The sequence below is a fragment of the Planotetraspora sp. GP83 genome (assembly GCF_041262585.1).
Lineage (GTDB): Bacteria > Actinomycetota > Actinomycetes > Streptosporangiales > Streptosporangiaceae > JAOEGB01.
The window spans coordinates 55,894-111,383 of record NZ_JBGCBZ010000011.1; the positions used below are offsets into that span (position 1 = coordinate 55,894).

The window sequence follows — 55,490 nt, forward strand, 5'->3', positions numbered from 1 at the left end:
GCCACTGTCCCGTGCCGAGGCGGCCCGCGTACCCAGATGTCCAAGCCCACCGCGAGCAGCGCTCTTGACCTGCTGCTCTCCGCGGGATTGGTCCGAGAGGTCACCACGCCGCCCGAGTCCCCGCATTACCGGGCGGTCTACTTCGAGCCCGTCTCGGACGTGGCATACGTGCTGGGCCTCGACATCGGCGGCCGCTTTGTCCGCGGGTGCTGGCCGACCTGGGCGGGGCGCTCCTGAACAGGCACGACGTGCGGATCCCGGGTTTGACCCTGCGCAGCCTGCTGGCCGCCGCCGTGCGGGTCCGCGACGAGATCGCACAGGATCTCCCCGTCGAGTTCGTGGTGGCCGGGGGCTTAGGCCGCGTGCGTAGATGATCCGGAGACATCGGCTCGAGCGCGGACGACGATCCGTCCGCGGTCTGAGTCCGGGAAGCGGTCGAGCATGGCGCGCAACTCGTCGGCACCGACGTTCGCGCCGAAGGGCTCCGTACCCGGCTCCAGACGCACGCCCTCCGCGAGGGGACCGGCGACGACGGGGTCGAAGCCGAGCGCGTCGACGAAGGCCGCGACCATGGCGAGGTCGTCCGGGTCGCCGGCGATCGCGATCGCCGCGCGCCCCGCCTCCCCCGTCGGTCGGGCACCGTCCTCGAGATCGTGATAGCCCATGTGATTGAACGCCTTGACCACCCGGGAGCCGGGCAGGAACGCCTGGACGATTTCGCTGGAGGAGGTGCGCGGGTCCGTGAGATCGTCACGGATTCCGTCGATCTCCCACCAGTAGTTCATCGCGTCGATGACGAGTTTGCCCCGCAGGGCCTCTGCGGGGATGCTGCGGTATTTGCCGAGCGGGAGGGCCAGAATCACGATATCGGCGCCGGCGGCCGCTTCGGTGGCGGTCGTCGCGACCGCGCCGGGCGTGAGGATCTCCACCGCGAGGGCGATCTTGGCGGGATCGCCCGATCCGGCGATGAGCACCCGGTAGCCGGCGGCCAGGGCGAGCCGTGCGAGCACAGTGCCCACCTTGCCTGCGCCCAGGATGCCGATGGTGCGAACGTCTGCGGTGTCCATGTCGTCTCCGTTCACGACGTCAGCCGGCGAGGATGTCGCGGACCATCGGGATGACCTTCGTGCCGTAGAGCTCGACGGCGCGAAGGCGCGCACTGATCGGCACCGGGCCCACAGTGTAGATGAGGTCGAATCGGCCGACGCCGAGGCTGCTGACAGCGCGGGCGATCTTGCGGGCGACAGTCTCGGGCGAGCCGATGTAGAGGGAGCCGTGCGCGATCTCGGCGTCGTACTCCTGCCGGCGGACCGGCGGCCAGCCGCGCAGCGCGCCGATCCGGTCGCGCATGACGCGGTAGTGCGGCCAGAACACCTCGCGGGCCTCCTCGTCCGTGTCGGCGACGAAGCCCGGCGAGTGCATCCCGACAGGGTGTGCGGTCGTGCCGAACTCCTCGGCGGCGCGCCGGTAGAGGTCGATGTAGGGGGCGAAGCGCTCGGGCGCGCCGCCGATGATGGCGAGCATGAGCGGAAGCCCGTAGTGCGCCGTGCGGACGACCGACTGGGGCGAGCCGCCGACGCCGACCCAGGTGGTCAGGTGCCCGGACTCCGTCTTGGGGAAGACGTCGGCATTCTCCAGCGGGGCCCGGACCGTACCGCTCCAGGTGACCGGTTTCTCGTCGAGCAGCCGCGCGAAGAGCTCGATCTTCTCCTCGAACAACACGTCGTAGTCCGCGAGGTCGTAGCCGAACAGCGGGAACGACTCCGTGAAGGAGCCTCGTCCGAGGATGACCTCGGCCCGGCCGTTCGACAGGGCGTCGACGGTCGCGAAGCGCTGGAACACGCGGACCGGGTCGTCCGAGCTCAGCACCGTCACGCCCGACGCGAGCCGGATGCGGGAGGTGCGCGTGGCGATGCCGGCGAGCATGGTCTCCGGGGTCGAGATCGCGTACTCAGGGCGGTGATGCTCGCCGAGTGCGATGACGTCGACGCCGATCTCGTCCGCGAGAACGGCCTCGTCGAAGACCTGCCGGATGGCCGCGGCGTGTGACACGAGGGCGCCGGAATCGTCCTCCGGCACGTCACCGAACGTGTCCAGACCCAACTCGAGATCAGCCATTGGTCAACTCCTTCGTGAGCAGCTCCCGCACACGCGGCGCGACCTCTCGACCGAACAGCTCGATCGAACGGGCACGGGCTTCGCGGGGCAGGTGCATGATGTCGTACTTGAGGTCGAAGCGGCTCAGCCGCAGATCCCGGGCCACGGTCGCGATCTTGTGCGCGACCGTTTCCGGTGAGCCGACGAAGAGCGCTCCGTGGTCGATCTCGGCTTGGTAGCGTTCGCGGTTCGGCTTGTAGAAGCCGCGTTCGTTCGCGAACGCGGTCATGACGGGCTCCCAGTACTGCCACCAGGTCTCGATCGCCTCCTCATCCGTGTCCGCGACAAGGCCGAGCGAGTGCTGCCCGACAGGCTGCGCCGGGTGCCCGGACTGTTCGAGCGCTCGGTGGTAGAGGTCGACGTGGCCGGCGAAGCGCTGCGGGCGTCCACCGATGATGGCGAGCATGAGTGGCAGGCCGTAGCCGGCGGCGCGGAGCACGGAGTTCGGATTGCCGCCCACGCCGATCCAGGTCGGGATGCCGCCTGGCCGCATCCGGGGACGGAGGCGCTGTTCGACGAGCGGCGCTCGGACCGTCCCCGACCAGGTCACCGCTTCCTCTCGCTGGAGGCGCATGAAGAGGTCGAGCTTCTCCTCGAACAACCGCTCGTAGTCCGCGAGGTCGTAGCCGAACAGGGTGAAGGACTCGGTCACCGATGCCCGCCCTAGCACCAGTTGGGCGCGGCCGTTCGAGACGGCGTCGAGGGTGGAGAACTCGTGGTAGAGCCGCACCGGGTCGTTCGTGCTGAGCACGGTGACAGAGGTGCCAAGTCGGATGCGTTCGGTGGCGGTGGCGATCGCGGCGAGCAGCACCGGGGTGGCGGTGTCGTTGTGGCCCTCGCGGTAGTGCTCGCCGACGCTGAACACGTTGATCCCGACCGATTCGGCGAGTCTTGCCTCCTCCACGATCAGCCGGACCGTCTCGGCGTCGCTCAGCACGCGGCCCCGGTCAGTCGCGACCTCTCCGAATGAGTCGAGCCCAAGTTCCAAGGCTCTGGCCGTCATGGTCTCCTCCTGTCCTGTTCCGGGAGGCCCGGTACATCTCCGGGACCCTCAGGTGCTTGACGTGTCACTAAGGGAGTATATGGTTGACACGTCAATCAGGATGAGCTGGGCGGCGAAAACACAGGTGAGCGACGCAGGGCATTGCCGACCGTCGAGGAGCTGCCTGTCACTTCAGTTGTGTAAAGATCGCTCGCTATAGAAAGCTTTAAGGCTGAGGTTAGGGCGGTTGGAAGTCCAAGCCGGTCTTGGTGGTAAACGCGGCGATCAGGATGGACGGTACTGCCAGCTCCACCCGAGCCGGTGCAGCTGGTAGCACATCCCACCCAGCGTGTAGGACACCCAGAACCGCATGTTGACCACCTCGCGATCCGGCTCAGGGTCCAGCACTGGGTCGTCCCACCCGTAGGCCGCCGGACCGGCCTCAAGCTCGGCCTCCAGCACCGCCAACTGCGCGTCGGTGAGCTTGCACACCGCACCGCCGGGCCCCTTGGAGGCCAGCGCGTCCCTGGCGCCCGCCACATAGGCACGACGCCACCGGTTCACCGACATCTGCGCCACCCGGCGGCTTGGCGGCCAGGGCGTTCAGCGCACCCGCGTCCCGGGCCTTACGCCATTCGAGAATGTGGGAGTGGTACAGCCCTTCGCGGCGCAGCAACGCGCCCTTGGCTCCGGGCTCGGTCGCCGCGTCGTAAGCCTCGACCATCGCCGGCTTGTACTCCGGGGTGAACGATCGCCGTTTCGGCCGGTCCGATCGCGGTCTGCTGCAGTTGGCCATGGAAGGAACCACATGGTCACCAGCCTGCCAGGGATGCGACAAGAGGGAGCGACCTGCGGTATAACGGCTGTTGCTGTCAGCGTTGCTGTCACTGGAGATCGAAAACGCCCCGGAGCGTGATCGCTCGGGGCGTTTGGGCTGTTCAGAGAGGGTGGTCAGGGGCAGGGTCGAACTGCCGACCTTCCGCTTTTCAGGCGGACGCTCGTACCAACTGAGCTACCTGACCTCGGCGGCTGCCGCCGTACGCGGTCCTGACGGGACTTGAACCCGCGACCTCCACCTTGACAGGGTGGCGAGCACTCCAAACTGCTCTACAGGACCTCTATGTTCGGAAGGTTTCCCTTCCGTGTTGTTCGGCTCGCCTAGCCTACCAGTTCTTCGGAGGTCTTCGACCTCTCGTTTTCCCGGTGAGCCTGACGCTCCGGAGTGCCCCCAACGGGATTCGAACCCGTGCCGCCGCCTTGAAAGGGCGGTGTCCTAGGCCGCTAGACGATGGGGGCTCAGGGCCGGTGCCCTGTTCCGTGACGTCTTCCGTCGGAGACCTCTGAAGCATAGGGGACGTTTGCCCCTGATGCCAAAGCGGTTGGCGACGGTGAGCCTTTGATCGTTCCCGTTGGCTGCGGGACCTTCGTCGACTCCGGGAAAATTGTACGGCCAGGGTCAGGCTCGATATGACGTTCGCATTGGATCCACTGCTCGCCCAGACCGCCGACCGTGATGTCGTCCCAGGCCTGCAGGCGATGGGTGGACTTGCTGAAGTAGAGCACCGAGGCCATGAGAGGCGTGGGCTGGTCCTGTTCGAGGCCGCGGAGACCGGCGCCGCCCGTCGATCCCTGGACCATCAGCCTCGTCCCCGTCCGCAGCAGCTCGGTGGACCGCTGGTGCATGTGGCCGGCCAGCACGAGCGCCACGGATCCGGAGAACCCCCGGCCCACCGTGGGGTCGTGGACCGCCACGATGTCGGCTCCGATCTTGTCCGGGGCCGACGTCGACGGTGGTCGCGGCCATTCCGGCGGCGCGAGCTCCACGGAACGGGAGCGGCCGAGGTTGTAGAGCGCCTGGCTGGAGTCGTCGGACAGCCGGACGGACTTGTCCGGCGTGAACCGGGGGTCGCCGATGCCGTAGATGTTCAGGCCCTTGACCGTCGCGGCGACATCGTCCAGCACGATCGCGTTCTTCTGCCTGGCGACCGCCCGCTGGGTGGTCAGGGAGTCGTGGTTGCCCCGGACGAAGACGTACGGCACGCCGAGGCGGCCGATCTCCTTGACGTACTCGTTCTCGGCTCCGGTGCCGTGGTCGCTGATGTCGCCGGTGTCGATGATCAGGTTGACCTTGAACTGGTCCTTCAGCGACTTGATGACGTTCCAGCCCACGGGGTTGATGTGCAGGTCGGAGACGTGCAGCACGCGGATGGTGTCCGGGTCGGGGTCGTAGATGGGCAGCGTCGACCCGGCCTCGTAGAGCCGTGACACATTTGTCACCAGTTTGGCCAGCTGTCCGCGGTACTCGGAGAACCGGCTCACGATCGACTGGGCGCTCCCGACGAGGGACGGCACGCCCGTGAGCAGCCCGGTGTAGCGGGGCTCGGAGACCGAGCGCGGATTGAACGTCACGGCTGACAGCCCGCCGAGAAGGACCACCATGACGAGGGAGCCGGCGCCGGTCCACGCCGCCTTGGAGAGGCGCCGGAAGACCACCAGGCCAGTCAGGAAGCCGGCGACCACCGCGCAGATCAGCGCGCGGATGACGAGGCGGCGCAGGCCGTTGGCCACGTCGCTCTCGATCATCATGGGGAGCCGGTCGGCCCATCGCGGGTTTCTCAGGATCTGCTCGGCCGCGTCGGGATGGACGGCCTCGATGTCCAGGCTGAGCCGTACCGGGCTGTTGTGGCTGTTGAAGCTGAGCGTCCCGAGCGGGCGGACGTCCACGACGGTCTCGCCACTCCAGGAGGGCTGCAGGGACATCCCGATGTCCGCCGGGCCGACGGGCGTGTCCACGGACGCTCCCAACGCCAGCCCCAGCCAACCTCCGGCCACGGCGGCGAGCACGATCGCCAGGACCCGCGCCGCCCGGCCGCTACCGAACCGCCGGGCGGTCGCCTTCCACCCCGAGATATCCATGTCCTTCCTGACTACCCGAATTCGCGACCAGTCGCGCCCGCATGCCCTCCAGGATCAGGGACAGGCCGTGCTCGAACGAGGCGTCGCTCTGGGGGCCGCCGGTCTCGGCCATGACCGCGCGCAGGTTGGGGTACGGCGCGAGCCCCTCAAGCGCCTCCTCGAAGTGAGCGGGATCACTCAGCCCCCGTTCCCGATCCGCCTGCTCCTCAAGCACGAATCCGCCCAGAAAGCTCGCGAGCGTGCCGAGGCCCCACATCGCGTCGGTGCCGCTGAACCCGGCACGCCGCAGCGATTCCAGGATGAGCTCGACGGCCGCGAGCGTTCCCTGGCCCGGGTGGGTGCCCGCGGTGAGCCGGACCACGTCCCGGTGCGAGTTGAAGATCCTCCGCTGGCCCCGCATCCAGCCAGCCAGCCAGCCCTCCCATGACTCGCCCTCGGCGAGCGGAAGGAGAGGGGGAGCCTCCCGCACGGTGATGACCTCGGACATCTCGTCCAGCAGCTCCTGCTTGTTCCTGAAGTGCCAGTAGAGCGCCGGTGCCTGCACGCCGAGCTCGGCCGCCAGCCGGCGCAGCGTCAGCCTGTCCAGCCCGACCTCGTCGAGGAGCCGCAGAGCCGTACTGACGATCTTGTCTCGTTCGAGGGCCACGGTTGACAGCTTAACGACGTTCAATCCATGCTTAACGTTGTTAAATTTAACGACGTTAAGGAGATGGTGTGATCTACGCGGAAGGGATCCGCAAGCGGTACGGCCCGGCCGAGGCGCTGCGCGGAGTCGACCTCGACGTGCCCGCGGGCACGGTGTGCGGCCTGCTCGGGCCGAACGGCGCCGGAAAGACGACGATGGTACGCGTCCTCACCACGCTGCTGCGCCCGGACGGCGGTACGGCCCGGGTGGCCGGCTGCGACGTGGTGCGGGACGCCGACCGCCTGCGCTACCGCATCGGCCTCGCCGGCCAGCACGCCGCCGTCGACGAGCTGCTCACCGGCCACCGCAACCTCGTCCTCTTCGGCCGGCTCTACCACCTGCCCCGCCGTACGGCACGGCTGCGGGCGGACGAGCTGCTCAAACGGTTCGGCCTGGCGGACGCGGCCGACCGGCCCGTCAAGACGTACTCCGGCGGAATGCGCCGCAGGCTCGATCTGGCTGCCAGCCTGATCGTCTCGCCACCCGTGCTCTTCCTCGACGAGCCGACGACGGGCCTCGACCCACGGAGCCGGCTGGCTCTGTGGGACATGCTTCGCGAGCTGGTCTCCGAGGGCACCACCCTGCTTCTCACCACCCAGTACCTCGACGAGGCCGACCACCTGGCCGACCAGATCGTCGTGATCGACTCCGGGCGGGTCGCGGCCTCCGGCTCCCCGTCGGAGCTCAAAGCGAGGATCGGCGGAGACCGCGTGAGCGTCGTCTTCCGCGAGGCTGCGGACCTGACCGAGGGCGTCCAGGTCGTTCGCGCGGTCCTGCAAGGCGGCCCGGAGCAGCGGCTGGGCGACGAAGCGGACGACAGGCTGGAGATCGACCAGGGCGAGCACCGGCTGGCCGTCCCCGCCGAGCATGGCGCCGCTTCCCTCATCAAGATCGCCGCGGCCCTGGACGCGGCCGGGATCGCCGTCGAGGATCTCGGGCTGCGCCGGCCCACGCTGGACGAGGTGTTCCTCCAGCTGACCACGCGACCGAACGGGCAAGAGGCCGACGGGGCGAACGGGGCCGACGGGCCGAACCGGCACGGGGCCAGCGGAACGAATGGGCACGGAGCCGACGGGCCGGCCGGCCGATCTGAAGGGATGACCGCGGCATGACCGTCCTCGACACGCGAACGCCTGCCACTCCGCCCGCCGCTCCCCCCGCCACGACGGCCGGCCGGCTGCGCTGGGTCCTCATCGACGCCCTGACGATCGCCGGGCGGACCTTCGCCAGACTGCGGGCGCAACCGGGCGAGATAGCCGGCTTCCTGGTCTTCCCCGTGATCATGACCGTGCTGTTCGGGTACGTCTTCGGCAGCGCGATCAGGCTGCCCGGCGGGGGCGACTACCGGAACTACCTCATGCCCGGCATCTTCATGCAGGTCATGGCGCTGGCCGCGGTCGCGTCCGCCACGGCCGTCGCCGAGGACATGGCTCTTGGGATCATCGACCGCTTCCGGGCGCAGCCCATCGCGCGCAGTGCCGTACTGGCGGGACGGAGCGTCGCGGATCTGTCCATGCACCTGCTCACGCTGGCCTCGATGGCGGTCTGCGGCGTGCTCATCGCCGGATGGCGCCCGCATGGGACGCCTCTGGAGACTCTCGCGGGCTTCGGGCTGCTGGCGCTGTTCGGGTACGCGATGATCTGGGTGGGCACCTACATCGGGCTCTTCGTGAAGAACGGGGCGCAGGCCGACGCGGCCACGTTCGGATGGCTGTTCCCCATGACGTTCCTGGCGAACGCGTTCGTCCCGCTCGAAGGGCTGCCGGGCTGGCTGCGGCCGATCGCGGACTGGAACCCGATGAGCGCGGTCGTCTCCGCCGCACGCCTGCTCTTCGGCAACCCCGGCTCGGCGGCCGCGTCCTGGCCGCTCCGGCACCCGGTGATCGCGACGCTCTGCTGGTCGCTGCTGATCCTGGCGGTCTTCGTGCCGCTTGCCGTACGGCGGTATCGGACGGCCACCTCGCGGTGACACGATGAGGGGGTGATCGACGTCCCGCTGAAGAGGTTCGAGGAGCTCGTGGCCGAGGCGCTGGACACGATCCCGCCGGAGCTCGCCAAGGTCATGGACAACGTCGTGGTCGTCGTCGTGGACGACCCGCCCGAGCCCGGGCTCCTGGGGCTCTACACCGGCATCCCGCTCACCGAGCGCGGCGACTGGTATTCGGGGGTCCTGCCGGACCGGATCGAGATCTACCGCAATCCCACGCTGGAGATCTGCGAGACCGAGGAAGACGTGGTCGAAGAGGTACGGATCACCGTCGTTCACGAGATCGCCCACCATTTCGGCATCGACGATGAGAGACTTCACGAACTCGGCTGGTAATCACAGGGTTGCAAAGCGTCGAAACAGCGGGCACTGTAAGTAACATATTGGCGACGGTCTGTTAGATGCAGCCCGGCGAGCTCAGCCCGACTAGTCGTACGCGCAGCAACCCCGGCAAGCCCAGCGGAGTCACATGGCGGCCACGAAGCCCAGCCGGCTATCAGGGAGGCACCGCCGTCCACCCGAGGGCCGAATCACATACGGCGAAGTCGTCGCCATCAGGGAGTTCCGCGCGCTGTGGCTCGGGCAGGGCATGTCGCTGCTCGGCGACCAACTCGCGCAGGTGGCTCTGGCCGTCCTCGTCTACAGCCGGACCCAGTCGGCGCTCGCCACGGCCGCTGTCTACGCGCTGACCTACCTGCCGCCGATCATCGGCGGACCCCTGCTGGCCGGCCTCGCCGACCGTTATCCCCGCAGGCGGGTCATGCTGTACTGCGACTTTCTGCGGGCGGCCCTGCTGGCTCTGATGGCCGTGCCCGGCATGCCGTTCTCGGCGCTGTGCGCGCTGGTCTTCTGCGTCGTGCTGCTCAGCGCGCCGTTCTCGGCCGCCCGCGCCGCGCTGCTGCCCGAGGTGCTCGAAGGCGATCGGTACGTCGTGGGATCGGCCATCCAGAACGTCACCAACCAGGCCGTCCAGATGCTCGGCTTCGCCGCGGGCGGGGCCGTCATCGCCGGCCTGGGGCCGTACCGCGCGCTCGCGCTGGACTCGGCGACGTTCCTGGGGTCGGCCCTGGTGATCATCTCAGGGGTACGGCGGCGCCCGGCGTCTCTGCGCGCCGACGGAGCGCGGCTGTCGATGTGGACCATGACGAGGGCGGGCGCACGGCTCGTCTTCGGCGACCGGCGGCTGCGCACTCTCGTGCTCTTCGCCTGGCTCTGCGGCTTCTACGTGCTTCCTGAGGGGATCGCCGTGCCGTACGCCGCGAGACTCGGCGGCGGGACGCTGCCCGTGCCGGTGATCACCGGACTGCTGATGGCGGCGATGCCGACGGGGACCGTGGTCGGCGCGTTCTTCTTCAGCCGTTTCGTCACCCCGTCAGGGCGGCTGCACGCGATGGGGTGGCTGTCCATGCTGACCTGCGCACCGCTGATCGTGTGCGCGATGCGGCCGTCGCTGGAGGGCGTCATCGCGCTCTGGGTGCTGTCCGGAATCGGCGGCGCCTACCAGCTCGCCGCGAACGCCGCGTTCGTCCAGTGCGTCCCGCCCGCGGGGCGCGCCCAGGCCTTCGGGCTCGTCCAGTCCGGGCTGCTGGCCGCCCAGGGGATCGGCATCCTCATCGGAGGCGTGGCCGCGCAGAAGCTCGGTCCAGAGCCCGTGGTCGCCCTGGCCGGAGCGGCCGGGCTCTCGGTCGCGGCCGTGCTGGCCATGCTCTGGACCGAGTCTCGTACGGAGATCATCGCCAAGGTCCGGGCCGCCGCCTGACTCAGGCCTGCGGCCTGTCCTCGGGCTTGTCCTCGGGCTTGTCCTCAGGCTTGTCCTGGGGCTGAACCACGGGCTGGACCACGGGCTTGTCGTCGGGGCCGTTCTGCGGGGTGGGCGTCGGGGCGGGAGCGGGGGTGGAAGCCGGGGTGGAAGCCGGCGCCTGGCCGTACGGGTGGCTCTCGTAACCGGCGGGCTGCCGGCTGCCGTAGGGGGCCGGCTCGGCGGGCCGGTTCCAGGTGCTCTGCGCGTGGTCCCACCTGGCCTTGGCGTCCTGCCAGACGTGACCGTCCTTGTTGTTGCTGATGAGGTCCTGGGCGATGGAGGTGGGCTTGCCGTCCTCGGGAAGCAGCAGCCACGCCACGGCGTACACGCCGGCTCCGAGGCCGCCGAAGAACGTCGCGACGGCGAAGGCGAGGCGCAGGATGTTCGGGTCGACGCCGATGTACTCCCCGACGCCGGAGCAGACTCCTGCGATGATCTTGCCGTTCCGGGTGCGGCGGAGCTGCTTCACTGAACCGTTGGTGTGCATCTCGTTCATGCCTCCACACTGCCCTTTTCGCGGCCCTCGGCACATCGGGATTCCCCCTGGTCGGACCCGGAGCGGGCCCCTATACGCTGACCTTCATGGACGACCTCCTCAACCTCGACGACCAGCTCACCGGCGAACAGCGGATGGTCAGGGACGCCGTCAGGGACTTCGTCTCCCGCCAGGTCCTCCCCCGCGTGGGCGACTGGTTCGAGGAGGGCGTCTTCCCCGCCCGTGAGCTCGCTCCCGCGCTCGGCTCACTCGGCGTGCTCGGCATGCACCTCGACGGGTACGGCTGCGCCGGGCTCGACGCCATCTCGTACGGCGTGGCCTGCCGGGAGCTTGAGGCCGGCGACTCGGGACTGCGGTCGTTCGTGTCCGTGCAGGGATCGCTCGCCATGTTCCCGATCTGGAAGTACGGCTCGGACGAGCAGAAGGAGGAGTGGCTGCCCGCGATGGCCGCCGGCGACGCGATCGGATGCTTCGGCCTGACCGAGCCCGACCACGGCTCCGACCCGGCCGGCATGCGCACCACCGCCAAGCAGGACCCCTCCGGCGACTGGATCCTCAACGGCGCCAAGATGTGGATCACCAACGGCTCCATCGCCGACGTGGCCGTGGTGTGGGCGCATACCGACTCGGGCATCCGCGGCTTCGTCGTCCCGACGTCGACGCCCGGGTTCTCGGCGCCGGAGATCCACCGGAAGATGTCCCTCCGGGCGTCCGTCACCTCCTCGCTCTATTTCGACGACGTACGGCTGCCCGCGTCAGCCGTACTGCCGGGTGTGACCGGTCTGAAGGGGCCGCTTTCATGCCTTTCCGAGGCGCGGTTCGGGATCGTCTGGGGGGTCGTCGGCGCGGCCCGCGCGTGCCTGGAGGCCGCTGTGGAGTACGCCACGACCCGCGTCCAGTTCGGCAAGCCGATCGGCGCGTTCCAGCTCACGCAGGAGAAGCTGGCCTGGATGGCCGTCTCTCTCGGACAGGCCGGGTTGACCGCCCTGCATCTGGGGCGGTTGAAGGACGCCGGCACGCTGCAACCGCGGCAGGTCAGCTTCGGCAAGCTGGCCAACGTGCGGGCGGCTCTGGACATCGCCCGCCAGGCCCGTTCTGTGCTCGGGGCGAACGGCGTGACGCTGGAATATCCGGTAATCCGGCACATGAACAACCTGGAGTCCGTGCTGACGTACGAGGGCACCCAGGAGATCCACACCTTGGTGCTCGGCGAAGCCCTCACCGGCCTTCCCGCGTACCGATGACGCGGCGTCTGGTCTTCGGTGAGGCGGCTTGCTGAGAGGGTTCGGGTCGCGACGCGGTTGGTGGGTGGGATCTCCGGGAATGCGGTGTCGGGTACGGGTCCCGAGGCCGGTGTCAGGCACACGGGTTCCGTCGCCCGGATATCGTGATCGCGTCGAAGTGCGTCGCCGAAGGCGCGGTAGTCTCTGTACCCTGCATCTAGCAAGGGGTGCTAGCTCAATGGCAGAGCTGCGGACTTTTAATCCGTAGGTTCAGGGTTCGAGTCCCTGGCGCCCCACCACTCCACACCACCGCTGACCTGCGATTTCTCGACCAGAGGCTACCTTGCGACGAGAAGTTGATCTCGGATGTTGGCTCGTTGTTTGCTCGCGTGTCGCCCGCCTGGCACCCAACCAGCGGACTTCAGGAACGGACTCCTCCCAGAACCGCGAGAACCAGCGGACGAATAATCCGTAGGCTGGTACGACATCTCGATGGCGCGCGATCACACCAGCGAGCCATGCAGGGATAGCCCCAAGTTCAAGGGCTACCCTGATACCAGGGCCTCGGCAAAGTCGGTTGAGCTTCGTTTGATCAGGTGATCCCGAGAATGGCCAGGGGTCGTGTGGCATCTCGGGCGAGGTGGCGGATGGCTTTGGCGATGTTGTCGACGCCGGTCAGGCGCAGAGCACTGATCGCGAGATTGCGCAGGGTGGCCATGGCGCGGGGTGCGTTGCCGGTGCGGACTTGGGAGTGGTCCTCGCCGTAGGTGACGTCGCGGACCCAGTGCAGCTTGTTCTCGATGGTCCAGTGGCCGCGGATCCAGGTGGCCAGATCGGCGGGGCCGGCCTGGAAGACGGGCAGGCTGGTGATGGCGTAGACGGTGACGGTCCGCCACTTACGTCCTGCGGCGATGCCTCGAACTTGGCGTTTGACCTGGATCGCCTGAACAGCGTGGGGGAACAGCAGCCCGGCTTTCACACTGACCACCTTCAGCGCGCGTCGTTCCTCACGGCCGTGAGCACGGTCACTGCTGCGGTGATGGATGTCCACCTGGCGCCATGGCAATGCCCCTGCGGAATGGACCTGCGAGCCTCTTGGGACGACGGGAAAGAACACGCCGCCCATCACGCAAGATGGGCGATCGGCGTCCGGCTCCCCAAGAACTTGGAGTGGTGGGGCGACCTGGCCGTGGTGACAACCGAGTCACCGATCGCTTGGCGGAAGCTGACCTATCAAGTGGCGCGAATGCCCCGCAGGGAGAATGGCTACGCCTTCAACTCGTGGTCCCACCTTGGCGAGCCTGAGCAGACCCCGGACAACGTACGGTGTGGGTGCCGACAATCGTTTCACAGGGTTTGATCTGGGGTTTTTCCCTACTCGGTAGCTCGGCTCCGGCAGGATTGCAGGATGGCTCTGCGGCTGCTGTACTTGATCGTCTTGAGGGTGTTCGGCTGGATCGCGCTGCTCGCCCGATCACAGACGTCGAAGGACGTGGAGATCCTCGTACTGCGCCATCAGCTCGCTGTACTCCGCCGCCAGGTCGCCACTCCCCGGCCATCGTGGGCCGACCGGGCGATCTTGTCCGCGCTTGCGCGACTACTCCCCCGAAGCCGCCGACAGCATCTGTTCGTCACACCGCGGACGCTCCTGCACTGGCACGCCGACCTGGTGACGCAACGTTGGACCTACCCCAAGCGCGGACCGGGACGACCACCGACCCGGCCCACGATCCAGACCCTGATACTGCGGTTGGCTGCCGAGAATCCGACCTGGGGGTACCGGCGCATCGCCGGTGAGATCGCCAGCCTGGGCCGGAAGGTCTCCCCGGCCACCGTGTGGGCGATCCTCAAGAAAGCCGGATTCGATCCGGCACCCCAGCGCAGCGACCCGACCTGGGCCCAGTTCCTCAAAGCCCAGGCCTCGGGAATCCTGGCCGCCGACTTCTTCCATGTCGAGACGATCACACTCGCCCGGTTGTACTGCTTCGCCGTCATCGAGCACGCCACCCGCCGTGTCCACATACTGGGGGTCACGGCGAACCCGACCGCCAACTGGGTCGCCCAGCAGGCCCGCAACCTGATGCTCGACCTGGGTGATCGAACCGCCGACTTCCGATTCTTGATCAGAGACCGAGACCGCAAGTTCACCGCGCCCTTCGACGAAGTGTTCAAGACCGAAGGCATCCGCGTGCTGCTCACCGCTCCGCAAGCTCCTCAAATGAACGCGATCATGGAACGTTGGGTGGGCAGCGTACGCCGCGAGATCCTCGACCGGATCCTCATCATGAACGCCGCGCACCTGCGCACGGTCCTCGCCAACTACGAGACCTATTTCAACGAGCACAGGCCGCACCGCGCGCTGAACCAAGCCAGCCCACTGCGGGCACTACCGGACCCCATCGACGCCGACATCACGGTAACCCGACGAGACCGGCTCGGCGGCCTCCTACATGAATACTCCCAGGTCGCATGAGGTGACACGATAATCAGCACCCACAGGATCGGCAGGCCGTACCAGACCGACGACACGACCTGGGGACCTGGGCGTTGAGCAAGGCGATGGACGCGGCCAAGCTGCTCGACGGCGATGTGACGCGTGCCGTGGCCGACATCGCCCTCATGCTCGCCACCCCGCAGGAGGCACTGGCCGCGCCCGGCATCGTCGAGCGCATCACCACCCTGGGCGGCGGCGCCGCCCGCTTCTCTTGCCACGGCCCTTCCCGTCCCGACCTCCTGGCCGCTCTCGCGGGCTAGGACGGCCCCCTGGAACCGGCGGCCGGAGCGAGGGCGAAGCTGGCCGCCGCTTCCGCATGCAGCCGAGCGCTCGGGAAGAGCGGGATACCGATGTCCTGCTCACTGATCAGGAGCTCGATTTCGGTGCAGCCGAGAATGACGCCTTCGACGCCCTCTGTCGTCAGTTCGGCGATGATCCGCGCGTAGGCGTCCCTGGAGGATTTCTTCAAAACTCCGCGCACCAGCTCCTCGAAGATCACATCGTGGATCAGCTCGCGCTGCTCACGCTCCGGCACGACGACGTCCAAGCCGTGCGCGGCCAGCCTGTCTCGATAAAAGGACTCCTCCATCGTGAAGCGAGTCCCCAGCAGGCCGACCTTGCGCATTTCCCTGGCGCGCACCTCGGCGCCCACGGCGTCCGCGATGTGGAGCACGGGGACATTCGCGGCCCGCGTAACCTCATCGGCCACCCGGTTGAAGGTGTTGCTGCAGATGAGCAGGACGTCGGCACCGGATTCCTCTAATTTCCTGCCGGCGTCGACGAGCAGCGAGCTCACCTCGCCCCAGCGGTCGGCGAATATGAGGTCTTCGACCGTCGTGTAATCGACCGACCAGATGAGGCTGTTGGCGGAATGGCTGCCACCCAGCCGCTCACGCACCCGCTGGTTGATGATCTGGTAGTAGATGACAGTCGACTCCCAGCTCAGCCCGCCGATCAGACCGATAGTACGCATGAGACTCCGTTTCATCGTTCAGGTACCGTCGCCTGTGCCAGCTCGCGTGCGCAGGCGCTGAGCCCGATCTCGCTGGACGCCTTGACCAGCACCACGTCCCCCGGTTCGAGCAGCTCGGCGGCCAGGCTGACAGCCCCGGTCACGTCCTCGACCGTGACGACGGCGACGCCCAGGTTCGAGGACTCCGCCTCCTGCGCCATCGCGACGGGATCGCCGGGACCGACCGCGATCAGCACGTCCACGCCGAGCTCGGCCACGAGCCGGCCCACCTCCACGTGCCGGGAGCGCGAGGCGTCCGCCTGCTGCCCCATCGCGCCGAGCACGGCGACGGTACGGCGGGCGCCGGCCAGCGCCTTCAACGCCCGCAGCCCGGCCCGCATGGATTCGGGGTTGGCGTTGTAGGCGTCGTTCACGATGGTGACGCCGTCGGGGCGTTCGAGAATCTCCAACCGGCCCGCGGAGCGGCGCCTGGCCGCGTTCAGCCCGCTAGCGATCTCGTCCGCGGAAAGGCCCCGAGTGACGGCGGCGGCCGCGGCGGCCAGGGCGTTGCTCACCTGGTGCTCGCCGATGAGGTCCAGCTTCACCCGGGCGCAGCCGGTGGGCGTCAGCAGCTCGAACGAAGCCCGCGCCCGGTCGTCCATCCGCACGTCGTCGGCGCGCACGTGCGCCCCGGCGGACCTGCCGTACATGACGATCTGGGCTCGGGTGCGCCCTATCATGCCCACCACGTACGAGTCGTCGGCGTTGAGCAGCGCGAACCCGTCGGCGGGCAGCGCCTCCACCAGCTCCCCCTTGGCGGCGGCCACGTCTGCCAGGCCGCCTCCCATGCGCGCCACGTGTGCGGCGCCGACGTTGAGGACCACGCCGACCTGCGGCGGAGCGATCCGGGTGAGATAGGTCAGGTCCCCCTTGCGTCCGGCGCCCATCTCCAGAACCAGATATCTGGTCGCGGCATCGGCACGCAGGACGGTGAGCGGCAACCCGAGCTCGTTGTTGAACGACCTGTCGGTGGCGATCGTCGGCGCGTGCCGTTCGAGCACCTGGGCCAGCAGGTCCTTGGTCGTGGTCTTGCCCACGGAGCCGGTCAGGGCGATCACGGTCGGGCTGATGTGGCCGAGCACGCACCTGGCCAGCCGGCCGAGCGCCAGCTGGACGTCCTCGACCACGAGGGCGGGCACGCCCACGGGACGGGAGGCCAGCACGGCGACGGCGCCGCCGGCGACCGCCTTGGCCGCGTAGTCGTGGCCGTCGACGCGGGCGCCGGCCGTGGCGGCGAACAGGCCGCCCGGCACGACCTCGCGGGAGTCGACGGCCGAGGGCGCCGTCACCAGCGCGTCCGGGTCCTGGACGTCATGCAGGCCGGCTTCGAGAAACCGCGCGATCTCGCTCAGCTTCATGGGGATCATGAGCCACTCCTCGCGAACGCCAGGTCGATGAGGCGTCGCAGCAGGTCGCGGTAGGGCACGCCGCTCGCCGCCCAGGACTTGGCATAGACCGAACGCGGGGTGAAGCCGGGCATGGTGTTGATCTCCAGCACGTACAGACGTCCCGTGTCCTGCTCGTAGAGGAAGTCGACGCGGGACAGGCCGTAGCCGCCGATCGCGCGGAAGGCGCGCAGGGCCAGCTCGCGCGCGTCCTCGGCCACCCGTTCCGGCAGCGCAGCCGGGATGGTGGCGATGTCCGCCCGGCTGAGGTACTTGGCCTCGTAGTCGAGCCACGCGCCGCGCACATTGAGCTCGCCGGGCACCGAAGCCAGCGGGTCGTCGTAGCCGCCGAGCACGCCGCAGATGAGCTCGCGCGCGTTCACGCCTTGCTCGACGATGACCACCCGGTCGTGGGTGAACGCCAGCTCGACGCCCGCGCGAAGCTCCTCCATGGAGGTGACCCGGGAGATGCCGATGGAGGAGCCCATGTTGGCCGGTTTGACGTACATCGGCCAGTCGAGCGACTTCACCACGCTCCAGAGATCGGTCGTGGTGCGCCATTCGTGCTCGGTGAACCACACGTGCGGCGTGACGGGAATGTTCTCGGCCAGGAAGGCGCGTCGCATCGCCACCTTGTCCATGGCCACGGCCGAGGCGAGGACGCCGCAGCCCACGTAGGGGATGCCCAGCGTCTCCAGGTGCCCCTGCAGGACGCCGTCCTCGCCGAACGGCCCGTGCAGCACGGGGAAGACCACGTCGGCCAGGTCGCGGCGCAGCTCCACCGGCCACCTGCCCTGCCTGTCGATGATGATGGCGATGGGCTCGTACAGGTCCCTCGGCAGGGCGTTGAGGACCGCCTGCGCCGATTGCAAGGACACCTCGTGCTCGGCGGACGGCCCGCCTGCCAGCACGGCCACCCGCAGGCGTTGGGTCACGATCAATCAGCCTTTCTCTCTTGCCGTGGGGGACGGCGCCGCCGGTCAGCACGACGGCGATGTCCGGGCCGGCCCGCGTGTTCTGTCAACGTGTCTTCGAGCGTCGACTCATCGGCTGATCAGTTCCCATGCCATTTGCTGTCCACTTGCCGATCGGGGTCGTCGCCGTCAAGCCGCTTACTCGTCGAGCACTGGTGCGGCTGCGCCGTGCGGGAGCATGAGCAGCACCTGCTAGACGTACTGCTGGGTGATGCTGGAACCGCCCTGGCTCACCCCGCCCGAGGAGACGCAGCACGAAGACCCAGACGTAGTCGTACTGGGCTCCTCCCCAGGCGTACTGCCCGGCCAGGGACTTCACGAGGCCGATGTAGAAGGCGCCGAGCATGGCGCCGCGGCCAGGAGCGGTGAGACGACCACGGCCAGCACGCCGGTCCACAGGACGATCACCGACCCCAGGACGAGCCAGGAGTCGACGAAGGGCGGGGGCACGGCAGCGGCGCGGTGGCACCCGGGTAGAAGACCCGGACCACCTCCTGCAGCAGGATCGACACTCCGAGGGCCGTGATCAGCGGTGCCAGCCTGTGCGCGTCGCGCAACGGCCGGTAGGCCAGCCGCTTCATCAGAACCGCGACGGTCACGGACACGGTGACCGCCGCGACGCACAGCATCGGAAGCGCCACGTACCACGGCACTCCTTCGGGCAGCAGGTACACGTAGGCGAAGTGGGCGCCGAACGCCCCCACCATAAACACCTCACCGTGCGCGAAGTTGATCAGCTGGACGATGCCGTAGACCATGGTGTAGCCGAGCGCGATGAGTCCGATCAGCGCGCCGAGCACAAGGCCGTTGACGATCTGCTGGGCCAGGGTCGCCACAGGTCACTTCGCCTCGAACTGACCGCTCCGGTAGCGCACGCCGACGCGTGAAGTGCGCCCGCGGCGAAGCCGACCGTCAGCTGATGGCGGTCAGCAGCTTGCGGCGGAAGATGCCGGGTGCGGGGTAGCGGGAGGCTTCGGCACCCAGGGTCATGATCAGGTCGATGAGGCCGGGCCGGGCCAGGACCTGCTCGGCAGGCTCCAGCATCGAGCCCACGTCGGCGAGGGCCCGCAGCAGGTCGGGGTGGGAGAGCTTGGCCGCATCGAGAGCCCTGATGACGTGCCAGGCCGGGTCGCCGGTTTCGTACTGCTCGCCGCGGAGCGCGGCGTCGATCTCGGCGAGCCGGTGGGCGTCCCAGTCGCGCAGCGCCCGGTAGTAGGGCGCGGCTGTGGTCTCCAGCGCCTCAGCGAAGACCAAGGCCAGCTTGACGGGGTCGCCCGCGTCCACTGTGTCGATCGCCTCCCGCAGCAGAGCGCCCTGCACCAGGCCCATCGACAGCCCCAGCCCGAACGTGGTGTTCGTCGTCGCCCAGGCGTCGCCCAGGGCGAGCAGACCCGTCACGACGGGGAGCCCGTCGGCGACCAGGTCGCGCCGCCTGGCGTGCCCGGCCGACATGACCTGCACGCCGGTGATCGGCTCGCCGTGCCGCGCCCAGTGGGTGAACTCCGGGAAGAGCTCGATCGCGCGGTCCCAGGCGTCCACCTCGCGCAGGGCCCGCAGATCGCGGTCGCGGCTGGAGGCCACAAGGATCAGGGACCAGGTGCCGTTGTCGCCGGGGAGGGTGCCCGCGGTGACGGTCTCCTGGTGGATGAGGGGCCAGTGCACCGCTTCCGGCAGCCCTTGGCCGCTGTCGCAGTAGTGCCGGGCGTAGTAGATGAACCCGGCCTCGGCCCGCTCCTCGGTGTCGCGGATCGGGCCGAGGTCGGCGAGCATCCTGGGGATCTGCGAATTCCGGCCGCTCGCGTCCACGATCAGGTCGGCGTGAAGCACCTCGCCGTCGCGGGTCTCGACCCCGGCGACGTGCGGCACGCCGGGCAGCCGTTCACTGCCGGAAACAAGCCGTGCGACGCCGTCGCCCCGCCGGACGGTGACCCCAGCGGTGCGTGCGGTGACGGTGGCCAGCGCGAACTCCAGGACCGGCCGGCGGGCGGCCATCGTCTCGTAACGCTCGTCCCCAGCGAGCCTGCCCCCCACGGCAGGCACGCTCCATGCTCCGCCGAGCATGTTGTGCCGCCTGCCGCCCGCCGCGTCCATCTCGGCGACCACCTCGGGCAGCTCCAGCGCCAGCAGGGCCAGTGCGCGAGGCATCATCACATGGGGCAGATGGAACTGGCTCACCCCCGGCCGCTTCCAGGACGTCCACGCCTCCTGGCCTGTCGAGGGCACCTCGGCGGGATCGCGCTCCAGTACGGTGACCCGATGGCCCCGCCCGGCGAGCAGCATCGCGGTGGCGAGTCCGGTCGGCCCGGCTCCTATAACGATAACGTTCATGGTCATTTGATCACGATCCCGCCGGTAACCGCCCGTTTACCAGGCCAGGCGGTGTCCACTTTCCAGCCATCCGTCGCCTGATAAGGCGGGGGAACAGCCGCACAATTCAACGTGTTACGGGCGTCGAACTGATCGTCCGCGGCATCAGTGACCGCCTCGCGCCATTTCACGGGATCAGCAGGGTCTTGCCGAGTGCTGTCCGCGCGGCGATGGCGGCGTGGGCGTCGGCGGCGCGCTCCAGCGGGAACGTCTGGCCGATGGCCGGTCGCAGTCGTCCCGCGGCGCCGTCGGCCAGCGCCTGCACCGACATCTCGTGCATGGCGGCGAGCGAGGGGAACACCGCCCCCATCGGCACCAGGGTGACGCCCCGCGAAGCCGCCTCCTCCTCGGCGACCTGGGTCATCGTCCCGCTGCCCGCGCCGAACGCGATGAACCGGCCGCCCGGCGCGACCAGCTCGAAGCTGCCGCGCCCGATCGCGCCGCCGATCGCCTCACACGCGACGTCCACTCCCTTATCGCCGGTCGCCTCCCGTACGCGGTCCTCCCAGCCGGGCAAGGTGTAGTCGATCGCGACGTCGGCGCCCCGCTCGGCGGCGAGGGCGAGCTTGGGTGCGGAGCTCGCGGTCGCCACCACGCGCGCGCCGGCCCGCTTGGCGATCTGGATCAGCAGGCTGCCGACGCCGCCGCCCGCAGCCCCGATCAGCACCCACTCCCCCGGCTTCGGCGCGACGGCGCGGGCGATGCCCAGTGCCGTGCGTCCGTCGTTGAGCAGGCCGACCGCGTCCTCGAAGCCGAGCCCGTCCGGGATCGGGATCACCATGGCCGCGTTCACCGCGACCTTCTCCGCATAGCCGCCCGACCCCCCGGTCGTGGTGGCAACCCGCCGCCCCACCAGCGCGGGGTCGGCGTCCGGCCCCACCGCCACGACCGTACCCGCCACGCCATTGCCCTGAATGACCGGCAGCGCAGGCAGTGGCATGGGCGCCGAACCGGAGCGCACCAGCGTCTCTATGTACGTGATGCCGATGGCCGCCGCCTCGACGAGAACCTGTCCCTCACCCGGCACCGGATCCGGAGTCTCCTCGGCCACCAGCACCTCGGGCCCACCGAACTCTCTCAACCACACGGCACGCATCTATGTCTCTCCTTTTGTTTGTTTGAAAGGAATTAAATGTCCAGAAGTGGGCTGTCCGTCCGGAAGCCCAGATAGTGGCCATTTCCTGGCCAGTCACCTGGGACGCCCGGTGGCGGGCGGCCTGCCGAGTACTTTCGTGTCAGCGGCTCAGGAGTTCGCGAAGCTCCGCGGTGATCTGCTGGGGGGCCTCTTCGGCCATGAAGTGGCCGTGGCTGACGGTGGTGTGCCGCAGGTCCGGCGCCCAGGCGCTCCACAGGGCTGCCGCGTCGAAGCCGAGGGCGGCGCCCCAGTCCTGCTGGAGCACGGTGACCGGCATACGTAGCCGGTTGCCGGCGTCCCGGTCGGCCTGGTCGTGGGCGACGTCGATGCCGGCGGAGGCGCGGTAGTCGGCCACGATCGAGGGCACCGCGTCGCGGCAGGCCTCCAGGTAGGCGGCGCGGACGTCGGCGGGGATGGCCTGCGGGTCGTTGGTCCAGATGTCGAGGAAGTGGCCGAAGAAGGCGTCCGGGCTGGCGGCGATCATCTGCTCGGGCAGGCCCGGGGGCTGGGCCATCAGGAAGAGGTGGAACCCGACGGCGGCGGTGACACCGTGGAGCACCTCCCACATGTCCAGGGTGGGGAGCACGTCCAGGCTGGCCAGGTGAGTGATCGTCTCGGGGTGGTCGAGTCCGGCGCGGATGGTGACCAGGGCGCCGCGGTCGTGCCCGGCCAGCGCGAAGCGCTCGTGCCCCAGCGCGCGGGCCAAGGCGACGATGTCCGCGGCCATCGTGCGCTTGGCGTAGGTCTCCGGACCGGTCTCGGCCGGCTTGTCACTGACGCCGTAACCGCGCAGGTCGGGACAGATCACGGTGTGGTCGGCCGCGAGGTCGGCGGCGACGTGCCGCCACATCAGGTGGGTCTGGGGGAAGCCGTGCAGCAGCACGATCGGGGTGCCCGAGCCGCCGACGGCCGCGTTCAGGGACACGCCCTCGGCGACCGGGACGCGGTGGTAGTCGAAGCCGGAGATGGTCGGTGCCATGGGGTGTTGCTCCCATCGGTTGCCGGAGACGCCCGCCGATCGGTGGACATCGTCGAGCCTGCCGGACGCGAATCAGCATCCGGTCAGCGCGTACCGTGGCGGCTAGAGGAGAGCGCGGGAGGTGAGGATGGAGCGGATGGAGCGGGTCACCTTTGGTGTACTCGGGCCGGTGGTGGCCTGGGACGGCGCCGGTGGCCTGCTGGCGTTGAAGGGGCCGCGGCACCGGGCGGTGCTGGCTCGGCTGATCGTGGCCCGCCGCCGTGTGGTCCCGGTGGCCCGCCTGGTAGCGGAGCTGTGGGACGAGCCGCCGGAAGGCGCCGTTGGGGCCGTGCAGACATTCGTCGCCGCGCTGCGCCGCGTCCTGGAGCCGGATCGCCCGCCCCGGGCCCCGGCCCGTCTACTGGTCACGGAGGGCCCCGGGTACGCGCTGCGCGCCGAGCCGGAGGCAGTGGACGCCTGGCGGTTCGAGGCGGCCGTCGGCGTCGCCGCGAAGCTGCCGCCCGGGCAGGCGCTGGAGCGCCTCGATGAGGCGCTGGGGTCGTGGCGCGGCCCGGCCTACGCCGAGTTCGCCCAGGAGGAGTGGGCCCGCGGCGAGCGCTCCCGCCTGGCCGAGCTGCGGCTGCAGGCAGTGGAGCGGCAGGCGGACGCCCGGCTGGCCCTCGGCATGGCCGACGAGGCGGTGCCCGACCTCGACGCGCACCTGGCGGAGCACCCCTGGCGCGAGGACGCCTGGCGACTGCTGGCGCTCGCCCTGTACCAGGGGGGCCGCCAGGGGGACGCACTGGCGGTGCTGCGCCGGGCCCGGGCTACTCTGGCCGACCATCTGGGGCTGGACCCGGGCCCGAAGCTGCGCCGCCTGGAAGCGGAGATCCTCGCCCAAGACCCGCGTCTGGACCCGCCGGACGGGCCGGAGACCGCGGCGGCCCGGGTGTGGACGCAGGCGACCGCGGCCTACCACCGCACGGCCACCGGCGCCCGGGCCCGGATGGAGTCGGCGGTCGGCCTGCTCAGGAACCTCGCGGTGACGGGGAGCGGCGGCCTGGAGGCGGCCCGGGAGCACCGCTTGGCGGCCATCGCCGCGGCGGAGGAGTTCGGCGATCCGGACCTGACCGCCCGGGTGATCGGCGCCTATGACGTGCCCGCGATCTGGACCCGCGGCGACGACCCGCCGCAGGCGGAGAGGATCGTCGCCGCCGCCGAGCGCGCCCTGGCCGCCCTGCCGCGTGCCCCGTCGAATGACGCCGCGCGGTGCCGCCTGCTCGCCACGATCGCGCTGGAGATGCGCGGCACCCGCTCCCCGCGCGGGCCGCAGGCCGCACGCGAGGCCGGGGAGATCGCCCGTCGGCTGGACGATCCCGCGCTGCTGGCGTTCGCCCTCAATGGGATGTTCATGCAGTCCTGCACCCGGGCGGGCCTCGCGTCGCGGCGCGACGCGATCGGCGCGGAGCTGGTCGCGCTAGCCGCCCGGCACGGCCTGGTGACCTTCGAGGTGCTCGGGCATCTGATCCGGCTGCAGGCGCGCAGCGCGCTGGCCGACTTCTCGGGGGCCGACGAGCACGCCGCCGCCGCGGACCTGCTGGCCAAGCGCCACGAACGACCGCTGGTGGGCGTCTTCACCCAGTGGTACGGCGCGCTGCGCTTGGCCGCCGCCTCCGGGCAGCTCGCGCAGGCCGAGGCCGCCTACCAGGAGGCCGCCGCGCGGCTGGAGGGTGCCGGCATGCCCGGCATGGAGCATGGTCTGCTGCCGCTCACCCGGCTGTGCCTCCGCCTGGCAGACGGCGCCTCCTCCGCGCAGGAGGCCGCCGAGGTCGTCGACCCGGACGCGGACTGGGGCCCGTACCGTCCCTGGGCCGAACCCTTCGTCCTGCTGCGCGCGGGCCGCCACGCCGAGAGCCAGGCGGCGCTGCACGCTCTGCCGGAGCCGCCCGCGGACCTCATGTACGAGGCGCTGTGCTGCCTGCAGGCCGCGGCCGCCCTGGAGCTCCGGGACCGGGCCGTGCTGGAACGGGTACGCGCCCGCCTGCTGCCGGCCGCGGGCGAACTCGCCGGCGCGGGCAGCGGGCTGATCAGCCTTGGCCCCGTGGACCGCTGGCTCGCCGCGATCACCACCGCACTCCACCCCTCGGCGTCCCCGGCCACCGGCGATCGGTAGGCGTTACCGGTCGACCTGTTTCTGTTACTGGCCTGCCGCGCCGAGGAGCCTTGCCACGAGCTGGTGCGCGTACGCGCCGTCAAGCCTGTCCGGGCGGAAGAGGATCCGGTACATCATGGGTGCGACGACGTGGTCGATGACCGTCTCGACATCGGGCGGACTCTGCCCGCGATCGGCCGCACGGGCCAGGATGACGTCGATCTGCTCGGCCGCGTAGGCCGAGCACTGGCCCGCGTTTCTGCCGTCCGGGTCGCCGAGCAGCGCGTCACGGATGTAGGCACGGCCCGAGGCAGAGGCCATCTCCTCGAGGAACTGCTCGGCCCAGGCCTCGAGATCGGACCCCAGGTCCCCCCAGTCCTCCGGCGACGCCTCGGGCCGCAGGCGCTCGACAGCCACATCCGACAGCAGCTCCTGCAAGTCACCCCAGCGGCGGTAGATGGTGGACGGGGGTGACTCCGGCGCGGGCGGCCACCAGGGGCACCGTGAGATGACCCATCCCGCCATCACCAGCTGTGCCGACATCGACCCTGACCAGGCCGAGGCCACGCGCCGCTCGCTGCTCACCTCACTGGCCGACACGGGGACCCTCGTGTTGGGGACCCACTTTCCGCCGCCCACCGCCGGGCGCGTGATCACCTATGGGGACGTCCACCGGCTGTCACCCGTCCCCGCGGTCCGACAGGCCGTCTCGCACTGACCCCGCTTCACCTCCTGCGCGCGGGGCCGCCGCATATTCAGACGGACGTCGGTAATGGCCCGCTGTTCCAGGTCATGGCGTCGCCGAAGGCGGCGATGAGATCCACCTCGCCGCCTGCCGCGTCGGCGTAGGCGCGGTGCAGGTTGAGCACCAGGCGTTCGGCGTCCGCCCAGTCGGCGAGTGGCCCGTGCCCCGGCACGATGTGCTCGGCCTCGAAACCCGCCAGCCAGTTCAGCGACTTCAACGCCCCTTCGAGCGACCCCATCAGCACCAGCGGCGTGAGCCCGTTGAACAGCAGGTCGCCGACGAACAGCACGCGCTCCTCAGGAAGCCACGCCACCACGTCCCCGGCGGTGTGCGCGGCATACCCGGGGTGCCGCACTTCGACCCGACGCGTGCCAGAGTGAAGCGTCAGCCCCGATCGGAAAACCACGGACGGGACTCGGCGCGTCACGTCTCCCCAATCGGGCACCGGAGCCCAGATAGGCGGGCACCCGTCGGTGAGCCGATCGGCCAGCAGCGCGTCCCGCATCGCTTCGTGCCAGAAGATCACCGTCTGCTCCGGTAACAGGCTGTTGCCGTAGGTGTGATCCCGTGCTGGTGAGTGTTCACCGCCATCCGCACAGGGGGCGTCGCCGGTCGCCTCGGCGACCGCCCGCAGAAACCGGCGGGTACGCCGCTCTGTCGCGCACGTATCGACGATCAGTACGCCGTCGTCGCCCGCCACCGCTCCGGCGTTGTTCACCCACCAGGTCCCGTCCGGCTGCAGCCAGGCGAAGACCCCGGCGACGACCTCGCGCAGCCCTGCCGCTTCGGCATGCTCCCCCACGATCACAACTCCATGCGCCCGGCCGACTCCCTCGGCAGGTGACACGACCGGTGAATCACCTGCCGTAGATCTCCCGGTGCCAGAGATTCTGGCAGACCCGCTCGATGCCGCTGACCAGGTGACGGCGGTAGGTCGTGAAGGGCAGCCCGAGGCGCTCGGCGGCGATCTCCTGGGTCGGGGCCCCGTGGAGGTACGTAGTGGCGAGGGCCCGGTGGAGCTTGGCCGCGCGCGGGTCCTCGCTCACGCCGTCGATGGCCTGCTCCAGGATCCTGCGCAGGGCCTTGGCGGGGTCGGAGCCGGCGTCGTCGGTGACGATCCTGCTGCGCGTGAGGGGGCTGGCGGCCAGTTCGGCGGGCCGGGACAGGTTGCGCAGGGCCTTGCGTACGGCCTCGGTGAACTCCCCCTGCGACAGCACCGCCAGTCTGGGCGCGGGCGCGGCTGAGGTCTCCTCCGTGCCGGCGAGCAGCAGCCGGTCGAGCCGGTCCAGCCAGGCCTGCGCGGGCACCGCGCGCCAGTCGTGGGCGAACAGCGCGTACTCGGTCTCTCCCAGCCACGCGTGCTCTCCGAGGTCACGCATGTCGTAGTGCCGCAGATACTCACGCATGGGGTCGTCGCTGCGCATGGCCATGAACGACCAGGCCATACGGTCGGCGCCCAGGCAGTACCCCACGGCCCGCCACTGCATCAGGTCCATCACCGGTGACATGCCGCCGTATTCCTCACGCACCCACGTACGGCCGACGGCCAGGTGCTCGCCGGGACGCAGCGGCGCGATGGCGCGGGCGTTGGCCCAGGCCGTCGCGACGATCGGGTCGACCGCCGACTCCTCCTCGGACGGTTCGTGCAGCCGCAGCCAGGAGCAGAAGCCCGCCAGCTCGCCGGTCTCCGTCCGCCGGTAGAGGCGGAACGCCCCAGGCTGACGGCGGGTCCAGAAGGCGACGGCGGCCGCCGACTCGTCGTTCTCCACCTCGGTGGCCATGCGCACCAGGGCCGGTGTGTCCTCGGGGCGGAAGGCGTCCTCGTATACCTCGCCGTCCCCTCGCCAGCTGTGGAACTCCGACGTCGATCCGACAGCACGGTGCAGGTAGAACAGCGAGCCGACGGCCCCGAGCACGCAGGCGTCGCTAGCGACGGGGATCCGGTCGGCGAGGTAGCCGCTGATGCGCTGGTGCATGTCGGCGTATCCCTGTGGGTCGCGCCAGCGTAGGTCGGCCTCGAGCACCTCGCGTACGACGTCGTGCGGGAACAGGCCGCGGGAGCTGGATTCGACGAACGGTAGCCGCCGCAGCCAGGCGAACAGGGACGCGGCGTCGTCCGGCAGGACATCGCGCAGCAGGTCCTCGGTGGTCATGTACGCGTGCGCGCAGATTTCCAGCGCGTGCCGGTGCGCCGGACTGGGCACCTCGCCGACGAGCTGATCGAGCAGGGTGGCGACCACGTCCTGCGTGGGCGTCCAGCGCGAGCTGGCCTGGCGGTCCTTGATCGCCACCGCGGCGCCCAGCGACAGCGCGAGGGGATGGCCGCCGGCGAAGTCCAGCAGCGGCCCCCGCATCTCGACGGCCACACCGCAAGCGTCCAGCAGCGCCACGGCGTCCGCCGGCCCGAGGTCGCGCAGCGACATCACCTGGAGCGCGTCCGCCCAGCCCGGGTCGGCCCTCCACGTCATGTCCGGGGGGACGCGCCCGGCCACGACGACCAGCGCGCCGACAGGCACGCGCGGCAGGAACCGCTCGCGCAGCCAGCCCTCCAAACCCTGAACACGCTCGAAGGTGTCGATCATGAGGACCCCGCGCTCGTCGTCCAGCACCCAGCCGGCCTCGGCCTCGCACGCCGCTGGCGTCGGATCCAGCGTGCGCCCGTCCAGCATCGTCACGGGCCGTCCCCCGGCCGCCGCCTCCTGCTCGAAGCGCCGCAGCAGCGCGGACTTGCCGACCCCGCCCGGACCGTGCACGTAGAGCACGCTGCACGCGCCCCGAAGCGCCGACCTGAAGACGCCGAGCTCTTCTTCCCGCCCGACGAAAGCTCGTTCCCACGCGGCCTGCAGACGCCGTCCCAGCATCGGGAAGTCCAGATCGTTTTCCAGGCGCATGCGCCAACTGTACCTTTCGCGCGTTCTGACAAGCGGACAACGACGTAGCGGAAGTCTTCACCGAAGCCCGGAAACGATCAGCGAACGGACATGAAACGCGCTGTCGAATGAACAGTTCACGCCACGAAGGTGCGGCGCGGAGGTCTGGACCTCCTGTCATCTCTCTTCTCCCCGATGGAGGCTTCATGTCCCGCCATACCCGCCCGCGACCCGTCCGGCGCGCGACCGCGACGGCGACCGCCGTGCTGAGCGCCTGCGCCGTGCTCGCCACCGCAGGGCAGGGAACCGCCGCAGCCGCCGGGGCCGGCGTGAACGGCGCGCGATACGTCGCCCTCGGCGACTCCTACGCCTCCGGTTACGGCATCGCGCCACTGGGGAACGCGGCCTGCGACCGTTCCGAGGCCAGCAGCTACCCGATCTCCCTGCGCAGCCTGGCCAAGTCGCAGAGCTTCACGAACGTCACCTGCAGCGCCGCCACCACCCGGGGCATCCGGAGTGCGGAGAACGGCCAGCCGCCCCAAATCCAGGCACTGAAGCCGGACACCACCCTTGTCACGCTCACCATCGGTGGCAACGACATCGGCTTCAGGGACATCGTCACCACCTGCGTCACTCTCGCGTTCCAGCAGCCGACCGGCGACCCCTGCCGCGACCACTTCCAGAAGAACGGCACGGACCAGATCCTCACCCGCATCCAGGCGCTCAAGCCGCGGATCGCCTCCGTGGTGACCGACATCAGGCGGAAGAGCCCCAAGGCCACGGTCGCGCTGGTCGGCTATCCGTCGCTGCTGCCGGACAGCGGCAAGGGGTGCCGCTCGCCCCAGGTGCCGTTCGCCGACGGGGACTTCTCCTACCTGCGCAACATCACCGTGCGGCTCAACCGGGCGCTCGCCGAGCAGGCGCGCAAGGCCAGCGCCGTCTACGTCGACACCTACACGCCGACCATCGGATACGACATGTGCCAGGACAGGACGCGGCGCGTGATAGAACCGCTGTTCACCGCGAAGGGACCCAGCGGCGACCTCGCTCCCATGTCCGCCCACCCGAACGTCCGGGGGAACTTCGGCATGGCGTGGTACACCAAGCAGGCGCTGGACAAGCTCGACGGCTGACCCCGCCGGAAGCCCCAGTCGTCGCCCCGTAGGCTCCCCGTCGTCGCTCCGTAGGCTCCCGGCGGCGACGACGTGGGCCGGCAGCCGTCATCGCGCGTGCGAGTAAGCGGCGCTCGTGCCGTACAGCTCGCGGGCGCTGAGCCTGGACTGTCCTCAGCTCCCCCGTTCAGCGGGGTGTGGGGCAGGTCGTCCGAGAACCGCTATCTCTTTGCTCGTCCCAGGACGGCCCGGCCGGTTCGGATACGTCCACTTCCGTTGACGTCCTCGAAGGCGGCCGAACGCGCCCAGGTCATGGTGCCGAGCTGGTGGTCGATGAGCAACACGGCGCTGTCGCCGGACGTGAAGAGCATGAAATGTCTCCTTCTCTCGGGTTGGGTTGTTGCCGGAGTAGGGCGTAGGGGTTGGCCCATTGTGGGCGGCGCAGGTCGAGCAGGGGATCGGTGGAGATGAACTTGGCGACTTTGGGGTCGTAGTAGCGGGCCGACAAGTAGTCCAGCCCGGTTGACTCGTCTTCAACCTTGCCCAGGAAGCCGTGGTCGGTGAAGGGCAGGTCGTCGGTGCCTCGACGTGCGCCGAACGGGAGGTAGCGTTCACGGGAGACGCTGCCGGAGGCGTCGTCGATTGCCAGTTGGGTGGAGCCGTGCAACCCTGCGGCGAGCCATTTCAAACCGATGGCGCCCTGGGTGGTGCGCAGCGCGACGGTGGCGCCGTCCGGGCCGGTGTAGTAACGGGTGGCGGTCAGTTGCTGGCCGGAGGCCTGGACTTCCATCGCACCGATGTACAGAGTGGCCGTGCCGTCGGGGTCGCGACGAATCAGGCGCTCGCCATCGGCGTCGTACACCATCGTGGTATCCGTGCCGTCCACGGTCGCCTTCACCAACTGGCTGGCTTCATTCCACACGAACGAACCGCTCTTGCCACCCACATTGCGGGAAGTCAGCTGCCCGGCACTGTCGTAACCATAGGAGTCGGTCCCCGCTCCAGCACCCCCGGTCCGGGCGATGGAAGTGACCGCGTTCGGCCTGACACTGCTGGGCCCGGCTGCGGGATAGGTGTAAGTGGAGGTCTGAGCACCGTCCACAACGGTGGTGAGGTTGCCCGCGCCGTCGTAGCTGAAGCTTTGAGCGTACGGGTTAATGCCGAGGTTGTCGGCCGACGCCGTACTCGATCCGCATGCGCTGGCGGTAGTGGTCCAGGCGTGCGACAGACGGTGCAAACCGTCGTAGGTGAAGCACTCGGACTGACCCGGGCTCCCTCCGGCTGCCGCGGCGGCGTCCAGGACACGGGTGATCTCACCGGAGGCATCGTAGGTGAACCGGTCGTCCTGGACCGTCTGCGGGGAGGCGGTGTCGGCGGCCTTAGTCGTGGTCACCTGATTGAGCCTGTAGCGCTTCAAAACTCGTCGCGTAGGGTCTGACCTGGTGGTTCGCCGGATCGGCTACGCGGCCCGGTGATACTCGCTGATCAGCCCGCCGAGCACCTTCCGGCGCTTGATCCCGTCTTCCAGCGGTAGGACGATCCGCTCGTCTTGATCGGGCGGTCGTTGCTGACGGGACTGGTGAGGCCGATGGCCGTTGTAATGATCGGCATATTCGCCGAGCACCGATCGGAGGTGCCGTTCGTTATAGATGAGCATGCCGTCGATGCACTCGGCTCGTACGGTGCGGACCCATCGCTCGGCATAACAGTTCGCCCGGGGCGTCCGCGGCGGCGTCTTCACGACCGTCACACCCTCGGCGGTGAAGACCTCATCGAAGACGCCGGTGAACTTGGCGTCACGGTCGCGGATGAAGAAGCGGAACGAGCCGACCCGGTCACCGAGGTCCATGAGCAGGTTGCGGGCCTGCTGGGCCGTCCACGCACCAGTCGGGTTCGCGCTCACACCCAGGATGCGTATACGCCGTGTTCCCACTTCCATCACGAACAGCACATACAGGCGCCTCAAGAAGATCGTGTCAACGTGGAAGAAGTGGCAGGCCAGCAGTCCATCCGCCTGGACGCGCAGGAACGCCCGCCAGGAGGTGTCGGTGTCCAGGGAAGCCGGACCGGACCGCCGACCCCGCAGAATCCGCCGCACGGTCGCTTCGCTGACATAGTGCCCGAGTCGGGCAAGTTCACCGTGCACTCTGCGGTATCCCCAAGCTGGGTTCTCCCGTGCCAGGCGGACGACCAGGTCCCGGATCTCCGCGCTCGTTCCAGGACGGCCAGACCGGTTCGGATACGTCCACTTGCGTTTGACCAGGCGGCGATGCCAGGCCAGCAACGTGCCCGGCGTGACAAGCCGATGAGCACGCAGCATGGCCGATAACGATCGGGCCAACGCGGCCAAAACCGCCCGATCGGCCCAGTCCGGCTTGGGCAGGGCGACCTGACGCCGCAACACCGCCACCTCATGACGGAGCACCATGATCTCAACGTTCTTGGACGCCTGACTGCGACCGAGCAGCATTAGCCAGCCGAACACCCGGACCATGACCAGATAGACAAGGCGGACAAGCACAAGCCGCGATCCTGCCCTTAGCACCCCACCAGGTCAAACCGCAGGTCAAGCACCCTGCAACGAGATTTGAAGCGGTACAGGAGGGTTCCGGGAAGGGCCCCGGCTGCCGCTATCGCGGCGAACGCGGTGAGAATCTGCCAGCGCTCAAGGGTCATGTCCGGTCATGGGACCGGCCCGGTCAGACGGCCACGGGGTAGGTCTCCGGGGCCTCGCCGCGCTCCCACAGGGCCGTGCGCTCCAGGGGCTCCACCGCGCGGGTCTCGTCGATGTGGATGACCGCGTCGAACTGGTCGGACACGCGGGTCTGGAAGTAGTGGCTCTGGCGTTCGGTGTCCGGGCGGTAGATGACGCCGATCGCCCGTTCGAGCAGCGCCCTGCGCATCAGGACAGCCGTCCTGGCCGAGTGGACGAAGTCGAGGAGGAACTCCTTGTGCCCGACCTCCTTGAACAGCTCCTCGACCGAGTCGGGGAGCGCCGGGCGCACGTTCTTCCGCTCGGCCGGGCGACCCCAGTCGTCGGCGGCGGTGACCGTGCCGCTGTAGGTGGTGAAGCCGATAAGCCGACAGTCCTCGGGATTGTGCTCGCGCACGAGCTGGCCCAGGTTGAGCTCGCCGCGCGTTCCCACCTCGGTCGCCCGCGCGTCGCCCAGGTGGGAGTTGTGCGCCCAGAGCACGATCTTCGCGGGCTCGCTCCGCTGCCAGCCGAGGTGCTCGGCCAGCGCGAACAGGGTGTCGGCCATGTGCCGGTCACGGAGGTTCCACGACGAGACCCGGCCGCCGAACATCGTTCGGTAGTACCGCTCCGCCGTGGCCACCACCTTGGCGTTCCGCTCCGCGTAGAAGAACTCGTCCTCGCCGAGCAGGCCCTGTGCCCGCTGGTACCGCAGGGCGTTGCGCTGGAGGTCCACGAGCTGGTCGATCACGTGCTGCTCGCACGACTCCCCCGCGCCGAAGGCCGCGGCGAACCCGTACGCCTGTCCGTCGTCGCCGTCGCTGTGATCGAGGCAGGAGTAGCGCTCACGGGCCCTTTCCACCGCGGCGGGGTCCACCTTCTCCAGGTAGGCGACGACCTCCGCGGCGGAGCGGTGCAGACTGTAGAGGTCGATCCCGTAGAACCCGGCCCTCGCCCGCTCGTCCAGCCGGTCGTTGTGCTCGCGCAGCCACCCGACGAACTCGAGCACGTCCGCGTTCCGCCACATCCACGTCGGGAAACGCTGGAAGCCGCGCAGCGCCTCCTCGGCGGTCGCATCGTCGCCGCGGCCCCGCACGAACCGGTTCACCCGGTAGGCGTCGGGCCAATCCGCCTCCACCGCCACCGCGGTGAAGCCCTTCTCCTCGAGCAGGCGCCGCGTCATCCGGGCGCGGGCCGCGTAGAACTCGTGGGTCCCGTGCGAGGCCTCGCCGATCAGCACGAACCGAGCGTCGCCCACGATGTCGAACAGCACGTCGTCCGCGGGCACCCCCTCCTCCGTGGGCACGAGCTCCGAGCGCAGAACGGCGAGGTCGGTCCGGGCGGGCGGGGCCCAGGCGCGGGTCGAGGCGGCGGCGCGCAGCAGCTGGCGCACCTCCTCGTCGGTCGTCTGGGTGAAGTGCCAGTACGGCTCCCCCACCGAGAAGAAGGGCGTCGGAGTGGTCGCGCAGATCACCTCGTCCACCAGGGTGGACAGCTCCCTGCAGGTGGACTCCGGCGCGGCGGGCACGGCGACGACGATCTGGGCGGGCTCCCGCCGCCGCACCGCGCGGATGGCCGCGCGCATGCTCGCGCCGGTCGCGAGGCCGTCGTCGACCATGATCACGATCTTGCCGCGGAGTTCGGGCGTGGGGAGGTCGCCTCGGTAGGCCAGCTCCCGCCTCGCGAGCTCGCGGGCCTCCCTCTGGACGACCTGCCTCATCGTCTCCGGCGTGATGTCGAGCGCGCGGACGACGTCCTCGTTGAGCACGACCACGCCGCCGCTGGAGATCGCCCCCATCGCGAGCTCCTCGTGGCCCGGCGTCCCGAGCTTGCGCACCAGGAAGATGTCGAGCGAATGGCCCAGGGCGGTGGCCACCTCGTACGCCACCGGCACGCCGCCACGCGGGAGACCGAGGACGACGACGTCGGGCAGCTCCCGGTAATGGCGGAGAAGTCCCGCGAGCACCCGGCCCGCGTCTCGGCGATTCGAAAACAGGCGATCGTTCATGAGCATCGCCTCCCGGTTCCCGCCCGGTACCCCCGCCCGGGCGGCGCAAACCTCGACGGGCCTCAGCCGACGTGGACGCGGGGGCGGCGCTCGGCCTCCCGCAGGACCTCGCGGGTGAGCGGCGGCACGTCGCCGACTCCGAACGCCAGGTAGCGGAGCATGGCGGCGACGGATTCTCCTACGTCCAGTGGAAGTAGACGTGCGGCATCTTCCCGAAGCGGGCGCGGATGAACAGCAGCAAGGCGGCCAGGGCGTTCGGAATCGTCGAACTCTCCAGCCGCTGGATTCGGTGCCCGAACTGTTCCTCGCCCCGGACGCGGAGCTCGGTCTGGAACTCCGAGGCGTCCGGCACGGTGGCCTCCACGAACAGGACCGGCGACGAAGGGTCCAGCCGGTGGCTGTACTGCTGCTCCCGCAGCTTCTCCTCGTACTCCGCCCGGTCGCGCTGGTGCGGCTCGTTGGCGACCAGGTGGACCTCGTCGCCCGGCGTCTCCCGGAGGAACCGCTCGGCTACGGGGTCGAGGACGACGCGGCCCGCAGTTCGGTGGACCTGGTCGCACGCGAGATCGGCGAGGTGGTGCGATGGCCGCGATGAAGAACGACGCGATCTTCACGCCGTCGGGCCGCTCGATCACGTTGGCCACCAGCGTGTACACGAGCACGACGTCGACGGCCGCGAAGAAGGCGGTCGCCACGCGCTGGCCCCGCCGGTGGGCCGAGAGCGTCACCGCCACGGCCGCCGAGAGGATCAGCACGAGGACGCCCGTGGCGTACGCCCCGCCCTGCGCCATCACCCTCGCGTCGAAGGCGAGGGTGATAGCGAACGCGACGACCGTGAAGACCAGCACCAGCGGCTCAGGCCGACACTGACGCCGGCAGGAAGCGAGTTCCCTCACGGCGCAGGCCGCGCGAGGGCGGACATCGCCCCGGCCCGCGTCGCTCAGGACTGATCCGCGTCCGCGGCGTCAGGTGTAGTGGCTTGCCCTGCCTCGGAACCGCTCACAACGGGGTGAATGTTGTGAGCGTCGGACCGGAGGGCCGCAACCGGTATGAACGGCCGCCCCTCGGGGGCCGTCGCAAATCGCCTCTATCCTCGACGGAGAATACAATTGGCTGACGGAATTTACGCCTTGAATCTACCGAAATGCCTGGCCTGGTGTATTTTCCGGCCGTTGACACTGTTTCAACGGTCCTGACAAATGCGCGGTGCCGCGCTTGTTCTGGGAACGGCCTTCAGAGGTGTCGGTACGGAGGCTCGTGCGAACAAGCCGGACAGCTCGAAGAGCGTCCCCGCGGACGGCGGGGACGCTCTTCGGGGGCGGACGGGGGCTCGGGAGCTGACAACGAACCGGTCGCGACCCCGTGCAGGGGGAATGGATGAGGAGCAAACTCCCGGTAAGGGGATGGGCCGCTCATCAAGCAAGCTGAGCGGCCCACGGCCTCGAACCCGGATCCAACCGTCGCCGCAACAACGCCGCTGACGCTTGCGAGGATTATGCCTCGGTCGGGTTGGTCAGCGTCTTTCATCGGACGAGTTCGAGGCGCCCGTTCCCTGACGAGAACGGCGTTGGCCCTTGGACCGCGCCTCTGTGACCTCGACGTGGCGGGTCCGGCCCTGCGCCGCTTTGGGGACCCGTATGGTCAGGACCCCGTCGTCCATAGACGCCTGCACGTTCTTCTCGTCCACGTCGGAGGGGAGTGAGGTGTGATAGTGGAACCGCCCCATCCGGACCCGCAGTGCGGTGGAGCCTTCATCCTCTTCGCGGATCTCACCGTTGATGCACAGTTCGCGGTCCGTGATTCCGATTTCGATCTCCTCAGGTGCGACGCCGGGGAGTTCAAGCTTGATCATGTACGCGTCATCGGACTCGTCGATTTCGGCGACTGGCACCCATGGGCGATGCATCTCGGTCTCGCCCGACGGCGGGATCAGCCACCCGATCCGGCTGAGGAGTTCCTGAACGTCCGCGAACGGGTCTCGCCGCAGCATCGCGGACGGCTCGACGCTGTGCATCTGGTGTGCCCGGCCACGTCTCATTGGCAGTGTCATGACATCTCCCTGTCGTCCCCGAGCGACTGGCTGAAGGCGTCCTCCTCTCGCGAGGAGCCGCGCCCGCGGGCAGGCCGGCACGCCTGCATGCCGGCCGGCGCACTGGGCTACGCCTGCGGTGACAGATACCCCTGGAACAAATCCGCCACGCCGTGACGAAGTGCCCTAACTGTGCACTTGCAGAACGCTGCACCTGTGCGCTTTCCCGGCTGAGGCGCGCCCATGCCTATGGACTCGTGGACCGAAGCCGAAGGTCCCTTCCGTGGGCTGCCCGCGACCATGCGCGGGCGCCCGATCGCCGACCGTCTTTGTTGTTTGATCCAAAAATGGATATCCGGGGGTTTCGGGGTGGCGTTCACACCCTTTGGCTGGACCTGTAGAGGTTCGGAAACCGGGGCGCCGGTCTTTGGCCTGTGGGTGGTGCGGCGGTGACCCAGGCTTCTCGGTAGTCGGAACAACCAACCCGAGGGAGGTTGATCCATGAGAACCCACGACCTACGTCAGCCGCACAAGACGGTGCTGGGGACCTACAGCACCTACGATGCGGCCCAGCATGCGGTGGACACGCTCGCTCGGCATCGCTTCCCCGTCGAACATGTCTCCATCGTGGGGACCTCCCTGCGGTGGGAGGAGAAGGTGCTGGGCCGCTGGACTCTCGGCCGCGCGCTGATCACCGGAGCGGGCACCGGTGTCTGGATCGGTTTGCTGATCGGGCTGGTGTTCCTGATCGTCAGCCCCTGGCAGGGGTGGGCAATGACCTCCGCGATCGTGCTCGGCCTGATCTTCGGCCTGATCTGGGGCGCGATCAGCTACGCACTGCAGCGCCGGGCGTTCGCCTCGCTGCCCGCGATCGTGGCCGACAGTTACGACATTCTGGTCGACCCCGAGTTCGCCGATGAGGCCCGGCGGGTGCTCAACACCGCCCGTGTGGCCACGGGAACCTTCAAGTAGGCCGACGCGGACGGATGCGCGTCCGGACTCGGAGCGTTCGGCGGCATGTTCCGGCCGAGATCAGCGGAATCAGGCTGCGCCGTGGGTCCGGAAGGAGGCTCCGGGATTCATGAAGGGATGGGCAGATGGCGAAGGCGGTGGGCATCGATCTGGGCACGACGAATTCGGTGATCGCGACAACTGAGGATGGTCATCCGACGGTCATTCCGAATGCGGAGGGGTCGCGGACGACGCCGTCGGTGGTGGCGTTCACCGATCAGGGTGAGGTGCTGGTCGGTCAGATGGCGCGGCGTCAGGCGATCTTGAATCCGAAGGGGACGATCTATTCGGCCAAGCGGTTCATGGGGCGGCGGTTCGAGGAGGTTCACGACGAGATCAAGGCGGTCTCGTTCGATGTGGTGGCGGGTCCGGACGGGGCGGTTCGGTTCAAGGTCAGGGACAGGCTGTACGCGCCGGAGGAGATCTCGGCGTTCGTGCTGAGGAAGCTGGTGGCCGATGCGGCGAAGTTCCTGGGTGAGAAGGTGACCGAGGCTGTCATCACGGTGCCGGCGTATTTCAACGACGCGCAGCGGCAGGCGACCAAGGACGCGGGGAAGATCGCGGGGTTGGAGGTCTTGCGGATCATCAACGAGCCGACCGCGGCGTCGTTGGCGTATGGGCTGGACAAGAAGGGCAGCGAGACGGTCCTGGTGTTCGATCTGGGTGGCGGGACCTTCGATGTGAGCATCCTGGACATCGGGGAGGGCGTGGTCGAGGTCCGTGCCACGGCCGGGGACACCCATCTGGGCGGCGACGATTTCGATCGGCGGATCGTGGACTACCTGGCCGATGAGTTCCAGAAGCTGGAGGGCATCGATCTGCGTCGTGATCCGCAGGCGTTGCAGCGGCTGTTCGAGGCGGCGGAAAAGGCGAAGGTGGAGCTGTCGTCGGTCAGCCAGACGCAGATCAGCCTGCCGTTCATCACCGCGGATGCGAACGGGCCCAAGCACCTGAACACCACGCTGATGCGGTCCACGTTCGAGCAGATCACCGCGGATCTGATCGAGCGGGTCAGGGGGCCGGTGGAGCAGGCGATGGCCGACGCCAAGCTGACCTCGGCCGATCTCGACGAGGTGATCCTGGTCGGGGGCGCCACGCGGATGCCCGCGGTGCAGCAGATCGTGCGCCGTATGACGGGACAAGACCCCAACATGACGGTCAACCCTGATGAGGTGGTCGCGCTCGGGGCGGGGATCCAGGCGGCGATCATCAAGGGTGAGGTCAAGGATGTCGTGTTGCTGGATGTCACGCCGCTGTCGCTGGGGGTGGAGACTCTCGGCGGCCTGATGACGAAGATCATCGAGCGGAACACCACGATCCCGGCTCGCCGCACCGAGACCTTCAGCACGGCCGAGGGCAACCAGTCGGCCGTCGACGTGGTCGTGTTGCAGGGCGAGCGGGAGCGGGCGGCCGACAACCGCGTGCTCGGCCGCTTCCGCCTGGAGAACATCCGGCCCGCACCCCGCGGGGTGCCGCAGATCGAGGTCACCTCCGACATCGACGCGAACGGCATCCTCAACGTGACCGCCAAAGACAAGGACACCGGAGCCGAGCAGCGCATCACGATCAGCGAGAGCTCCAACCTGGACACCAGCGAGATCGACCGGATGATCGCCGACGCCGAGCGACACCGCGCCGACGACGCCGCCCTCCGCGAGGCGATCGACGCCCACAACGAGCTCGACTCGATCGCCTACCAGGTGGAGCGGCGCCTGTCCGAACTCGCGGACACCGTCCCGGTGCACGAGAAGGCACGGGCGGAACAACTGATCGCCGACGCCCGCCAGGCCATCAAGGAGGAAGCGCCCGTCGACCGGCTGCGCGGCCTGGCAGGGGAGCTGCAGCAGGTCTTCCACGCGCTGGGCGCCGGCGCCCAGCCGCGACAGCCCGGGCAGCAGCCGGGGCAGCCCAGCGCGGGCGGGCCGGACGAGGACGTGATCGACGCCGAGTTCACCAGCCCGGAGTGACATGACCGACAAGGACAGAATCCCGCATCAGGGGCGCACTCCAGCGGCCGAGGCCGTGGAGGCCGAACCGGCCTCTGAGCGGCCGGCCGTACCCGGAAAGCCGCAGGAGTCGGGCGAGCCGGGTCAGACCCGCGAAACCGGCCCGACGGTCACCGAACCCGAGCCCCGGGCGACTCGTGAGAGCACCGATACGGGTGCCGACAAGGACGCCCGGCTGGAGGAGCTGCACGATCGATGGCTGCGTGCGGTCGCGGAGCTCGACAACCTCCGTAAGCGGACGGCCAGGGACATCGCCAGGCAGCGGCTCGACGAGCGGGCCAGGGTCGCCGCGGAGTGGCTACCGGTCATCGACAACCTCGAACTGGCACTGCGGCACGCGGACGCCGACGCCGATCCCGGTGCCGTCATCGAAGGCGTCCGCGCCGTCCGCGACCAGGCGGTGGCCGTACTCGCCCGGCTGGGCTTCCCGCACGTGGAGGATCTCGGGACGCGGTTCGACCCCGCCAGGCATGAGGCCGTGAGCATGGTGGAGGGCCCGGAGGCCGAGCCGGGCACGGTCGTCGCCGTCGTACGGCCCGGCTACGGCGACGGCCCCGACCAGCTGCGGCCCGCGTCGGTCGTGGTGTCCACCAAGGTGGAGCACTGATGGCGGACCGCGACTTCTACGAGATCCTCGGGGTGCCGAGAACGGCCGGCCGTGAGGAGATCCAGCGGGCCTACCGCAAGCTCGCGCGCTCCTACCATCCCGACGTCAACAAGGACCCCGGGGCCGAGGACCGCTTCAAGGAGGTGTCGGAGGCCTACGAGGTGCTGTCCGATCCGGGGACCCGCAAGAGCTACGACGCGTTCGGCAGGGACTTCCGGCAGGTGCCCGAGGGAGTGGACCCGGCGGCGTACGCCAGGGCCCGGGCCGGGGCGGGCACGGGAGGCCGGGCCAGCTGGGCGCGCGGGCCGGCCGGGCAGGAGGTCCGGTTCGAGACCGGAGAGGGCATCGACTTCGAGGAGCTGTTCGGCGGCATCTTCGGGGGGCGCGGCAGACGAGCGGGCCGCGGCTGGGGTCCGATACCCGGAGCCGACCAGGAGGCCGAGTTGCCGCTGACGGTCGAGGAGGCCTACCGCGGCGGCCGCCGCACGATCACTCTTCCCGGCCGCGGAGGATCTAGGACGCTGGAGGTCACGATCCCCCCGGGCGTCCGGAACGGGCAGCGGATCAGGCTCTCGGGCCAGGGAGGCGAGGGCACCGACGGCGGGAAAAGGGGCGACCTCTACCTGATCGCGCGCATCACCGGCCATCCCCGCTACCGCGTCGAGGGACGAGACATCCATGTCCAGCTCCCCCTCACCCCGTCGGAGGCCGCGCTGGGCGCGACCGTCTCCGTCGAGACCCCCGACGGGGAGGCGAAGGTCAAGGTTCCGCCCGGCACGTCCTCCGGCCGCCGTCTCCGCCTGCGCGGGCAGGGCATGCCCAATCCCCGGGGCCAGCCCGGGGACGTGCTCGCCGAGGTCCGGATCATGGTCCCCCGCACGCTGACCGACGAGGAGCGCCGCCTCTATGAACAGCTGGCCAGCGTCTCGAGCTTCAACCCGCGCTCCGAATCGGGAGGGAGGGCCCGGCCATGAGCCATCCCCTGGTACGGCTCCCGCATCTGGACCTGGAGTCCTTCTCGCGGGCGACCGGGCTGCGTCCGGAGTTGGTGCGCCGCCTGGTCGCGCTCGGCCTGATCGACGCCTTTCCCGACGCGGCGGGCGATCTGTGCTTCCCGCCGTCTGAGCTCGCCGCCGCGGGGCGCCTCCAGCGGCTGCGCACAAACCTGGCCGTCAACTACGCCTCCCTCGGCCTGGTGGCGGACCTGCTCGACCGCATCGCGGAACTCGAAGCCGCCCTGCGAACCCGCGCGAGGACTCCCGGAGGTGCGCCGTGGACGTGAACCGTCTTACCCAGAAGTCACAGGAGGCCCTGCACGACGCGCAGACCAAGGCGACCCGCTTCGGGCACACCGAAGTCGACGGCGAACATCTTCTGCTGGCATTGCTCGAACAACCCGAAGGTCTGGTCGCACGCCTGCTCTCGGCGGCCGGCGCCGACCCGGACAAGCTGGCGATGGAGCTGGAGTCCGAGCTGGAACGCCGGCCCCGCGTCACCGGTCCCGGCGCCGCGCCCGGCCAGGTGTATCTCACCCAGCGGCTGTCCCGCCTGCTGGAGGCGGCGGATCGGGAGGCGAAACGGCTGAAGGACGAGTACGTCTCGGTCGAGCACCTGCTGCTGGCGTTGCTCGACGAGGGGCCGGACACCGCCGCCGGGCGGCTGCTCAAGGCGCACGGCCTGAACCGCGAGCGCTTCCTGGAGACCCTCACGCAGGTGCGCGGCAACCAGCGGGTCACCTCCGCCAACCCCGAGGTCGCCTACGAGGCCCTGGAGAAGTACGGCCGTGACCTGGTCGCCGCCGCCATGGCGGACAAACTCGACCCGGTCATCGGCCGCGACGGCGAGATCCGCAGGGTCATGCAGATCCTGTCCCGCAAGACCAAGAACAACCCCGTCCTCATCGGCGACCCGGGAGTCGGCAAGACCGCGATCGTGGAGGGCCTCGCCCAGCGCATCGCCCGAGGCGACGTCCCGGAGGGCCTGAAGGACAAGACGATCTTCAGCCTCGACGTGGGCGCCCTCGTCGCCGGGGCGAAATACCGCGGCGAGTTCGAGGAGCGCCTCAAGGCCGTGCTCACCGAGGTCACCTCGGCGCAAGGGCGGATCCTGCTGTTCGTCGACGAGGTCCACAACGTCGTGGGCGCGGGCGCGGCCGAGGGCTCCATGGACGCGGGCAACATGCTCAAGCCGATGCTGGCCCGGGGCGAACTCCACCTGATCGGCGCGACGACGATCACCGAATACCGCAAATACATCGAGAAGGACGCCGCCCTTGAGCGCCGCCTCCAGCCCGTCTTCGTGGACGAGCCGTCGGTGGAGGACTCCGTCTCCATCCTGCGCGGCCTGCGCGAGCGCCTCGAGGTGTTCCACGGCGTGAAGATCACCGACAGCGCCATCGTCGCGGCGGTCGTCCTTAGCCATCGCTACATCAGCGACCGCTTCCTGCCCGACAAGGCGATCGACCTGGTCGACGAGGCGTGCGCGATGCTCCGTACGGAGATCGACTCCATGCCGGCCGAGCTGGACGAGCTCACGCGCCGGGTGATGCGCCTGGAGATCGAGGAGGCGGCCCTCGCCAAGGAGGACGACCCGGCGAGCCAGGCCCGCCTGGAGGCGCTGCGCGCCGAACTCGCCGATCTGCGCGCCCAGGCCGACGCCATGCGCGCCCAGTGGGAGGCCGAACGGCACGCTCTGCACAAGGTGCAGCAACTGCGGCAGGAGATCGAGGGGGTCCGGCGCGAGGCCGAGCAGGCCGAGCGCCTGTACGACCTGAACCGCGCCGCCGAGCTGATGCACGGCAGGCTGCCCGAGCTGGAACGCAAGCTGGAGGCCGCGGAGGAGCAGCTGGAATCCAAGCACGGTGCGGGGCGCCTGCTCCGCGAGGTCGTCACCGAAGAGGAGATCGCCGGCATCGTATCCCGCTGGACCGGCATCCCGGTCCGGCGCCTCCAGGAAGGCGAGCGCGACAAACTGCTGCGCCTCGACCAGATCCTGCACGAGCGGGTGATCGGTCAGGACGAGGCCGTGCAGGCCGTCGCCGACGCCATCATCCGGGCCCGCTCGGGCATCAAGGACCCGCGCCGCCCCATCGGCTCGTTCATCTTCCTCGGCCCGACGGGGGTGGGGAAGACCGAGCTGGCCAAGACGCTCGCCGAAGCGTTGTTCGACACCGAGGACAACATCGTCCGCGTCGACATGAGCGAGTACCAGGAGCGCCACACGGTCAGCCGGCTGGTCGGCGCCCCGCCCGGATACGTCGGTTACGAGGAGGGCGGCCAGCTCACCGAGGCCGTACGACGCAAGCCGTACTCCGTCGTGCTGTTCGACGAGATCGAGAAGGCGCACTCGGACGTCTTCAACACCCTGCTGCAGGTGCTCGACGACGGGCGGCTCACCGACGCCCAGGGCCATACGGTCGACTTCCGCAACACCGTGATCATCATGACCTCCAACATCGGCTCGCATTATCTGAGCGAGAAGCCGGGGCCCTCGGGTGAGATCGACCCCGAGGTGCGCGAGATGGTGATGGCCGAACTGCGCGCGCGGTTCCGGCCCGAGTTCCTCAACCGGATCGACGACATCGTGCTGTTCAAGCCGCTCACCGAGCCGGAGATCGAGCAGATCGTGTCACTGATGTTCACCGAGATCAGGATTCGGCTCGCCGAACGCAGGATGACGCTGGAGGTCACACCCGAGGCCGTGCGCTTCATCGCCGAACAGGGCTTCGACCCCGTCTACGGCGCACGGCCGCTGCGCCGCTTCATCGCGCGCGAGGTCGAGACCCGCGTCGCCCGCGCCCTGGTCGCCGGCGACGTCGTCGACGGCGCGGTCATCCACGTCGGCATGTCCGGCGGCACACTCTCGGTGACGTACGAGAATCCGGAGGTCTGATCATGCGGTCACAGGCCAAGGACGCGAGCGTCGTCCGATGCTCGAAATGCGGACGGAAGAACCGGCTACCCAGGGTCGCCTCGGGGATCCCGCAGTGCGGCGACTGCCACCAGCCGCTTCCCTGGGTCACCGAGGCGGGGGACGACGACTTCAGCGAGGTCGTCGAGGCGGCTCGGATCCCGGTGGTCGTCGACTTCTGGGCACCCTGGTGCGGCCCGTGCCGCATGGTCAGCCCGGCGCTGGAGCAGGTCGCGGCCGATCTGGCCGGTCGCCTGAAGCTGGTGAAGGTGAACGTGGACGAAGCGCCCCGGCTCTCGGAACGCTTCGCCGTACAGGCCATCCCGACACTCGCCGTGATCGATCAGGGGCGGGTTGTCGCCCAGCGGGCGGGTGCGGCGCCGGCTCCCGCCCTACGCGAATGGGTGGACGATGCGCTGGCCGCCTGAGCTCTCCGAGACGCCGGACCCGCAGGGGGCCTACCCGCGGCTGAGCGACGCGCAGCTCCAGGCGCTGGCCCCGCACGGCGAGCGGCGCCGGGTCCGCCAGGACGAGGTCCTGTACGCGGAGGGCCTTCCGTGCACCGAATTCTTCGCGGTCCTGGCCGGCAAGGTGGCGACGGTCGAGGGATTCGGAGCGGACGACCAGGTGATCGGCGTCCACGGGGCAGGCCGGTTCCTGGGAGAGCTCAACGTGCTCACCGGCCAGGTGGGCTTCGTCACCGGCGTGGTGGCCGAGGACGGCGAGGTCCTCGCCGTGCCGGCGGACGCGCTCCGCCGCCTGGTCGCCGGGGATCCGGCACTCGGCGACCTCATCCTGCGGGCCTACCTCATCCGCCGCACGATGCTCATCGGACTGGGCGCGGGCTTCCGCATCATCGGCTCCCGCTTCTCGGCCGACTCCCGGCGGCTGCGGGAGTTCGCGGCACGCAACCGGCTGCCGCACCGGTGGATCGACCTGGAGCAGGACGAGGAGGCAGAGCGGTTCCTGCGGAGCATGGGCGTCACCCCGGAGGACACCCCGGTCGTGATCTGGCGTGGCGAGACGGTGCTCCGCAACCCGAGCAACGCGGAGCTGGCCCGGGCGATCGGGCTCCCCGCACCACGGGTACAGGAGACCCGATGCGACCTGCTCGTCATCGGGGCCGGGCCGGCGGGGCTGGCGGCGGCGGTATACGGAGCGTCGGAGGGCCTCGCGACGATGGTCCTGGACAATGTCGCGACGGGCGGCCAGGCGGGCACATCTTCGCGGATCGAGAACTACCTCGGCTTCCCGTCCGGGATCTCCGGCGGCGAACTGGCGGAGCGGGCGGCGATCCAGGCCGGCAAGTTCGGCGCGCGTTTCTGCGTCCCCGCACAGGCATGCGGACTGCACCTGAACGCGGGTGATCACATCGTCACCGTGCAGGAAGGGGGGACGATCCACGCGCGCACCCTGATCATCGCGACCGGCGTCCGCTACCGCAGGCTTGACGTCCGGAACCTGGAAAGGTTCGAGCCCACGAGCGTCTACTACGCGGCGACCATGTTCGAAGCCCGGATGTGCGAGCGGGACCCGATCGTCGTCGTTGGAGGAGGCAACTCGGCCGGCCAGGCCGCCCTGTTCCTGGCCCGGCACGCCACCTGCGTCCGGCTGCTCGTGCGGGAGGACGCGCTGTCCAGGAACATGTCCCGCTACCTGGCCGTCGAGATCGAACGGCACCCCCGGATCCAGATCATGCTGAACACCGAGGTCCGGGAGCTGATGGGGGAAGAGACGCTCGCCGCGGTCATCGCCGAGAACAACGTTACCGGCGAGCGTTCCACGCTCGAGGCCCGCGCGATGTTCATCTTCATCGGCGCGGAGCCGTACACCGCCTGGCTGGCCGACGAGATCGCGCTCGACCCGCGGGGCTACATACTGACGGGCGCGGACGCCGCCCGGTCCGGAAAGGAAGGCGCGCCCGACGCCCCGGGCCGGCCGTTCCCGCTGGAGACGAGCAGGGCGGGCGTGTTCGCGGCCGGGGACGTGCGGAGCGGGTCGGTCAAGCGGGTGGCCGCGGCGGTCGGTGAAGGCGCCATGGCCGTACGGCTGGTCCACGACTATTTCCAGGCCGGAGAGTGACTCCGGGCAGGAAGGAGACCTCCATGGTTCTCATGGCGGTGTCGAGATTCGAACGCTTCTTCCGCAGCGCCGCAGGTGTCGACGTCGACAAGGACGACCTCCGGCGCTACAGCGACTTCGTGAACGACAAGGTCTACGACCTTCTGGTGATCGGCCAGGCCCACGCCAAGGCGAACCGTCGCGACATCATCGAACCCTGGGATCTACCCGTCACCAAGGGCCTCCAGGAGAGCATCCACCGGTTCCGCCTCCTCGATGAGGACATCGAGCTGAAACCCATCCTGGAGCAGCTCGCCACGCTGCCTCCGCTCGACCTGTCGGTCGGCGAGGAGACCGTCGGCCGCTTGCCCGAGATCGTCGGCGGCCTGTCAGTGGCACTGGCTCAGACTTTCAAGATCGTGGATCCGGACGTGAAGAACCCCGCGACTGAGCAGTGGGAGCGCACGATACGTGTCTTCGACCTGCTGCTCTGAGGCGGTCGGGACGGCCTCGGCGATCAGCTCTGAACGGCCCGCCCCGCACGCCCGGTGAATTCGGCGCCGAGTCCTCCCAGGGGGGCGGTCGCGGCGAGCAAGGAAGGGGGAATGCGCGTGCCGTACGGCGACTTCAACTGCCTCGTCCTCCCGGACGACGCGAAGGAGAAGCAGAACGACTACGTGATGCTCGCCGACATCTGGCCGACCGGCTGGCACACGACTCAACTCGCCCAGGTGGAGGCGGGCGACTCGGTCGTGATCTACGGGGCGGGGCCCGTCGGCCTGATGGCCGCCTACTCCGCCACGCTCAAGAGCGCGAGCAAGGTGATGGTCGTCGACCGCCACCCCGACCGGCTCGCCAAAGCCGAGGAGGTCGGCGCGATCGCGATCGACGACTCCCAGTCGCCACCGGTCGATCAGGTCATGGAGCTCACAACGGGCCTTGGCGCCGACCGGGGCTGCGAGTGCGTGGCTACCAGGCGCACGACCCGCAGGGGCACGACCCGCAGGGGCACGAGCATCCGAACATGACGCTCAACAACCTCATCAGATCGGTCAAGTTCACCGGGACCGTCGGCGTCGTCGGCGTCTTCATCCCGTCGGACCCCGGTAGCCCGGACGACCTCTACAAGCAGGGCGAGATCGCCTTCGACTGCGGGATGTTCTGGTTCAAGGGCCAGGCGGTGGCCAACGGCCAGTGCAACGTGAAGCGCTACAACCGGCAGCTCATGACGCTCATCCACGAGCGTAACGCCCGGCCGTCCTGGGTGGTCTCGCACGAGCTGGGCCTGGACGACGCACCGACCGGTTACGAGCACTTCGACCGGCGGGATCTCGGCTGGACCAAGGTCGTCATCCATCCCGGCGAGCTCAGCTGATACGCGGCGCCCGGACCACCGCCGCGAGCTGGCGTATGCGTACGAATTGGCCCTCAGGAGACGTCGCCGGACCGTCGTCTACCGGCTGCGACGCCATGGCTCGCCGGGTGCCATCACGTACTGGGCGAGCACATGGCGCCAGGGAATGACGGCGAGGATGATGACGACCCAGAGGACCGTACCGGCCTGGGTGCGGGTGGCGCCCTCGAGTTGGTTGTCCGACCACAACGGGAGGACGACCACTCCAAGCCAGAGCAGCTTCCATGAAACTTCGAAGAGCAGGATGGGAAGCATGCGCGATGGGTATCGGATGCCGAGCAGTGCCAGGACCGACATGGCCATGAGCAGGCACTCCTTGGTGCCTTCCGCGAGCCCCCAGGGCTCGTGGTTGAAGAGCAGGGGCCACTTGATCACCGCAAGCCCCACCCCCATGACGAGGTAACCGACGCGAAGCAGATTCAGCTGCCACAGCGAGAGCTGTCCAGAGGGTCGTGCGCCTCGTTCCTCGGATGGGTCCGGCTGGAGGGATGTGGTCAGCGATGGTTCCGGTAGCTGCTCCATGATGACTCCTTGGTGAGTGTCGTCACACAACGATGGCGCCGGGGACGGTTTCCCACCCCGGGGCGTTCTGGCTCGGGGACACGCCTGGAGGCGTGCCCCACGCGGCTGGACATGGAGCGTGGTGGTCAGCTGCCTGCGATGCGGTCAGGAGGCGTCGACGGAGTCGGTGCAGTTGTGGCATCAGTCCGTAGATGACGATCGGCACGGCGATGGTGGCGAGCATGAAGGTGCGTGCGACCGGTGTGAGTGTGCTGAGCCAGTCCCCTTTGGCGACGCATCGACGTCCACGCGGATCGGTCTTCCGGATCGGTCGAAGCAGGGGGCCGACCGCCTCGGAACCGCCGGCGCCGACGGTCAAACGCATTCCCCTTGAATCAACACCCGCCCGTACCGGGCGGAAACGGGCGATCAGCAAACGATTCATCAGCAGAACTGATTACTAGAGAGCTTTAAGGGCCGGAGTCATGTAACTGTCCCTGCTCTGGCGGGGGAGGCCGATGCGCCGGTACCCCCAGGAGGGGTTCTCCCGAGCCAGGCGCAGCACCAGCAGGGCGGCCGATGTCCGCTCTGCCGGGGCCTGCTGCTGCACGCCGACCATGAGCACAAAGCCCGATCGAGTGGCAGCAGTGGCTCACGGCCACGCGCACAGCGATCCGCAAACAGGCGATCGCCAGCGCCGTGGACCTCGGAAACCCGGACGAACACGCCGCAACACGTCTCATACACGCCCACTGCCGCCGTCGACTCGGCGACGGCACGAACCCAGCACTTCCGCACGGCCTGGAGCCTCCAGGGCTTGCTTGAGCCGGTTGCCTGGAAAGCGGGCACGGCCGTTCTGAGGGGGCCGGGGCGCGGCAACGCGCCCCGGCTACCCGACGAGGCGCAGTTCACCGCGTTGCGCGAATTCACCCTTAACCTCAATCTTTCATTGATCCAACGCGAGACCAAAGATCGCTAGATGGAGGCGTCGTACTTCGAGCGGTGAAAACGCGCACGGCGCGTCAACGTTTCGATGAGCCGAGGCGCGTGGTTGTGCTGTCGAATTCCGCGAAGCATCTGCCTAGACTTCGACGACCTGGCCGGACAGCCCATTCACATAGAGGGAACGCGGGACCGATGACAGGCGATCGTGCGGTGGAATACTTCCTTTCTTGCTATCTCAGTGCCCCCGGAGACCTGGCGATCCTGGCGCCCCGACATGATCACGGCGTGGCTCTGTGGCGGCGGTCCGGCGACACGGTTGAGCTGGCCAGATTCTGGGAGGTCGAGCGGGTCAGCGGCCAGAAGCATCACGGCTGGCCGCTGTTCACGGTGGACAGGGCGAGCGCGTTCCTCGACGGGCTGCTCGCCGACGAGGGGCTGAGCCTGCGCGACATGCGTCACGTCTGGGGGACTCCAGGTCTGCCGGGGCACGCCGACATCGAGGTCCCGGCCGGCTCAGGCGCCTTCCCGGTGCACAGCCTCGCGCATTTGTTCAGCGGACTGCTCATGGACACGAAGCTGTTCAAGAACGAGACGATCATCGCTATGGCGATGGATGGCGCCCCGGACGCGGTTCTCGACACACACAGCCCCACGCATTGGTATGCGGGGGCCGTTTCGGATCGCGGCAGGCTCACCTTCCTGCCGATAGAGTCGCCCGGGCCGCTCTACGCCGCGGCTTCGACGATGTTCGGCATGGAGCCGGGCTCCCTCATGGCGCTCGCTTCGGCGTGCCGTACGGCCATAAGTTTCGACATCGTCGACACGGTTGCCGCGATCGAACTGTTCGGCGGGCGTAGCGCGCCATGGGCTGAAGCGTTCGGGCTCGTCGGCGCCCTGATCAGCCGGGCGGAGGCCGAACTGGCCGATGACAATCTCGACGACCGGTTCACCCGCGAGGAAAATCTCCGAAGCGCGGTCATGAAGCATGTCCAGCGGGCCTGCGACCTGATCGCCATCCGCAACGTCGAACGCTTGAGCGCGGCCGGACAGGTGCGCACCCAGGACTGCTACCTCTCCACGAGCGGGGGTTTCGCGCTCAATTGCCCGACCAACACCTTGCTGCTCGATACGTTCGGCTTTCGGGGACTGCTCACCCCGCCCGTCGCCAACGATTCCGGCCAGGCGCTCGGCCTGGGGATGCTCGCCCTGCATGGCATCGGCGCGCTCCACGAGGCCGATTTCTCCGTGACCTCGGGCTACTACGGCGCGCCGCTGAGGGATGTCGACGAGGCCCTGCAGGAGTTCGCCCCCTGGGTCGAGACGGTCACGGACTTCGACGCCGAGCAGTTCGTCGCCGACGTCACCGATTCCGTCATCGTGTGGGTGGACGGATCAGCGGAGATCGGGCCTCGGGCGCTGGGCCATCGGAGCCTGCTCGGCGATCCGCGGTCGATGAGGGTGCGAGACCTGCTCAACAAGTACAAGCAGCGCCAGTGGTGGCGGCCGGTCGCCCCGATCGTGCTGGCGGACTATTCCAGCCAGTGGTTCGAATCGACGAGGCCCTCCCCCTTCATGCTGGAAGCCGTCAAGGTGCGCGAAGAGGTGCGTGACCAGGTCCCGGCGATCGTCCACCTGGACGGCTCGGCACGCCACCAGACGCTGACCTCCGAGGTGGACCCGCTCCTGTATCGGGCCATCGACGCGTTCCACGCGCGAACGGGAGTCCCCATTCTGTGCAACACATCGCTCAACGACAAGGACGAGCCCATTGTCGACAACGCCGCCCAGGCTCTGACGTTCTGCGTCAACAAGGGGATAGAGGTCGCCTATCTGGCCGGCCGGAGGGTGGCGCTGCGCCGGCAGAGCGAGGAACTGGTCGCACCGGGTCAGCCACGTCAGCGGGCGGTCCACTATTTCGCGGGGCAGGAGCCCCTCCGCGACGCCATCTGGCGGAAATGGCTGGACCAGGGCTACACCGAAGGCGGCGTCTTCCTGCTGTCCTGGTCGCCAGGACTCAGGCTCACCGCCACGCCGAAGCCCTCCATGATCAACAGGTTGGCCGATCATCACATGGCACGCGACCGGAACTTCGCCAGCCTTGTGCGGACCTTCCGCCGCGACGGCGGCCCCGGTTCCTCCTTCATCGAGGAGCCCGGCGATCTCCCACGGCCCTTCGTCCTCGCGTTCCGCGCCTGAGCCCGCCTCCGGGGCATGACCCGGCGTTCGGGCCGGCCGTCGATCTCCTTGACCCTTGACGCCGCTCCTGAATACCTACTAATAGTAAACAAACCTTCTTATCAAGGACGCTTACCGTCCGACGATGAAGGAGTCAAAGTGGTGCTCTTGGCTCTCTCGCCGGAGACCGAGTCGGTTTCCCCTCAGCGTTCTGTTCCCTGCGGATTCACCAAGGCTGGACGGGGAGGATTCGGCCCACATCCGGCTGCTCGCCGACCTCGACACCCCGCTGCTGGCCATCGTCGTGCATAGCGGGACCATGCCCATCATCGACGGCATGCACCGCTTCCGCGCCGCCCGCCGCCGCGGGGACCGCGAGATCGAAGCCAGGTTCTTCGACGGTGACGCCGAGGATGCCTTCGTCCTCGAGGTACGGCTGAACGCCTCGCACGAGCTGCCGCTGACCCAGAAGGACCGGGCAACCGCGGCCGCTCGCATCATCGCCTCCCACCCTCAGCGGTCGGACCGGCGGATCGCCGCGACCAGTGGCCTGTCGCACCGGACGGTCGCCGCGATCCGCCGAAGTTCGGCTGGTGTGGCTGCCCACTCGAACTCCGGGCTCGGGCGGGACGGCCGCCTGCGACCGCTCAGCACCGCGGAGGGCCGCATCCTGGCCTGCCGGTTGATCGCCGAACGGCCGGACGCCTCCCTCCGGGAGATCGCCGAAACCGCGGGCATCGCCGTCTCCACGGCCGGGGATGTCAGGGAGCGGCTCCGCCTGGGTCAGGATCTCGTGCCGCAGAAGCTGCGCGGCGGCCACGCCCACCCGCCCGAGGACAGCTCTCGCCGAGGATCTCCTCCGTGGAGATCCTCGGCAGGCAACCGGGATCCGTCGCCGCGTTTCACCGACGCCGGGCGGAGCCTGCTGCGGTTGCTCGACGCCATCCGGATGGTCAGTACCGACGGGTGGACCCGGTCGTCAATGGCATCCCGCCCCACTGCGCGGAGTCCCTCGCGCAGGTCGCCCGCATGTGCGCCGATGTGTGGCTGCACTTCGCGGATGAAGTGGAAGCACAGGGGAGCCAAACCGCCGAGGGTCCCCGGCTGGCGAGACGGTGATGATCGTGGTCAACTCGCCTTCTCCCGGCCACCTCGCAGGGCGTTCGCATAGCAGTGACCGGCGAGCACGGCCTCAGCCCTGGCCCCGAGATCGAGCTTGTTCAGAATCCGGTAGACGTGGCTGCGCACCGTCGTTTCGCGTATGCGCAGTTTCCGGGCGATGGCGGAATTACTGAGGCCGTCCCCCAGAGCTTGGAAGACCTCGAGCTCACGCTCGGTCAGCATTCGCTCGATGGTGACGATCGGCACCGGCATCAGGCTGATCTGGGTGGCCACCCAGCCGACGAGGACATCGGCGATGGCCGGAGACAGGAAGGCATCGCCCCGGCTCACGCCGAGGACGGCGTCGGCCAGATCCCGGTGGCTGTTGTCACGATCGACGAAACCGCGGACGGCACAGGTTATGGCCTTGCGGAGCATGGCGGGGTCATCCGGCCGGAGCACCCCCACGATCCCGGCCACGCTGGGCCCGGTGGCGGGGAAGAGCTTGGCGATGTCGGGGAGAAGCTGATCCAGGGACTCTCCGCCAGCGACCAGCACGAAAGGGCCGCTGTGCGCCGCAACCTGACGAACCGAGCCGAATTCACTGATGATCTCGACCCGCGCATCACGCTCCAGGATCGACCGCAGCCCGGCGCGGAGCAGGGGATCACCGTCGAGGATCGCCAGGCGAGCCGGTGACGTGGGCGCCGAAGGCGGCGATGCCAGATCTCTGTCCCAGACCACGGTGATCGAATTGCTCCTCTGGTGTGGAGTTGGCAGATCATTCTCCGTCGTACGAGGTGACATGGTCCGGGCCGTGCTCGGCGAAGGCGGCGACGGCTCGGCGGTGGTCGGCTGTCCGCATCAGGCGGGCGGCCATCGCCGGCGCCATCTCGTCCGGTCGGGCGACCCCGCCGATGCGGAAGCCGTACAGGATCTCGCGGAAGCCGAAGAACCGGCGGAACATCCTGACCTCGTCCGGGTGGAGCTCCATCCGTTCGGCGATCTCGTCGAGTGACCTGCGGCCGGGCGGGAGATACCCGGCGACGGTATGCAGGACGGTCATGACCCACCATCCTCGCTCGTGGTCGTGTCGTGTGGAGGGCTGCGTCGTGTAGCCGCGTCGTGTAAGGGCAGCATGGCGAACCGGCCCGGGTCCGTTGAAGGCCACGCGGGCGGTCGTCGATGCGGCCGTCCTGCTATGCCCGAAGGGGTACCCGGGATCTCCTTGTCACGATCGCTTCCCGGCAGCAGTGCGCCTGCCGGTAATGTCATCCGCCCAGGTCACGGCTTTGGCTATGGCTTCGCCCGGCGTGCGTTCTCCGGCGGTCAGGGAGGCTGCGCATGCGGCATGATGTTCGGCCGTGCTCTTTCGCCTGGCCTATCTCGTCGTCACGAACGCCTTCGCCGCGCTAAGGCTGTTGCCGATCCTGGGGATACCGGCGGGTGCATGGCGAACTCACCACGCTCGGCATCAAGGTGGCTCCGTCAACGGTTTGGGAGATCCACCTGCGTCATCAATGGTCACCCACGCTCGAGAAACGTGGAACGTCGCGGAAGCCGTTTCCGTGGAGGCACGCCGGGTGACACGGGCGAACCCGACCAGATTTGGCGGCCGGGGGACCTGTCAGAGGTCCCCGGCCGCTCATTCGTCGCGACACCGGAAGCTTATGGCACGTCGGCTCCAGGAACGCCCGCGCCACTTCCGCGGTCGTCGAGGACCAGGGCGGCCCGGCCATTGAAGGTGTAACGGACGTGTGTGACCTCCGGGGTGTGTACCACTCTGGTCGGCGTGAACTCCATCGCCTCCTTGTCGGCGAGCTCGAGGCCGGCGTCGAGCAGGCGCATCCCGGTGCCAAGGACGACCGGGACGATATGCAGTTCCAGCTCGTCCAGCAGGCCGGCCTTCAGAACCTGGCGTACCAGGCTGCCGCCCCCGGCAACGGCCACGTTCTTGCCCTTCGCTGCGGCGCGTGCCTGCTCCACGGCGCTGGCGATACCGTCGGTGACATAGGTGAAGCTGGTTCCGCCCTGACGTACAAGCGTCTCGCGGGGGCGGTGGGTCACGACGAATACCGGTGCGTGGAACGGCGGTTCCTCGCCCCAGGGCAACTCACCGCCGTCGGCCATGCGCCGTCCCATGACGTACGCCCCGGCCGCCTCGAACGTCTCGGCGATGATGTCGGAGTTGGTACTCCGCTCGCCGCCGGCGAAGCCCAGCCTCTCGCGCCAGGCCATGGCGTCGATCACCCACCGGGTGATCCGGAAGAAGCCGGCGGCCTCTGCCGACTCCATCCAGTTCCCGTCGCCGCTGTATAGCGGGCCGGCGTAGTAGCCGTCGAGTGACACGGACATCTGTGCCGTCACCTTTGTCATGTCGCTTCGCTTCCTCCGTCTGGCGGCACCCTGGCAGGTCCGCTCAATGACTGATCGGAGCCGCGGGCCGGATTTCTACATCGTCACGCCGGCACGTTATGGCGGCCGACGATAGGCCGACGATGCGCCCGCCGGCGATCGATACAGTTCAGGTCGCGCAGTGTGCGGCCCGCTGGACGAGGAAGCGCTGCTCGGACAGGCTGCCGGCCAGACGTGCGGCCGCCCGGTACGCCGCGGCCGCGTCGGCCGCCTCCCCGGCCCGCTCGAGGAGGTGGGCGCGGACGGCCAGCAGCCGGTGGTTGCCGGCGAGAACCCCCGACTCCAGTTCGCGCAGCAGCGCGAGTCCGGCGTGCGGCCCTCGCACCATTCCCAGGGCGACCGCCCGGTTGAGGGTGGTGACGGGATTGGGCGCGAGGCGCTCCAGGATCTCGTACAGCGCGAGGATCTGCGGCCAGTCGGTGGCCTCGACCGACGGCGCCTCGTCGTGTACCGCCGCGATGGCGGCCTGCACCTGATACGGCCCCAGCGGCCGGGTCGCGAGGGTGCGGGCGATGAGCTCGGTTCCCTCCGCGATGGCGGCGGTGTCCCACCGAGACCGGTCCTGCTCCGCCAGCGGCACGAGAACGCCGCCGGGCCCCGTTCGCGCCGCACTGCGGGCCTCGGTCAGCAGCATCAACGCCAGCAGGCCCGCGGTCTCGCCGGAGTCGGCCAGCCGAGCGTGCAGCCGGCGCACCAGGTGCAGGGCCTGCCGGGTGAGGTCAGGCCGGCGCAGTTGCGGGCCGACGCTGGCGCTGTAGCCCTCGTTGAACATCAGATACAGGACGTGCAGCACAACCGGCAGCCGGGGTCCGCCCTCAGGATCCGCAGGCAACTCGAACTGGGCTCCCACTTCCTGCAGGCGCTGCTTGGCCCGTGATATCCGCTGTCCCATCGTCTTTTCGTGCACGAGGAAGGCCGCGGCGATCTCGCCTGTAGTCAGTCCACCGACCGCCCGCAGCGTGAGCGCCATCTGCGACGGGACCGTCAAGGCGGGGTGACAGCACAGGAACAGCAGCTCCAGGAGGTCATCGCGGGCCGGCTCCGCATCCGGCGGCGGTGCGACCAGCGCGTCGCGCGGCATGGCGTCGAGGGCAGCCCACTCCCGACGCTCTCGGGCGCCGTCGGCCCGTACCTGATCGATGTAGCGCCGCGCGGCGACCGTATT

Annotated in this window: 54 protein-coding genes, 4 tRNA genes and 1 pseudogene (1 of these 59 running past the window's edge); 28 read left to right on the forward strand and 31 right to left on the reverse strand. The window is 69.1% G+C overall.

Annotated elements, in window-relative coordinates; genetic code table 11:
• Positions 1 to 36: 36 nt before the first annotated feature.
• A complete protein-coding gene (locus ABH927_RS17150; RefSeq protein WP_370022639.1) occupies positions 37 to 237 on the forward strand; it encodes a hypothetical protein in 201 nt (66 codons plus the stop codon).
• A gap of 116 nt (positions 238 to 353) precedes the next feature.
• On the opposite strand, the gene ABH927_RS17155 is transcribed toward ABH927_RS17150, so the two are convergent.
• From ABH927_RS17155 to ABH927_RS17195, 9 genes are all read right to left on the reverse strand, one after another.
• Positions 354 to 1,067, reverse strand: a complete 714-nt coding sequence (locus tag ABH927_RS17155; RefSeq protein WP_370022641.1) for an NADPH-dependent F420 reductase — start codon at positions 1,065 to 1,067, stop codon at positions 354 to 356.
• 19 nt (positions 1,068 to 1,086) lie between these two features.
• Positions 1,087 to 2,118, reverse strand: coding sequence for an LLM class flavin-dependent oxidoreductase (locus ABH927_RS17160; protein WP_370022643.1), 1,032 nt, complete (start codon positions 2,116 to 2,118; stop codon positions 1,087 to 1,089).
• Positions 2,111 to 3,160, reverse strand: a complete 1,050-nt coding sequence (locus ABH927_RS17165; protein WP_370022644.1) for an LLM class flavin-dependent oxidoreductase — start codon at positions 3,158 to 3,160, stop codon at positions 2,111 to 2,113. The genes ABH927_RS17160 and ABH927_RS17165 overlap by 8 nt, the downstream gene beginning before the upstream one ends.
• 264 nt (positions 3,161 to 3,424) lie before the next feature.
• Entirely contained in the window at positions 3,425 to 3,709 is a 285-nt protein-coding gene (locus ABH927_RS17170; protein WP_370022646.1) for a hypothetical protein, read from the reverse strand.
• 378 nt (positions 3,710 to 4,087) lie between these two features.
• Positions 4,088 to 4,161: transfer RNA gene (locus ABH927_RS17175), tRNA-Phe, on the reverse strand.
• Positions 4,162 to 4,181: 20 nt separating this feature from the next.
• Positions 4,182 to 4,256: transfer RNA gene (locus ABH927_RS17180), tRNA-Asp, on the reverse strand.
• A gap of 106 nt (positions 4,257 to 4,362) precedes the next feature.
• Positions 4,363 to 4,435: transfer RNA gene (locus tag ABH927_RS17185), tRNA-Glu, on the reverse strand.
• Complete coding sequence (locus ABH927_RS17190) at positions 4,436 to 6,055, reverse strand: metallophosphoesterase (RefSeq protein ID WP_370022647.1); 1,620 nt, start codon at positions 6,053 to 6,055, stop codon at positions 4,436 to 4,438.
• Positions 6,012 to 6,701 carry a TetR/AcrR family transcriptional regulator C-terminal domain-containing protein gene (locus ABH927_RS17195; RefSeq protein ID WP_370022649.1) on the reverse strand — a complete coding sequence of 230 codons (690 nt, stop codon included), beginning with the start codon at positions 6,699 to 6,701 and terminating at the stop codon, positions 6,012 to 6,014. The genes ABH927_RS17190 and ABH927_RS17195 overlap by 44 nt, the downstream gene beginning before the upstream one ends.
• 68 nt (positions 6,702 to 6,769) lie before the next feature.
• Between ABH927_RS17195 and ABH927_RS17200 the strand changes: the two genes are divergently transcribed.
• The 4 genes from ABH927_RS17200 (at position 6,770) to ABH927_RS17215 (ending at position 10,486) form a co-directional block, all read left to right on the forward strand.
• Positions 6,770 to 7,852, forward strand: coding sequence for an ATP-binding cassette domain-containing protein (locus ABH927_RS17200; protein ID WP_370022651.1), 1,083 nt, complete (start codon positions 6,770 to 6,772; stop codon positions 7,850 to 7,852).
• Positions 7,849 to 8,709 (forward strand): ABC transporter permease, encoded by an 861-nt coding sequence (locus ABH927_RS17205; RefSeq protein WP_370022653.1) that lies wholly within the window; start codon positions 7,849 to 7,851, stop codon positions 8,707 to 8,709. Before ABH927_RS17200 ends, ABH927_RS17205 begins: the two co-directional genes overlap by 4 nt.
• Before the next feature lie 12 nt (positions 8,710 to 8,721).
• Positions 8,722 to 9,063 carry a metallopeptidase family protein gene (locus ABH927_RS17210; protein ID WP_370022655.1) on the forward strand — a complete coding sequence of 114 codons (342 nt, stop codon included), beginning with the start codon at positions 8,722 to 8,724 and terminating at the stop codon, positions 9,061 to 9,063.
• A 133-nt stretch (positions 9,064 to 9,196) separates the two neighbouring features.
• A complete protein-coding gene (locus tag ABH927_RS17215) occupies positions 9,197 to 10,486 on the forward strand; it encodes an MFS transporter (RefSeq protein ID WP_370022657.1) in 1,290 nt (429 codons plus the stop codon).
• Position 10,487: 1 nt separating this feature from the next.
• Here the strand turns inward: ABH927_RS17215 and ABH927_RS17220 are convergent, their stop codons facing one another.
• The gene (locus ABH927_RS17220) at positions 10,488 to 11,024 is read right to left on the reverse strand and encodes a PspC domain-containing protein (RefSeq protein WP_370022659.1); all 537 of its coding nucleotides are present in this window, start codon (positions 11,022 to 11,024) and stop codon (positions 10,488 to 10,490) included.
• Positions 11,025 to 11,110: 86 nt separating this feature from the next.
• Between ABH927_RS17220 and ABH927_RS17225 the strand changes: the two genes are divergently transcribed.
• Positions 11,111 to 12,268, forward strand: coding sequence for an acyl-CoA dehydrogenase family protein (locus tag ABH927_RS17225; protein ID WP_370022661.1), 1,158 nt, complete (start codon positions 11,111 to 11,113; stop codon positions 12,266 to 12,268).
• 203 nt (positions 12,269 to 12,471) lie between these two features.
• Positions 12,472 to 12,546 (forward strand) — tRNA-Lys (locus tag ABH927_RS17230).
• Positions 12,547 to 12,839: 293 nt separating this feature from the next.
• Here ABH927_RS17230 and ABH927_RS17235 read toward each other — a convergent pair.
• Positions 12,840 to 13,298, reverse strand: coding sequence for an ISAs1 family transposase (locus ABH927_RS17235; RefSeq protein ID WP_370022663.1), 459 nt, complete (start codon positions 13,296 to 13,298; stop codon positions 12,840 to 12,842).
• A 357-nt stretch (positions 13,299 to 13,655) separates the two neighbouring features.
• On the opposite strand from ABH927_RS17235, the gene ABH927_RS17240 reads away from it, so the two are divergent.
• Positions 13,656 to 14,720 carry an integrase core domain-containing protein gene (locus ABH927_RS17240; RefSeq protein WP_370022665.1) on the forward strand — a complete coding sequence of 355 codons (1,065 nt, stop codon included), beginning with the start codon at positions 13,656 to 13,658 and terminating at the stop codon, positions 14,718 to 14,720.
• A gap of 74 nt (positions 14,721 to 14,794) precedes the next feature.
• Positions 14,795 to 15,001: a hypothetical protein gene (locus ABH927_RS17245; protein ID WP_370022667.1), complete on the forward strand. Its 207-nt coding sequence runs from the start codon at positions 14,795 to 14,797 to the stop codon at positions 14,999 to 15,001.
• Here ABH927_RS17245 and ABH927_RS17250 read toward each other — a convergent pair.
• The 7 genes from ABH927_RS17250 to ABH927_RS17280 form a co-directional block, all read right to left on the reverse strand.
• Positions 14,998 to 15,714 (reverse strand): aspartate/glutamate racemase family protein, encoded by a 717-nt coding sequence (locus ABH927_RS17250; RefSeq protein ID WP_370022669.1) that lies wholly within the window; start codon positions 15,712 to 15,714, stop codon positions 14,998 to 15,000. The genes ABH927_RS17245 and ABH927_RS17250 overlap by 4 nt on opposite strands.
• An 11-nt stretch (positions 15,715 to 15,725) precedes the next feature.
• Positions 15,726 to 17,120, reverse strand: a complete 1,395-nt coding sequence (gene murF / locus ABH927_RS17255) for a UDP-N-acetylmuramoyl-tripeptide--D-alanyl-D-alanine ligase (RefSeq protein ID WP_370022671.1) — start codon at positions 17,118 to 17,120, stop codon at positions 15,726 to 15,728.
• Positions 17,117 to 18,073, reverse strand: a complete 957-nt coding sequence (locus ABH927_RS17260; protein WP_370022673.1) for a D-alanine--D-alanine ligase family protein — start codon at positions 18,071 to 18,073, stop codon at positions 17,117 to 17,119. The genes murF and ABH927_RS17260 overlap by 4 nt, the downstream gene beginning before the upstream one ends.
• 443 nt (positions 18,074 to 18,516) lie before the next feature.
• A complete protein-coding gene (locus ABH927_RS17265) occupies positions 18,517 to 18,948 on the reverse strand; it encodes a branched-chain amino acid ABC transporter permease (RefSeq protein ID WP_370022675.1) in 432 nt (143 codons plus the stop codon).
• Positions 18,949 to 19,024: 76 nt separating this feature from the next.
• On the reverse strand, positions 19,025 to 20,446 hold the full coding sequence (locus ABH927_RS17270; protein WP_370022676.1) for an FAD-dependent oxidoreductase: 1,422 nt from the start codon (positions 20,444 to 20,446) through the stop codon (positions 19,025 to 19,027).
• Between the two features lie 160 nt (positions 20,447 to 20,606).
• Positions 20,607 to 21,575, reverse strand: coding sequence for a zinc-binding dehydrogenase (locus ABH927_RS17275; protein WP_370022678.1), 969 nt, complete (start codon positions 21,573 to 21,575; stop codon positions 20,607 to 20,609).
• 139 nt (positions 21,576 to 21,714) lie between these two features.
• Complete coding sequence (locus ABH927_RS17280) at positions 21,715 to 22,593, reverse strand: alpha/beta fold hydrolase (protein ID WP_370022679.1); 879 nt, start codon at positions 22,591 to 22,593, stop codon at positions 21,715 to 21,717.
• Positions 22,594 to 22,729: 136 nt separating this feature from the next.
• Between ABH927_RS17280 and ABH927_RS17285 the strand changes: the two genes are divergently transcribed.
• Positions 22,730 to 24,745 carry a BTAD domain-containing putative transcriptional regulator gene (locus tag ABH927_RS17285; protein WP_370022951.1) on the forward strand — a complete coding sequence of 672 codons (2,016 nt, stop codon included), beginning with the start codon at positions 22,730 to 22,732 and terminating at the stop codon, positions 24,743 to 24,745.
• Positions 24,746 to 24,769: 24 nt separating this feature from the next.
• Here ABH927_RS17285 and ABH927_RS17290 read toward each other — a convergent pair whose 3' ends face one another.
• Positions 24,770 to 25,162, reverse strand: coding sequence for a TetR-like C-terminal domain-containing protein (locus tag ABH927_RS17290; RefSeq protein ID WP_370022681.1), 393 nt, complete (start codon positions 25,160 to 25,162; stop codon positions 24,770 to 24,772).
• A 19-nt stretch (positions 25,163 to 25,181) separates the two neighbouring features.
• Between ABH927_RS17290 and ABH927_RS17295 the strand changes: the two genes are divergently transcribed.
• On the forward strand, positions 25,182 to 25,442 hold the full coding sequence (locus ABH927_RS17295; RefSeq protein WP_370022683.1) for a hypothetical protein: 261 nt from the start codon (positions 25,182 to 25,184) through the stop codon (positions 25,440 to 25,442).
• Positions 25,443 to 25,479: 37 nt separating this feature from the next.
• On the opposite strand, the pseudogene ABH927_RS17300 reads toward ABH927_RS17295, so the two are convergent.
• Together ABH927_RS17300 and ABH927_RS17305 are read right to left on the reverse strand one after the other, a co-directional pair.
• Positions 25,480 to 26,271 (reverse strand): annotated as a pseudogene (locus ABH927_RS17300) (MBL fold metallo-hydrolase).
• A gap of 55 nt (positions 26,272 to 26,326) precedes the next feature.
• On the reverse strand, positions 26,327 to 28,360 hold the full coding sequence (locus ABH927_RS17305; protein ID WP_370022686.1) for an AAA family ATPase: 2,034 nt from the start codon (positions 28,358 to 28,360) through the stop codon (positions 26,327 to 26,329).
• 185 nt (positions 28,361 to 28,545) lie between these two features.
• Here ABH927_RS17305 and ABH927_RS17310 point away from each other — a divergent pair, with 185 nt between their 5' ends.
• The gene (locus ABH927_RS17310; RefSeq protein WP_370022688.1) at positions 28,546 to 29,472 is read left to right on the forward strand and encodes an SGNH/GDSL hydrolase family protein; all 927 of its coding nucleotides are present in this window, start codon (positions 28,546 to 28,548) and stop codon (positions 29,470 to 29,472) included.
• A gap of 289 nt (positions 29,473 to 29,761) precedes the next feature.
• Here ABH927_RS17310 and ABH927_RS17315 read toward each other — a convergent pair whose 3' ends face one another.
• The 4 genes from ABH927_RS17315 to ABH927_RS17330 form a co-directional block, all read right to left on the reverse strand.
• Entirely contained in the window at positions 29,762 to 30,844 is a 1,083-nt protein-coding gene (locus ABH927_RS17315) for an RHS repeat-associated core domain-containing protein (RefSeq protein ID WP_370022690.1), read from the reverse strand.
• A 66-nt stretch (positions 30,845 to 30,910) separates the two neighbouring features.
• Positions 30,911 to 31,972 carry an integrase core domain-containing protein gene (locus ABH927_RS17320; protein ID WP_370022692.1) on the reverse strand — a complete coding sequence of 354 codons (1,062 nt, stop codon included), beginning with the start codon at positions 31,970 to 31,972 and terminating at the stop codon, positions 30,911 to 30,913.
• A 178-nt stretch (positions 31,973 to 32,150) separates the two neighbouring features.
• A complete protein-coding gene (locus tag ABH927_RS17325; RefSeq protein WP_370022694.1) occupies positions 32,151 to 34,151 on the reverse strand; it encodes an erythromycin esterase family protein in 2,001 nt (666 codons plus the stop codon).
• A 178-nt stretch (positions 34,152 to 34,329) separates the two neighbouring features.
• Positions 34,330 to 34,503, reverse strand: coding sequence for a hypothetical protein (locus ABH927_RS17330; protein ID WP_370022696.1), 174 nt, complete (start codon positions 34,501 to 34,503; stop codon positions 34,330 to 34,332).
• Positions 34,504 to 34,545: 42 nt separating this feature from the next.
• Here ABH927_RS17330 and ABH927_RS17335 point away from each other — a divergent pair, with 42 nt between their 5' ends.
• Both ABH927_RS17335 and ABH927_RS17340 read left to right on the forward strand, forming a co-directional pair.
• Positions 34,546 to 34,746, forward strand: a complete 201-nt coding sequence (locus tag ABH927_RS17335; protein WP_370022698.1) for a hypothetical protein — start codon at positions 34,546 to 34,548, stop codon at positions 34,744 to 34,746.
• The gene (locus ABH927_RS17340) at positions 34,734 to 35,021 is read left to right on the forward strand and encodes a hypothetical protein (protein WP_370022700.1); all 288 of its coding nucleotides are present in this window, start codon (positions 34,734 to 34,736) and stop codon (positions 35,019 to 35,021) included. Before ABH927_RS17335 ends, ABH927_RS17340 begins: the two co-directional genes overlap by 13 nt.
• 643 nt (positions 35,022 to 35,664) lie before the next feature.
• On the opposite strand, the gene ABH927_RS17345 is transcribed toward ABH927_RS17340, so the two are convergent.
• Positions 35,665 to 36,165: an Hsp20/alpha crystallin family protein gene (locus ABH927_RS17345; RefSeq protein WP_370022701.1), complete on the reverse strand. Its 501-nt coding sequence runs from the start codon at positions 36,163 to 36,165 to the stop codon at positions 35,665 to 35,667.
• Between the two features lie 516 nt (positions 36,166 to 36,681).
• On the opposite strand from ABH927_RS17345, the gene ABH927_RS17350 reads away from it, so the two are divergent.
• The 11 genes from ABH927_RS17350 to ABH927_RS17400 all read left to right on the forward strand — a co-directional run bounded on the left by ABH927_RS17350 (position 36,682) and on the right by ABH927_RS17400 (position 47,149).
• On the forward strand, positions 36,682 to 37,152 hold the full coding sequence (locus ABH927_RS17350) for a general stress protein (protein ID WP_370022703.1): 471 nt from the start codon (positions 36,682 to 36,684) through the stop codon (positions 37,150 to 37,152).
• A 125-nt stretch (positions 37,153 to 37,277) separates the two neighbouring features.
• The gene (gene dnaK / locus ABH927_RS17355; protein ID WP_370022704.1) at positions 37,278 to 39,158 is read left to right on the forward strand and encodes a molecular chaperone DnaK; all 1,881 of its coding nucleotides are present in this window, start codon (positions 37,278 to 37,280) and stop codon (positions 39,156 to 39,158) included.
• Between the two features lies 1 nt (position 39,159).
• Complete coding sequence (locus tag ABH927_RS17360; RefSeq protein ID WP_370022706.1) at positions 39,160 to 39,804, forward strand: nucleotide exchange factor GrpE; 645 nt, start codon at positions 39,160 to 39,162, stop codon at positions 39,802 to 39,804.
• Positions 39,804 to 40,778, forward strand: coding sequence for a DnaJ C-terminal domain-containing protein (locus tag ABH927_RS17365; protein WP_370022708.1), 975 nt, complete (start codon positions 39,804 to 39,806; stop codon positions 40,776 to 40,778). The genes ABH927_RS17360 and ABH927_RS17365 overlap by 1 nt, the downstream gene beginning before the upstream one ends.
• Complete coding sequence (locus ABH927_RS17370; RefSeq protein ID WP_370022710.1) at positions 40,775 to 41,086, forward strand: chaperone modulator CbpM; 312 nt, start codon at positions 40,775 to 40,777, stop codon at positions 41,084 to 41,086. Before ABH927_RS17365 ends, ABH927_RS17370 begins: the two co-directional genes overlap by 4 nt.
• Positions 41,077 to 43,695 (forward strand): ATP-dependent chaperone ClpB, encoded by a 2,619-nt coding sequence (clpB, locus tag ABH927_RS17375; protein ID WP_370022712.1) that lies wholly within the window; start codon positions 41,077 to 41,079, stop codon positions 43,693 to 43,695. Before ABH927_RS17370 ends, clpB begins: the two co-directional genes overlap by 10 nt.
• Positions 43,696 to 43,697: 2 nt before the next feature.
• Positions 43,698 to 44,141: a thioredoxin gene (gene trxA, locus ABH927_RS17380; RefSeq protein ID WP_370022714.1), complete on the forward strand. Its 444-nt coding sequence runs from the start codon at positions 43,698 to 43,700 to the stop codon at positions 44,139 to 44,141.
• Positions 44,125 to 45,795, forward strand: coding sequence for an FAD-dependent oxidoreductase (locus tag ABH927_RS17385; protein WP_370022716.1), 1,671 nt, complete (start codon positions 44,125 to 44,127; stop codon positions 45,793 to 45,795). The genes trxA and ABH927_RS17385 overlap by 17 nt, the downstream gene beginning before the upstream one ends.
• A gap of 23 nt (positions 45,796 to 45,818) precedes the next feature.
• A complete protein-coding gene (locus tag ABH927_RS17390; RefSeq protein ID WP_370022718.1) occupies positions 45,819 to 46,268 on the forward strand; it encodes a DUF1931 family protein in 450 nt (149 codons plus the stop codon).
• A 111-nt stretch (positions 46,269 to 46,379) separates the two neighbouring features.
• A complete protein-coding gene (locus tag ABH927_RS17395; protein ID WP_370022720.1) occupies positions 46,380 to 46,802 on the forward strand; it encodes a zinc-binding dehydrogenase in 423 nt (140 codons plus the stop codon).
• Positions 46,799 to 47,149 carry a hypothetical protein gene (locus tag ABH927_RS17400; protein WP_370022722.1) on the forward strand — a complete coding sequence of 117 codons (351 nt, stop codon included), beginning with the start codon at positions 46,799 to 46,801 and terminating at the stop codon, positions 47,147 to 47,149. Before ABH927_RS17395 ends, ABH927_RS17400 begins: the two co-directional genes overlap by 4 nt.
• Positions 47,150 to 47,227: 78 nt before the next feature.
• On the opposite strand, the gene ABH927_RS17405 is transcribed toward ABH927_RS17400, so the two are convergent.
• Positions 47,228 to 47,710 (reverse strand): hypothetical protein, encoded by a 483-nt coding sequence (locus ABH927_RS17405; RefSeq protein WP_370022724.1) that lies wholly within the window; start codon positions 47,708 to 47,710, stop codon positions 47,228 to 47,230.
• Between the two features lie 796 nt (positions 47,711 to 48,506).
• Between ABH927_RS17405 and ABH927_RS17410 the strand changes: the two genes are divergently transcribed.
• The 3 genes from ABH927_RS17410 (at position 48,507) to ABH927_RS17420 (ending at position 51,980) form a co-directional block, all read left to right on the forward strand.
• Entirely contained in the window at positions 48,507 to 48,668 is a 162-nt protein-coding gene (locus ABH927_RS17410) for a hypothetical protein (RefSeq protein WP_370022726.1), read from the forward strand.
• Positions 48,669 to 48,919: 251 nt separating this feature from the next.
• Positions 48,920 to 50,830, forward strand: a complete 1,911-nt coding sequence (locus ABH927_RS17415) for a carbamoyltransferase C-terminal domain-containing protein (protein ID WP_370022728.1) — start codon at positions 48,920 to 48,922, stop codon at positions 50,828 to 50,830.
• Between the two features lie 124 nt (positions 50,831 to 50,954).
• The gene (locus ABH927_RS17420; protein WP_370022730.1) at positions 50,955 to 51,980 is read left to right on the forward strand and encodes a ParB/RepB/Spo0J family partition protein; all 1,026 of its coding nucleotides are present in this window, start codon (positions 50,955 to 50,957) and stop codon (positions 51,978 to 51,980) included.
• Here ABH927_RS17420 and ABH927_RS17425 read toward each other — a convergent pair.
• The 4 genes from ABH927_RS17425 to ABH927_RS17440 form a co-directional block, all read right to left on the reverse strand.
• Entirely contained in the window at positions 51,938 to 52,654 is a 717-nt protein-coding gene (locus ABH927_RS17425; RefSeq protein ID WP_370022732.1) for a response regulator transcription factor, read from the reverse strand. The genes ABH927_RS17420 and ABH927_RS17425 overlap by 43 nt on opposite strands.
• A 37-nt stretch (positions 52,655 to 52,691) precedes the next feature.
• Positions 52,692 to 52,976 carry a hypothetical protein gene (locus ABH927_RS17430; RefSeq protein ID WP_370022734.1) on the reverse strand — a complete coding sequence of 95 codons (285 nt, stop codon included), beginning with the start codon at positions 52,974 to 52,976 and terminating at the stop codon, positions 52,692 to 52,694.
• 602 nt (positions 52,977 to 53,578) lie between these two features.
• On the reverse strand, positions 53,579 to 54,286 hold the full coding sequence (locus tag ABH927_RS17435; protein WP_370022736.1) for a dihydrofolate reductase family protein: 708 nt from the start codon (positions 54,284 to 54,286) through the stop codon (positions 53,579 to 53,581).
• Between the two features lie 148 nt (positions 54,287 to 54,434).
• Positions 54,435 to 55,490 carry the 3' portion of an RNA polymerase sigma factor gene (locus ABH927_RS17440; protein ID WP_370022738.1) on the reverse strand. The gene runs 180 nt beyond the window's last position, so only the last 1,056 of its 1,236 coding nucleotides appear in the window; its start codon lies off the right edge, out of view — the gene reads right to left on this strand; the stop codon is at positions 54,435 to 54,437.

Excerpts from the sequence above, each read along its gene's own strand:
- ABH927_RS17215 (WP_370022657.1), top strand. The coding sequence starts at position 9,197 with ATGGCGGCCACGAAGCCCAGCCGGCTATCAGGGAGGCACCGCCGTCCA.
- ABH927_RS17240 (WP_370022665.1), top strand. The coding sequence starts at position 13,656 with ATGGCTCTGCGGCTGCTGTACTTGATCGTCTTGAGGGTGTTCGGCTGG.
- ABH927_RS17170 (WP_370022646.1), bottom strand. The coding sequence starts at position 3,709 with ATGTCGGTGAACCGGTGGCGTCGTGCCTATGTGGCGGGCGCCAGGGAC.
- ABH927_RS17430 (WP_370022734.1), bottom strand. The coding sequence starts at position 52,976 with ATGACCGTCCTGCATACCGTCGCCGGGTATCTCCCGCCCGGCCGCAGG.
- ABH927_RS17325 (WP_370022694.1), bottom strand. The coding sequence starts at position 34,151 with ATGAACGATCGCCTGTTTTCGAATCGCCGAGACGCGGGCCGGGTGCTC.
- ABH927_RS17400 (WP_370022722.1), top strand. The coding sequence starts at position 46,799 with ATGACGCTCAACAACCTCATCAGATCGGTCAAGTTCACCGGGACCGTC.
- ABH927_RS17295 (WP_370022683.1), top strand. The coding sequence starts at position 25,182 with ATGGTGGACGGGGGTGACTCCGGCGCGGGCGGCCACCAGGGGCACCGT.
- ABH927_RS17420 (WP_370022730.1), top strand. The coding sequence starts at position 50,955 with ATGAAGGAGTCAAAGTGGTGCTCTTGGCTCTCTCGCCGGAGACCGAGT.
- ABH927_RS17390 (WP_370022718.1), top strand. The coding sequence starts at position 45,819 with ATGGTTCTCATGGCGGTGTCGAGATTCGAACGCTTCTTCCGCAGCGCC.
- ABH927_RS17310 (WP_370022688.1), top strand. The coding sequence starts at position 28,546 with ATGTCCCGCCATACCCGCCCGCGACCCGTCCGGCGCGCGACCGCGACG.
- ABH927_RS17270 (WP_370022676.1), bottom strand. The coding sequence starts at position 20,446 with ATGACCATGAACGTTATCGTTATAGGAGCCGGGCCGACCGGACTCGCC.
- ABH927_RS17165 (WP_370022644.1), bottom strand. The coding sequence starts at position 3,160 with ATGACGGCCAGAGCCTTGGAACTTGGGCTCGACTCATTCGGAGAGGTC.
- trxA (WP_370022714.1), top strand. The coding sequence starts at position 43,698 with ATGCGGTCACAGGCCAAGGACGCGAGCGTCGTCCGATGCTCGAAATGC.
- ABH927_RS17285 (WP_370022951.1), top strand. The coding sequence starts at position 22,730 with ATGGAGCGGGTCACCTTTGGTGTACTCGGGCCGGTGGTGGCCTGGGAC.
- ABH927_RS17345 (WP_370022701.1), bottom strand. The coding sequence starts at position 36,165 with ATGCACAGCGTCGAGCCGTCCGCGATGCTGCGGCGAGACCCGTTCGCG.
- ABH927_RS17280 (WP_370022679.1), bottom strand. The coding sequence starts at position 22,593 with ATGGCACCGACCATCTCCGGCTTCGACTACCACCGCGTCCCGGTCGCC.
- ABH927_RS17190 (WP_370022647.1), bottom strand. The coding sequence starts at position 6,055 with ATGGATATCTCGGGGTGGAAGGCGACCGCCCGGCGGTTCGGTAGCGGC.
- ABH927_RS17385 (WP_370022716.1), top strand. The coding sequence starts at position 44,125 with ATGCGCTGGCCGCCTGAGCTCTCCGAGACGCCGGACCCGCAGGGGGCC.
- ABH927_RS17150 (WP_370022639.1), top strand. The coding sequence starts at position 37 with ATGTCCAAGCCCACCGCGAGCAGCGCTCTTGACCTGCTGCTCTCCGCG.
- ABH927_RS17155 (WP_370022641.1), bottom strand. The coding sequence starts at position 1,067 with ATGGACACCGCAGACGTTCGCACCATCGGCATCCTGGGCGCAGGCAAG.
- ABH927_RS17305 (WP_370022686.1), bottom strand. The coding sequence starts at position 28,360 with ATGCGCCTGGAAAACGATCTGGACTTCCCGATGCTGGGACGGCGTCTG.
- ABH927_RS17370 (WP_370022710.1), top strand. The coding sequence starts at position 40,775 with ATGAGCCATCCCCTGGTACGGCTCCCGCATCTGGACCTGGAGTCCTTC.
- ABH927_RS17160 (WP_370022643.1), bottom strand. The coding sequence starts at position 2,118 with ATGGCTGATCTCGAGTTGGGTCTGGACACGTTCGGTGACGTGCCGGAG.
- ABH927_RS17405 (WP_370022724.1), bottom strand. The coding sequence starts at position 47,710 with ATGGAGCAGCTACCGGAACCATCGCTGACCACATCCCTCCAGCCGGAC.
- ABH927_RS17225 (WP_370022661.1), top strand. The coding sequence starts at position 11,111 with ATGGACGACCTCCTCAACCTCGACGACCAGCTCACCGGCGAACAGCGG.
- murF (WP_370022671.1), bottom strand. The coding sequence starts at position 17,120 with ATGATCCCCATGAAGCTGAGCGAGATCGCGCGGTTTCTCGAAGCCGGC.
- ABH927_RS17250 (WP_370022669.1), bottom strand. The coding sequence starts at position 15,714 with ATGCGTACTATCGGTCTGATCGGCGGGCTGAGCTGGGAGTCGACTGTC.
- ABH927_RS17220 (WP_370022659.1), bottom strand. The coding sequence starts at position 11,024 with ATGAACGAGATGCACACCAACGGTTCAGTGAAGCAGCTCCGCCGCACC.
- dnaK (WP_370022704.1), top strand. The coding sequence starts at position 37,278 with ATGGCGAAGGCGGTGGGCATCGATCTGGGCACGACGAATTCGGTGATC.
- ABH927_RS17365 (WP_370022708.1), top strand. The coding sequence starts at position 39,804 with ATGGCGGACCGCGACTTCTACGAGATCCTCGGGGTGCCGAGAACGGCC.
- ABH927_RS17395 (WP_370022720.1), top strand. The coding sequence starts at position 46,380 with ATGCGCGTGCCGTACGGCGACTTCAACTGCCTCGTCCTCCCGGACGAC.
- ABH927_RS17435 (WP_370022736.1), bottom strand. The coding sequence starts at position 54,286 with ATGACAAAGGTGACGGCACAGATGTCCGTGTCACTCGACGGCTACTAC.
- ABH927_RS17340 (WP_370022700.1), top strand. The coding sequence starts at position 34,734 with ATGGCCGCGATGAAGAACGACGCGATCTTCACGCCGTCGGGCCGCTCG.
- ABH927_RS17350 (WP_370022703.1), top strand. The coding sequence starts at position 36,682 with ATGAGAACCCACGACCTACGTCAGCCGCACAAGACGGTGCTGGGGACC.
- ABH927_RS17275 (WP_370022678.1), bottom strand. The coding sequence starts at position 21,575 with ATGCGTGCCGTGTGGTTGAGAGAGTTCGGTGGGCCCGAGGTGCTGGTG.
- ABH927_RS17360 (WP_370022706.1), top strand. The coding sequence starts at position 39,160 with ATGACCGACAAGGACAGAATCCCGCATCAGGGGCGCACTCCAGCGGCC.
- ABH927_RS17205 (WP_370022653.1), top strand. The coding sequence starts at position 7,849 with ATGACCGTCCTCGACACGCGAACGCCTGCCACTCCGCCCGCCGCTCCC.